Raw genomic sequence first — 57,494 nt, forward strand, 5'->3', positions numbered from 1 at the left:
TGGTGCATGTGGGTCTCGCGCCTGCGCACGTTTGTGGGGGAGTGAGTGGTGTGACACTCCCAAGCTCGGCGGGGTGACCGGGGCGGCCAGTCAGCGGCGAGTGTGGGCGGGCAACACCGCCCGCGCCCCGACAAACGTGTACGGGTGGGGTTGACCACATCCAGCGGTGTTCTGCGTGGATCTCGTGAATCGGCTCGACTTCGGGTCCGTCTCGGGTGAGCATGTGCGGACGAGTCGCACCGCGCCGCCTGGGAGGCATCCTGCCGCCCGCGGTCCGACAGAGTGGGGGTACGCCCGAAATGAAATGGACCATGCGCCGTCGCACCGCCGTGGTGGGTTGCGCGGCCGCCGTCGCCGCGGTGGTCGCCGGGTTACAGGGGCTGCCCGCCCCGGCCCAGGCCGATCCGCCGCCGGACAACAGGTCACAGCTGCTCGACGTGAGCACGCCGACCCGCGCCGACAAGGAGAAGCTGCTCAAGCTCGGATTCGACGTCACCGAGCAGGCCGACGCCGACTCCGTCACGGTGTTCGCCGGTGACGCCCGCGAGCGGAGCCTGCTGAAGTCCGCCGGCTACGAGTGGACCGTCAAGGTCGCCGATGTCGAGGAGCAGAACCGTCTCGACCGCGCCAAGGACGCCGACTATGCGGCCAAGACCGCTGTCTCACCGCTGCCCAGCGGGCGCGACACCTACCGTCGGCTGGCCGACTACGAGGCGGATCTGACGCTGCTGGCCAAGAAGTACCCGAGGCTGGTCAAGCCGATCACGCTGCCCTACAAGACCGGCGAGGGCCGCACGGTCCGGGGTGTCGAGATCACCACCAACCCGCAGAATGTGAGCGACGGCAAGCCCGTTTTCCTCCTGATCGGCGCGCACCACGCGCGCGAGTGGCCGTCGGCGGAGACCGCGATCGAGTACGCCTTCGATCTCACCAAGAACTACGGCAAGAACAAGCGGGTCACGTCGATCGTGCAGAAGACGCGCACCATCGTCGTACCGATCATCAACGTCGACGGCTACAACACTTCGCGCGAGGCCGCTCCCAAGGGTGACTTCAGCAAGTTCGACTACGAGATGAAGCGCAAGACGTGTGAGGTGACGGCCAAGACGCTGCCCGAGGAGCTCGGCGGCGACTGCGGCAACAACCCACAGGGCGTGCAGCGCGGGACCGACCCCAACCGGAACTACCCGGGCTTCTGGGGTGGACCGGGCGCGAGCACCAACTACCGCAGTGAGACCTACCGCGGTGACGGGCCGTCCATCCTGCCCGAGGTGCAGAACGTCCGCTGGGTCGTCTCCAACCGCCAGGTGACCGGACTGATCACCCTGCACACCTTCGGGAACCTGATCCTGCGTCCGCCGGGCGTGATGGCCGTGGGCGCACCCCCGGACGAGCCGGCGTACAAGGCTCTCGGAGCATCGCTGGCGGTAGACAACGGCTACACCAACCAGCCGAGCTACCAGCTGTACGACACCACCGGTTCGACCGAGGACTGGAGCTACTGGGCAACCGGCGGCTTCGGGTTCACGTTCGAGATCGGCTCGTCGTTCCATCCGCCGTACGCCGAAGGGGTCATCGCGCACTACCTCGGCCAGGCGCCGGCGCCGGGTGCGGGTACCGGCGGTAACCGCGAGGCCCTGCTGACGATGAGCGAGGCCACCGGCAACGCCAAGCTGCACTCGACCCTCCTCGGCGCGACCACACCCGGCCGCACGCTGAAGATCGCGAAGACCTTCCAGACGCCGACCTCGCCGGTGGTCCAGCCGGACGGCACGGCGAAGGACCCGATCATCTACACCGACAAGCTCGAGTCGACGCTGACCACCGGTCTCGGCGCGTTCAAGTGGTCGGTCAACCCGTCCACCCGCCCGTACGTCGCCGGCCGTTGGGGCCGTGACCCGGTCGCACCGACCCAGCCGTCGGTCACGTTGACCAACCCGGACGGGATCCCGGTCAAGGGCCAGTCCGAGACTGCCACGTTCACGATCAAGGCGCCGCCGGAGGCCGACAACGGCAAGGCCACGATCAAGATCGGCTGGAACAAGCCGGACGTCGACTGGGACGTCTACATCTACGGACCGGACGGCAAGCGGGTCGCCCAGGCGGCGTCGCTGGCCGACCCAGAGGTCGCTGTCCTGCTCGACCCGGTGCCCGGCCAGTACACGGTCCAGGTGGAGAACTTCGACGGTGGTGAGACGGCCGACTGGACCGGCTCGGTCGAGTTCGCCCCGCCGACGCCCGCGTCGTACACCGGTGTCAAGGAGAGCTGGAAGCTGAGCTGCTACACCAAGGGCGGCAAGCTTCTCGGCTCCCGCGACGTCACCGTCGACCGCGGTAAGACGGCCTGGGTCGGCGACCCCTGCCGCCGCTTCAAGGGCTGAGCCACCCCGCGGACCCCTCGGCGATCAAGCAGTACGCCGAGGGCTCCGCCGCCGTCGTACCGGCGCTGCTCAACCACGCACCTGGAGCTCCCCGTCTGTGGGCCTACGCGCAAGCCTTCGGTGAGCGAATCTGTCGAAGGACAGGAGGTGTCGCCGGATCTGGTGTCGGAACTCGGCCCGGTGAGCGTGACGGCGGCATGTGCTGGGCGTATACGTCCTGTCGTTGGCGAACTCATCCACCTTGGGTGGTTGGCCGAGTGCGGTACGTGGTGACAACGTCGTCGTCTTCTCGGGCGGGGTGTGTGGACCTAGCGTGAGGCTCGTCCGTGGGTATTCAGGGGAGGGATTCGCTCATGCGAGATGTTCGGAGAGGGTTGCTGGCGATGACTGGGGCGTTTGTCCTGGTGGCTGGTGCGGTTGTGGCGCCGGTTGGGGCTGGGGCGGGTGTTGCTGGGGGCGACACCGAGTACTTGGTTCTGCTGGAAGAGGGTGCGGATCGGAGTCAGGCTGTCGCGGCGGTTAAGGCGGCTGGCGGTGAAGTTGTTAAGGAGAACGCGAACCTGGGCACGTTGACTGTGCGTGCGGCCGCGTCTGGATTTGTTGGTCGGGTGTCGGCTTCTAGTGCGATTGAGGGGGCGGCGCGTAGTCGGCCGATCGGGACTGTGCCGCGGGCGGAGAAGCCGCTCAGTGTGGAGTCCGAGAACGGTGGAAGTGGAAAGGTCGCCGCGGGCAAGAAGGTTGTTGGGATGGATCCGCTGGATGCGCAGTTGTGGGGGCTGCGGATGGTTCGGTCGGATTTGGCGCGGCGGGTTCAGCCGGGCAAGAAGGCGGTCAAGGTCGGTGTGCTCGATTCCGGGATCGACGCGCGCAACCCGGACATCGCGCCGAACTTCGACTGGAAGTTGTCGCGCAACTTCGCGCCGGACATTCCCGAGATCGACGGAGTGTGTGAGTTCAGTGGTTGCGTCGACCCGGTTGGCTGGGACGACAGCGGGCACGGGACGCACGTGGCCGGCACGATTGGTGCCGCGGTCAACGGTGTTGGCGTTTCCGGGGTTGCGCCGAATGTGACGCTGGTGGAGATCCGCGGTGGTCAGGACAGTGGGTACCTGTTCCTCGGCCCGGTCACGGACGCTCTGACGTACGCCGGTGATGTCGGACTCGATGTCGTCAACATGTCGTTCTACGTCGACCCGTGGCTCTACAACTGCACCGCCAACCCGGCGGACAGCCCAGAGGCACAGGCCGAACAGCGCACCATCATCCGGGCGATGACTCGAGCCCTGAACTACGCGCACCGGCATGGTGTGACCCTGGTCGGTTCGCTCGGCAACAACCACGAGGATCTCGGCAAGCCGCGCACCGACCTCTCGAGCCCCGACTTCCCGGCGGGCACTGCGTACCCGCGGCCGATCGACAACGCGACTTGCGTTGACCTGCCGGTCGAGGGACCGCATGTGATCGGTGTGTCGGCGCTCGGTCCGTCGAGCACCAAGGCCGACTACTCCAACTACGGCACCGAGCAGATCGAGGTGTCCGCACCCGGCGGCTGGTTCCGCGACTTCTTCGGTACGCCGCAGTTCCGGACCAACGGCAACCTGATCCTGTCGACGTACCCCGTCAACACGCTGCAGGCGAACGGTCTGGTCGACGCCGCCGGCGAGCTCACTCCCGACGGTATCGCTCTCGGGGCGCAGAAGCAGTGCCCGGCCGGAGTGACCGACTACACCAAGTGCGGCTACTACTTCGTGCTCCAAGGCACCTCGATGGCATCGCCGCACGCCACCGGTGTGGCTGCCCTGATCGTCAGCCAGTACGGCAAGGGGCGCCCGGGTGGCTTCGGCATGGACCCGGACAAGGTCGGCCGGATCCTGATGGACACCGCCCAGTCCCGCGCCTGCCCGAACCCGCCACTGCTGACCTACACCAACGAGGGACGTCCCGCGGAGTTCAACGCACTCTGTGAAGGTACCCGCAACTTCAACGGCTTCTACGGCCACGGCATCGTCGACGCCTGGGCCGCCGTAACCCGCCGCTGACCGACGAGCCCCAAGTGGGCTCAGACTGCTGGGCGAACGCGAGTCAGCGTCCAGCAGTCAGGCCCCGGCATTCCACTGACCTGTCGTTCGGCAGTTCCGTCCGGCGGTGTCGGTACGGACACGTAGTAGTACCTCGGGAGCGGTGTCGGTGGGTACCCGGCGCGCTCAGCGAGCGCCTAGTTCCGGGACTACTACGTGTCGTTGGCGTCGCCACCACCCACCCGCCTTCAGCTGCCCGCGGCGGGTCACGGTCGCCGGGCGTGGGCGGGGAACATCACTCGCGCCGCGACAAGCGTGCACGGGTGGGGTTGACCACCTTCAGCGGACGGGGCTGACGTAGGTCCACTCGCCGTTTTCGCGGGTGAAGTGGCTGTTTTCCTGTTGCGCGCCGCCCGCGTAGCTGGCTCGGAATTCTACGGTGCCTTCGGTGTGGAAGGGGGTGCCGTTGGTGGTCGCCAGGATCTCTAGGCCGGTCCATCGGATGTTGGGGGAGAGCTCCAGGACCGGTGGGCGGGTGGTGGAGTGCCAGGTGCGGAGCAGGTACGCCGTGTCGCCTACTACGAAGGCGGTGTAGCGGGAGCGCATCAGTTGCTCGGCGGTGGTCGCCGTACGGGTGCCGTTGTGTAGGGCGCCGCAGCACTCGGCGTAGGTCGCGGGTAGGCCACAAGGGCAGGGCGTGGTCGGGCCTGGCATAAACAAGATTCTCGCAGAGTGGGGCCGGGCGGTTGGTGGTCCGCCCGGACCCGTACGGCGTACTAGGGGGTCTCGATGATGATGTCGGCCTCCATTTCCAGTACACGTTGGTAGTCCTCGTCGAGGGTCTGGGGGTCGCTGTGGATGAGGATGACCCAGGCCAGGCAGGTGAAGAGGTCGACTGTTGCGGGGACGACGGCGTCCTCTTCGTGGAGGACCTTCCACCAGTGGAACGACTTGAGGTCTTCGATGCCGTCGAAGACCTCGCGGTTGCGGAAGTAACCCTCGGACGGCGCGATGATGAAGATGCCGCGCAGGTGCTGGACCAGGTCGAAGCCGGACCGCACCTCACCGCGGACTCGGTGGGCGACGGTTCGCTTGATGTGGTTGTCGCCGGTGGCTAGTTCGCTGACCATCTGGTGACCGCCGCCGGCGGGTCGGGCGGCTACCTCGATCAGGCGGGGGCCTTCGGCGGTCATCATCACTTCGACGTGGCCGCAGCCGATCCGGATGCCGACGGCGTCGAGGACGTCGCGGGTGTACGGCCAGAGTGCCTGGACCTCCGGGTCGTCCTCGGCGAGGAAGTCGATGCGGCGGTAGATGCCGATCTTGTCGCCGCGGCCGACCTTCGTGTACCGGCAGACGTCGACCAACGCATGTACGCCGTCGACGCTGTAGGTGTCGACCAGGTACTCCGTTCCTTCGGCGTACTCCTGGATGAGGACCGCGTCGTTGATCAGCCCCATCTTGTTCGCCCGGCCGAGCACGCGGTGGAAGCGCTCGCGCCAGTCGCCGCCCTCGAAGACGACGTACACCTCGTCGCCGGCGGCGCTCTTCGGTGGCTTGATCACCAGCCGGCGGCCTAGCAAATCGTTGGCCCGCAACCATTCCTCGGCCTCGGCCTCGTCGGCGGTCAGCACCTGCCGCAACCGCGGCACACCCGCGGCCGACAGCGCCTGTGCCATCTCCCACTTGTCGCGCCGGGCCGACGCCAGCGCCGGCACGTTGCCCGTCCCCGGCAGCAGAATCTCGATCAGCTGATCACACAGCTCGACCCCGCTCTCGGCACCCGGCACCAAGTACGACGGCTCATACTGCCGTAGCTCTGAAGCCAGCGCCGCAACATCACCCGTGAAGTAGTGGACGTGATCGAAATCCTCCGGGTTCCACGAAGTCGTGTACGCCGGTGGTGGCTCCAGACCGCTCAGTACGGCGACCGGCTTCCGCCCCGCCGCACGGAACGCGGCCGGATACTCCTGACCTGTGGACAACGGATCCACGATGATCGTGTATTCGCTCATGCCTTGCCTCCTTCGGCGACTTCGGCAACTTCGGTGATGGGTGCGAGCTCGGTGGTCTCTTCAGTCCGCGCCGGAGCCATCCCGAAGTACGCGAGGACGAGTCCGATGGCAGCGAGCACCCCGCACCACAGCCACACCTGGGTCCCGGTGCTGTTCCACACCCAGACCCCGAGGAACGGGCCGAGCGCCGATCCGAGGCCGAACATCGCGTGCGCCCCACCGACGTACCGGCCGAGCAACGGTTTGGGCGCGGCCATGCCGGGATAGGCGAACATGGTCGGGCCGCCGACGATCTCGGCCAGCGTCCAGAGCAGCGTGCCGATCACGAAGATCGCCAGCCCGCCCGGCAGCGCGTAGAACGCGAGTCCGCCGCCGAGCAGCACGAAGCCGACCATCGCGACCGTCCGGGCCGGTTTGTTCTGCACGACCTTGGTCACCAGCAACTCGCAGGTGATCACGATGAAGCCGTTCAGGGCGACCATCGCGCTGTACCACCAGGTCGAGAAACCCTCGGCGTTCATGTGCAGTGGCAGGACGGCGAGGTATTGCATGTAGATCGCCGCGTTGATGAACATGCAGACCAGGAACAGCACGTACTTGTGATCCCGCAGTACGGCGACGTAGCTGCCCTTCGGCTGCTGTGGTTCCGCGGCCGACGCTTCGGAGGCAGGTTTCGTCCGCCGAGGCAACGCGACGATGGCGACTGCCGCATAGGCGAGAGCGGCGACCGCTTCACCGATGAACAGCAGGTTCCACGACACCGCGACGAGAGCGGCACCGATGAGCGGCGCCGCCGTCGTACCGAGGTTCATCGCCAGCCGGTAGATCGCGAACGTCATCACCTGCCGGTTCTGCGGCGTCAGCTCGGTCAGCAGCGCGGCCGAAGCCGGTCGATAGAACTGCCCGACCGCACCGGCCAGCGCCACCACGACGATGACCGCCGCATAGCTCGGCACGTACGCGATCGCCAGCACGAATCCGGCCATCCCGAACATGCTGATCATCACCGCAGCTCGCGGACCGATCTTGTCCGTCAACGAGCCGCCGATGATCAGACCGATCACCGAGCCGCCGCCGTACACGCCGAGCGCCGTACCGGCCTGAACCGGCGTGAAGCCCTTCGACGTGGTCAGGAACAGCACCAGGAAGACCTGCAGGAACCAGCCGAGCTTGTTCACGAAGACGCCGACCAGCAACGCCTTCACCGGCCCGGGCGCCTCCCGAATGGTCTGCCAGATTCCGGTGCCCTGCTCTTCAACACTGCTCATGACGCCGGCTCCTTGGGATGACCGCTCCAGCGCAGCGCACGCTCGGCCGCGTCCAGACCGGTCCGGCTCTCCGCGACGGAACCGGCGACGGCGGTCGCGTACGCGATCCGGCCCCACAGCGTGCCGTCCGGCGGGGGACTGGTCGTCTGACCGGCCTCCATCAGTACGACGAGTTGGTCGATCCCCGGCGTATCGACCGGGTCGAATGCGACCGAGTCGAGCACCGTGTCGTTCTCGGAGACGTAGAAGAACCGCACCCCACCGACCCGTGTCCGATCCGGCACCAACGAGGGCTGCCGTCCACACGCAACCGCGGCCGCGGCCAGGCCGGGATCGACGCCAGTCGCCTGCAACCCGAGGTACGGGATCAGGTCGCCGCCGATCCGGGCGTTGATCTCGATGACCTTCGGTCCGTCGGCCGTCATCATGATCTCGGTGTGCGTGACGCCGTCGGTGAACGCGATCGCCTTGTGCGCGTCGACCAGCACCTGCTGCAGCTGCTCATCGGCGAGCAGCGGGTCCGTGGCGTCCACGAAGTGCCCGATCTCTTCCGCGTACGGCGGGTAGCCGATCTCCTTGCGAGCAAGGCAGAACGGCGTGACCTGGCCGTGGAAAACCGCGGCGTCGATGCTGATCTCGTACCCGTCGGCGAACTCCTCGACCAGCACCTTCACGTCGTAGTGCGGCGCCTCGGGCACGGTCGTGTCGTGCGCGAAGTCCCAGTTGTCCCGAAGCTCGGCAGCGTCGTTCACCTTCACCACACCGAGGCTGGCGGCCAGCGCGCGCGGCTTGAGGATGATCGGGTAGCCGAGCTTCTCCGCCGTGGCGAGCGCCTCGTCGACTGTGTCGACGAGCACCGACACAGGCTGCGGTACGCCGTGCTCGGCCAGCGCCGTCCTGGTCAGGTGCTTGTCGCGGCACCGGTTGATCATCGCGACGTCGCCACCCGGCAGCCCGAGCGCCTCGGCCACATGAGCCGTCTGCAGGATCCGTGCCTCGTCCCAGCAGAGCACTCCATCGATCGGATCATCCTGATGCAGCTTCCTAGCCGCCGCGACCAGCGCCTCGGCATCGAGCGTGGTCTCCAGCACCGTCCAGCCGTCCAGGTACTCCTTCTCCCAGCTCGGCTCGGAATGCAGAAACATGTGCAGCCGGTACTGCGGCGCGATCGACCGCAGGATGTACTCCCGGAACAACCGCATCCCGGTAGCGACCACCAACAGGTGGGGTTTCTCGGTCATGACGCCTCTCTCATGGGTTCCGGGATCTGCCGGATGCGGCTCACCCCGCGGGTACCGTCGGCCCGCTCGAAATGGTCGGAGATCACGATGTTGCCCTGGGCATCGATCTCCGGGATGCTGTGGCAGCGGCCGCTGATCAGCTCACCGCTCCTGGTCAGCAGGCAGTACGACGCGTCGAACGAACCGTCTGCGCGGAGTCGCCCGACCAGCCGGCCACTGCGCAACGTGCCACCGGCGTAGAACTCCGCCCAAACCACGTCGTCCTGGCGGTGATACTGCCCGTACGGCGCGTTGCCGGCCGGATCGTCGACGTCGAGGCGGAACCACACCCCGTCGACGTCGGGTGCCGCGGTCACCAGTGCACCGCGCAGACGTCGTCGGAGATCGGGTAGATCTCCCGCTCGAACATCGAGTTGAGGACGATCGCGGCCCGGACCGGCAGTTGCGTCAGCCCGGCGTTCGTCAGGCCGTGGCTGTACCGGCTCGCGTTGAACGTGAAGATCTTGTGCCCGTTCATCCCCTTCCAGCGCACCGAGTAGTCCGACTCGACCAGGATCTGGCCGTCGTCGTCGGTCTCGATCCGCTCCCGCAGGTCGTCGTCGAACGGCGCCGCGACGTGCTCGCGACCGGCGGCGACGATCAGTTGCCGTACGACGTGCTCCTCCGGCAACGCGGTCGTCGAGCAGCACAGGCGGATGTTGCCGTCGGACAGCAGATCCGACGTACGGACATCGCGGCCGGGAAGCAGCGTGACGGGGAACTGGCCGAGTGACAGGAAGCCGTCGTAGTTGGCCTGGTAGAGCGCCCGCAGACCGCCCGGTGTGATGGCGTCGCCGCTGTAGCGCGAGTCGTCGATCATCTGCCGGCGCATGCCCCGGTTCAGGCCCTGCAGGTACTGGATGTGCGACGGCCGGTAGAGCTCGTTGGCCATCGGGGAGTCGTCGATGCTGCGGAACCACTGGTTGCGCCCGATCCACCGGATGTCGGTGAAGCCCGCTCCGAGCAGGCGCAGTACCGACTCCAGACCGGTCTGGCCGCCGCCGACGACTGCGGTCGGTGCGGTCCGGTCCAGCGTGGCGAGCCGCTGACCGAGGTCGTCGGCGATGAAGGCGCGCTCCGCGGGCAGACCGCCCAGGTACGCCGGGCGCACGGCTCGCGTGCCGAGTCCGAGGACCAGGTGTTCCGACACGGCGGTCGGGACGCCGTCGACGCTGATCTCGAAGCCCTCGTCGGTGATCGAGATCGAGTCGACCTGGGAGCCGAAGTTGACCACGCCGAGCTGTTCGGTGGCCCAGGTCAGGTAGCGCTCGTACTCGATCCGGGGGAGTGAGTCGAACTGGGAGTTGATCAGCGCATACAGCCGACCGGAGGTGACCAGGTAGTTCAGGAAGGTCAGCTCGTGGCGGGGATCGACCAGGGAGACGAGGTCCTTCATCCAGCCCGTCTGCATCCGCACCCCGGGGTAGAGCAGCGGCGTGTGCCAGCCGGTGCCGGGCCGGGAGTCGAACAGGGCGAGCCGCTCGCTGGTGACGTTCTTGTAGAGCGCCGCCAACGAGAGGTTGGAGGGTCCGGCCCCGATACCCACGGTGTGGTAGCGGGGCGTCGTTCGCTGCTGCTGGTGCATACCTCGTTCGGTGATCGTCATGCGCTTGTTCTCCGTCCGCGAAGTGGAGTTACTGGTCCCGCCGGTGGCGAGCAGTTCGCTCGCGGCGGCCCGGCTAGCGGCCAGCGCGGTCTTCACGCTGCCCCCGGACCCACCGGTGAAGGTGTAGAGCCGATGAGTTCCACCAGGGACCGGCCAGAGGGTCAGTACCGGTGGATCGGCATAACAGTCGGCCGCACTGACCAGGTGGTCGGGCGCCGACAACTCGAGGTGTGGCAGCCGCTCGGCCGCGATCCGGACGGTCTGGGCGACCAGGTCCGGGATCGGGGCACTGCTGCCGGGTGGAACGGACCAGCGCTGGGTGTCGACCCCGAGGAGCAGCCGGCCGTCCGCCGTCGGCCGTCCGTACAGGTCGCTGGTCTCGTCGACGAACATGGTCGGCAGGTCGCCGGCCACTGAGTAGACGGCGATCTGGATCGCCTTGGTCTTGGTGTGGTCGCTGAGCTGGTTCTCGGCGAGGAAGGTCGGCGTCCACGAACCCGTGGCCACCACGACCGCGTCGTACAGCTCGGTCCGACCGGGGAGCCGGCACGCGACAGAGCCGTCGGGCTGGGGGAGCAGTCGCAGGACTGGACCGGTCAGGACCCGACTGGTCCGGCCGGCGGCCAGGCGTCGTACGACGGTGTGCCGTAGCCGATCGGGATCGATGAACCCGGCCCGCTGTTCGCAGACGCCGACCGTGCCCTCGGGCAGGCCGTGCCAGCCGCGGCGACGCAGTTCGGTGCGATCGAGAACCGCCGTCGAGCCCGGATGCGCGTGCTCGACCTCAGCCACCGCAGCCGCCAGGCCGTCGTACTCCAGAAGCAGATAGGTGCACCCGGTCTCCGTGTACGTCGCTTGGTCGTGGAGCGTGCCGAGGAGTTCGGTCAGGCTGTCGATGGCCAGTCGGCGTTGCAGCGGATGCGTCTCGAACCCGCGGACCCCGCCACCCGAGGCCGCGGTCGCGTCGGTCCCGGGCGGGCCGGTGATCAGGTCGACGGCGACCTGGCTGCTGAGCCGCCAGGCGAGTAGCGATCCGGCGAACCCCGCGCCGATCACTCCGATGCGCATCCGGATCACCCCAGCCCGGTGAGCGCGGTGCGGAGCGACCCGGTGTCGTGGGCACCACCGGCCAGCAGCGTGAGCAGGCATCGCGCCGCCAGCGGTGGGTCGAAAGCGGTCGGCTTGAGCGCGGCCTCACCCCGGGCCAGTTCGATCGCGGCCAGCGCCGGATCGAGTGGTTCGGAGATCGTGCGGACGCCCGCCAGCAGCGGTTCGACGTACTCGGTGAAAGCCTGGAAAGAATGCTGGTTGAAATCGCTCTGATAGCGATCCGGCCGGTCCCAGGCCAGAAACAAACGAACGATTGACGGATCCCGTTGGCTGAGTAATTCCGTCGCTGTCATTCCGTGTTTCCGGCTGGTCGAGAATTTCGCCCCGTCCGAGGTGTAGAACTCGTTGACCACCAGCCCGGAAAGAGGCGACCGTGCGACCCCGGCAGCGGCCCACACGGCCGGCCAGTAGACGGCGTACCAGAATGCGTTGTCGAGACCGAGGAAATGCCAGAGCTCGCCGACGCGGCCGATCGCGGCCAGGTAGCCGGCGATGTCGGTGGCGGCTGGATCGACGGCCTGCGCGATGCCGTAGAGGTCGGTGAGTGCGACCTCGGTGTACGGGCAGATCCGCAGGCCGGTGAGCGGGCCGTCGCCTTCGATACCCCAGTTCGTCGGGAAGGCGAGCGGGATCTCCGGCAGCCCGGCCCGGAGGATGCGGTCGACGAGTTCGCGGACGGCCGGGGGCAGTTGGGCCCGGACCCAGGTCTCGGTCAGCGCGGCGCGGTGGTCCTCCATCCGCAAGACGGGGACGGTTGCGCGGAACGGACGCGGCTCGCCGCCACAGCGACCGCAGACCGGATCGATCATTGTCGCGACCTGCGTGAACGTGCCGCAGACCTCGCACGCCCCGCCGGCCGCCGGCTCCTTGCATTCGCCGCACAGCCCGCTGAGGTAGGACTCGTGCAGGGTGCGATCGCAATCGCTGCAGGCGTACAAGGTGATCTCGCGCATCGGTGCGGCACCGGAGGTGACCAGGTGGTTCATCAGTTGGCGGATCACCGGTGGGTGGCCGTCGCCGAGCGGGTCGGTGAATCGGTCATAGCCGATTCGGGCCCGGTCATAGGTATCGAGGATGTCGTCGCGGAACGCGGCCGTCATCGCGTGCGGATCGAGGCCCTCGTTCTCGGCTCGCGTCAGGACATAGTTCTGATGGACGTCGAGACCGCTGGTGACCACGACCTGTTCGCCCCGGGCGCGTGCTGCGCGGGCGGCGATGTCGGCGGCCAGGTACGGGCCGGACAGGTGGCCGACGTGCAGCGGCCCGTTGACGGTCGGCTGCGGGAACGTGAAGACGCTGATCTGCTCACTCATCGCTGTGCTGTCCAGAGATGGGCATCCAATAGGCGCTGAAGACGGTGAGTTCGACCGAGTCCGACCGATTCTGTACGACGTGCTGTTCGGTGCTGGAGAGCAGGAACGCGTTGCCCTGCTGGACTTCGTAGGTCGAACCGCCGGTCAGGACATGCGCCGTACCGGCGACGACGAGGGACAGTTCGAGCTCGGGATGCTGGTCGAGCGGGCTCTCCGAACCGGGTGGGACGGAGTACCACATCGCCTGGAACGGCACTTCACGATCGAGTTCATATTGTTCCCAGCGGACCACTCGCAGGTCTTTCACGAACAGGTCTTCGCCGGTGCGCAGGTCGAAAGTACGCATGCTTCGCCACCCTCCATGATCCTGCCGCGAGCAGGACCGAAGAAGTTGAGGTGCCTCTTGAAAAGCAGGCAAGCGGAAATGAAACGTACGGAACAAGGCGCTGAGAACGCGCCGAACCTTCGCGACCTGCGCCACCAACGCGGTCGTCGTGATACCCGGTGACCCCCCAGTCTCCGTGGCCGAAAATATAGGTAAGGTCGCGCTGCGAGTAAAGGGGAATACGCTATGAATTTCCGGCCGATACGTAACTCCGCCGGAATTCCTTCGTTAGCGCCGGGATTTGACGGCGGACCGTGTCCGCGCCGTCACTGAACGGATCTAAACCGCGCCCGGGAGGGCGACCGGTGCGCCACCCCAGACCACCTGCGCGGACGCGGTGGCGAGCAGTTCGTTGATGGCCAGCTGGCGGACCGGCGGCTGCTCGGCGGCCTCGACCAGATCGCCGTACGCCGCGGCCAGGCGGCGCTCGATGACGAGGATCAGCGCGGAGGCGCTGACCGCGTTCGTGACCGGCTGCGGCAGGTCGTACGCCGGTTCGGCGGCGACCGGGGTCTCACCGGCGGCCGCGATCAGGGCGCTCAGCTTGTCGCGGTTGTCGCGGTGCCGCTCGAACGTCTCGGTCGCGGACCGGAACTTGGCGCCGCTCAACTTGCCGCCGGCCACACCCACGCCGTACAGGGCTGCGTGTTCGCCGGCGAGGGCGGCCTGCAGGGCCTCCATCTCACTCATGAGGAGGCCACCTTCTTGGTCGGGAGGAGGGTCGAGCCGAGCTGGACCTCGGACGCGGCGATCATCGCGAGCAGGCGGGCCGCAGATCCGGAGAGCTTGGCTGCGGCGGCCGCGTGGGCGGCCGAGGCGGCCTTCTCCTGCTTGGCGAGCAGTGCCAGGGCGGCGACCGACTGAGTCGGTACGGCCGGGGCCTTGGGGGCCTTGGGCACGGTGACGCCGGCCGTCTCCTGGAGCTTGGCCAGGTGACCGGCGTGGAACTTCGCGGCGGCCGCCAGTTTGGGCTTGAGGGCCGGGAACTTCGTGCCGACGAGCGTGTACTGAGCGGTCAGCGAACTCACCAGTCCGGCCGCGCTGCTGAGTGCTGCGACGACCGCGGGGTCAACGGCCGGCTCCTGTGGCACGGTCTTGCCGGATCCCGGGTCGACGGCTCCCGGCGTACCGGATCCGCCCTGATCGTCCTTGCAGCCGGCCAGCACGAAGGCGCCCGTGGCCAGGGCTGTGGACTGCAGTGCGACGCGGCGTGACAGCCGGAGGGGTTCGATCGGCACCCCGGAACCTTACCCGGTGACAGGTCGTTGATCGGCCTGGGACAAGGCGGTGACGTGAGCACCCTCCGGAGCCGGATAAGGTGGACTACTGCCCTCGGCCGGACCGCCGGGGTGGGTACGGGCGCACAACTGCAAAGAGAGGCAGGTCTACCTGTGAGCCGAAGGACTGACCACACGGACACCACGAGCCTCGAGAACTTCCTCCAGCCCCTCGTCGCCCAGTTCGGCGCCGACCTGGAGGAGACCGACATCGTGCCGGTCGGCAAGCGCCGGATCCTGCGGGTCCTGATCGACCGCGACGGCGGGATCACCCTCGACGACGTCGCGGACGTCACCCGTGCCATCTCCAAGGCGCTGGACGAGGACGACAAGCTGATGGGTGCGAGTGCCTACACGCTGGAGGTCTCCAGCCCCGGCGTCGACCGGCCGCTCACGCTGCCCCGGCACTGGCGCCGCAACATCACCCGCCTGGTCGCGGTCACCCTGACCAACGGCCAGAAGGTGACCGGCCGCATCAAGACCGCCTCCGACGAGGCGGCCGAACTGGATGTCAAGGGCAAGCTCCGATCGGTCGCGTACGGCGACGTGGAGAAGGCCAAGGTCCAGATCGAGTTCAACCGGCCCGCCGGCAACGACGACGAAGAAGCACCTGCCGACGGCACGGTGGAGGAGAACTGACATGGATATCGACATGGCCGTCCTGCGGTCACTCGAACGGGAGAAGGACATCTCCCTGGACATCGTCGTCGACGCGATCGAGGCGGCGTTGCTGGTGGCCTACCACCGCACCGAGGGCGCACAGCAGCACGCGCGCGCCGAGCTGGACCGCAAGACCGGGCACGTGAGTGTGATGGCGCGCGAGTTCGACGACGAGGGCACGCTGCTCCGCGAGTACGACGACACTCCGGCCGACTTCGGCCGGATCGCCGCCACCACGGCCAAGCAGATCATCCTGCAGCGGCTGCGCGACGCCGAGGACGAGGTCCGGTACGGCGAGTTCTCCGGTAAGGAGGGTGACATCGTCTCCGGCGTGGTCCAGCAGGGCCGCGATCCGCGCTCGGTGATGGTCGACCTCGGCAAGATCGAGGCCGTGCTGCCGGCGCCCGAGCAGGTACCGGGGGAGAAGTACGACCACGGCTCCCGGCTGCGGGTCTACGTCGTCGGTGTCCGGAAGGGTTTCAAGGGCCCGCAGATCACGGTCAGCCGGACGCACCCGAACCTGGTCAAGAAGCTGTTCGCGCTGGAGGTCCCGGAGATCGCCGACGGCACCGTCGAGATCACCGCGATCGCCCGTGAGGCCGGTCACCGGACCAAGATCGCCGTTCGCACCCTGAACCCGTCGGTGAACGGGAAGGGCGCCTGTATCGGCCCGATGGGCCAGCGCGTGCGCAACATCATGCACGAGCTGCACGGCGAGAAGATCGACATCATCGACCACAGCGACGACCCGGCCACGTTCGTCGGGAATGCGTTGTCCCCGGCGCAGGTTACGTCTGTCGAGGTCGTCGACGCGGCCGCCCGCGCCGCGCGGGTCGTCGTACCGGACTATCAGTTGTCCCTCGCCATCGGCAAGGAAGGCCAGAACGCCCGCCTCGCGGCCCGGCTGACGGGCTGGCGGATCGACATCCGGCCGGATACCGATGTGACTGGTGAGGACAAGAAGGTAGACTGATCTCTCGGTCGGTCGACTGAGTCGTCACCACACCCTGAGGAACTGTGACAGAAACTGCAGACGCGCGCCCTGAGAAGCTTCGGGAGCGCACCTGTATCGGGTGCCGGAAACGATCCAGCCCGACTGACCTGCTGCGGATGACGGTGTCCGGGGGACTTGTCCTCCCGGATCCCGCGCGTCGGGCACCCGGCCGAGGGGCGCACCTGCACCCCACGATCGAGTGCTTCGAGCTCGCTGTCCGGCGTAAGGCGTTCCCACGGGCCTTCAAGGTCCAGGGGGCGCTGGAGGTGACCGGGCTACGTGAGCACATAGCGCAGCGTGATAATCAAGATGTACACACGGCCTGACCGGGCTGTGTGACCGACATGAAGGCGGGTCATCGACTCATGACCACTCGATGAGTGTCTACCGATGAGTGCAATGCGATGAGCACGTACGTCAACTAACGGTCCGCGCCCCAGGCTCGGACCAGAGGGAGAGTAGTGGCAAAGGTCCGGGTCTACGAGCTCGCGAAAGAGCTCGGAGTTACCAGCAAGGTCGTCCTGACCAGGCTGAACGACATGGGTGAGTTCGTCCGATCGGCATCCTCGACCATCGAGGCGCCGGTTGTGCGGCGGTTGGCGGAGGAGTTCGAGAAGAACCCGCCGAAGAAGCGCGCGGCCAAGAAGGCCGCCGCCAGTACGTCTGCCGCGCCGCAGGCGACCGCTCCGGTGGTCCCCGCGGAGCCGGTGGAGAAGTCCGAGCCGGCCGCTCCCGCGGCACCGGCCGAGCGCCCGGCGCCCGTCGCCGAGGCCGCTCCGGCTCCGGTCGCGCAGGCTCCGGTGACCGAGCAGGCCGAGGCCGCTCCGGTGGCTCCGGCCGCCAAGGCGACCCCAGGCATCAAGCCGGGTCCGCGTCCGGGCCCGAAGCCGCGTCCGCGCGCCGAGACCCCGGCCGCACCGGTCGAGGCTCCCGCCGCGGCTGCCGCTCCGGCAGCGCCGGTCGAGGCACCCGCCGCCCCGAAGACCGAGGCCCCCGCGGCCACGCCGTCGTTCGAGGCTCCGGCTGCCAAGGCGGCTCCGGCCCCTGAGGCCGCAGCGCCGGCCGCTCCGGCCACGCCGCGTCCGGCTGCCGACCGTCCGGGCCCGCGTCCGGGCGGACAGGGTGGCGGTCAAGGCTCTGCGCCCCGTCCGGGTGCGGCTCCGCGTCCGGGTGGCTCCGCGCCGCGTCCGGGTGCGCCCCGGCCCGGTGGCAACGCACGTCCGGGTGGCCAGGGTGGTGCCCCGCGCCCGGGTGCACCGCGTCCGGGCAACAACCCGTTCAGCTCTACGCAAGGCATGCAGCGCGGTGGCGCACGTCCGGGCCCGGGTGGCCAGGGCGGCGGCCAGGGCGCTCCGAGCCCGGCCGGGATGGCTCCGCGTCCGCCGGCGGCCCGCGATGGTGGCGGCCGCGACGACCGGCGGGGCGGTAACGACCGTCCGCCGCGTTCCGGCGGCGTACCGGGTGCTCCGCGCCCGAACCCGGCGATGATGCCGAAGTCCTCGGCCGGTACGTTCACCGGCCGTCCCTCGGGTCCCGGTGGGGGCCCAGGCGGCGGTGGTGGCGCCGGCGGTCGTGGTCGCCCAGGTGGCGGCGGTCCGGGTGGAGCCGGTGGCGGCGCCCGTCCGGGTGGCGGCGGCGGTGGCGGCGGTTTCCGTCCCGGCGGCGGCCCGAGCGGTCCTCCCGGTGGTGGCGGCGGTGGCCGTCCCGGTCCGGGCAACCGGGGCCGTGGCGGAACGCAGGGTGCCTTCGGGCGTCCGGGCGGTCCGGCTCGTCGTGGCCGGAAGTCGAAGCGCGCCAAGCGCCAGGAATTCGACAACATGCAGGCACCGGCGGTCGGTGGCGTTCGCGTCCGGCACGGTGACGGCGAGGTCGTGAAGCTGGCCCGTGGCGCGTCCCTGACGGACTTCGCCGAGAAGGTCGGAGTCGACCCGGCGTCGCTGGTGCAGGTGCTGTTCCACCTCGGTGAGATGGTCACCGCGACCCAGTCGGTCAACGAAGAGGTCCTGCAGCTGCTGGGCACCGAGCTGAACTACGACGTTCAGGTCGTGTCCCCGGAGGACGAGGACCGCGAGCTGCTCCAGTCGTTCGACATCGACTTCGGCTCCAACGAGGGCGATGACGGCGACCTGGTCAAGCGGCCGCCGGTCGTGACCGTGATGGGTCACGTCGACCATGGTAAGACGAAGCTGCTGGACGCGGTCCGGGAAGCGAACGTCGTCGCCAAGGAAGCCGGTGGCATCACCCAGCACATCGGTGCCTACCAGGTGACCACCACGGTCGACGGCGAAGAGCGCGCCATCACCTTCGTCGACACCCCGGGTCACGAGGCGTTCACCGCCATGCGTGCCCGTGGTGCGCAGGCCACCGACATCGTCATCCTGGTGGTCGCGGCCGACGACGGCGTGATGCCGCAGACGATCGAGGCCCTGAACCACGCTCGCGCGGCGGGTGTCCCGATCGTGGTCGCGGTCAACAAGATCGACGTCCCGGCGGCGGACCCGGCCAAGGTGCGCGGTCAGCTGACCGAGTACGGCCTGGTCCCCGAGGAGTACGGCGGCGACACGATGTTCGTCGACGTCTCGGCCAAGTCCCGGATCAACATCGACGGCCTGCTCGAGGGCGTCGTACTGACCGCGGACGCGGCACTGGACCTGCGGGCGAACCCGAACATGCCGGCCCAGGGCATCGCGATCGAGGCCAACCTCGACAAGGGCCGTGGTCCGGTGGCGACCGTGCTGGTTCAGCGCGGCACGCTCCGGGTCGGCGACTCGATGGTCGCGGGACCGGCGTACGGCCGGGTCCGGGCCATGCTCGACGAGCACGGCGACCCGGTCGAAGAGGCCACGCCGTCGCGTCCGGTCCTGGTCCTCGGTCTGACCGCGGTCCCGGGTGCGGGTGACAAGTTCCTGGTGGTGGACGACGACCGGATGGCCCGGCAGATCGCTGAGAAGCGCGAAGCCCGGGCTCGTGCGGCCGCCAACGCCAAGCGTCGTGCGCGCCGGACCCTCGAGGACTTCATGGCCTCGATGGAGAAGGGCGAGACGCAGGAGCTGCTGCTCATCCTCAAGGGTGACGTGTCCGGTTCGGTCGAGGCGCTGGAAGACGCGCTGGTCCGGATCGAGGTCGACGACGAGGTCAACCTGCGCGTCATCGACCGTGGCGTCGGTGCGATCAACGAGAACGATGTCAACCTGGCCATGGCCTCGAACGCCGTCATCATCGGCTTCAACGTGCGGCCGGCGGGCAAGGCCGGGGACGTCGCCGAGCGCGAGGGCGTCGACATCCGGTACTACTCGGTGATCTACTCCGCGATCGACGACATCGAGGCGGCCCTGAAGGGCATGCTCAAGCCGGTCTACGAGGAGGCCGTGCTCGGCCACGCGGAGATCCGCGAGATCTTCCGCTCCTCGAAGGTGGGCAACATCGCCGGCTGCTGGGTGACCGACGGGCTGGTCCGCCGGAACGCCAAGATCCGGTTGATCCGCGACGGTGCGGTGATCGTCGAGAACGGCGACCTGTCGTCGCTGAAGAGGTTCAAGGACGACGCGTCCGAGGTCCGCGAGGGCTTCGAGTGCGGTCTGACGGTGAACAACTTCAACGACATCAAGATCGGCGACGTCGTGGAGTCCTTCGAGCTCCGCGAGAAGCCGCGGAACTGAACCAGGTGACGGCTCGCTGAGCCGTCGAGGAGTAGCGTCCGGAGAGACGGTCAAACGTCTCTCCGGACGTTCTTCATGAATGAGGGAGTGAGCCCTGATGGGCGAAGCAAGGGCCAAGCAGCTGGCCGACCGGATCCAGGTGCTCGTCGCCGAGTTGCTGGAGCGCCGGGTCAAGGACCCGCGGCTGGGATTCGTCACCGTGACGGACGCGAAGCTGACCGCCGATCTGGGCGAGGCGAGCGTTTTCTACACGGTGTACGGCAATGAGCAGGACCGGGCGTCCACCGCGGCCGCGCTGGAGTCGGCCCGCGGGCTGATCCGCAGCGAGGTCGGCAAGGCGCTCGGGCTGCGGCGCGCGCCGAGTGTCGCGTTCTACCTGGACGCTGTCCCGGAGACCGCCGGCCAGATCGAGGAACTGCTCGCGAAGGCCCGCCAGGCCGACGCCGAGGTGGCCAAGGCCGCCGCCGGTGCGAAGCCGGCCGGTGACGCCGACCCGTACAAGAAGCCGCACGAAGACGAGGACGCCGAAGACTAGTGGGTGACTTCACGCCGTCCTCGGACGGCATCGTCGTCGTCGACAAACCCGCGGGGATGACCTCGCACACGGTCGTCGCGAGGGTCCGGCGGCTGGCAGGGACCCGCAAGGTGGGGCATGCCGGCACGCTGGACCCGATGGCGACCGGCGTCCTGGTCGCCGGCCTCAACCGCGCGACCCGCTTGCTCGGTCATCTCCAGCTCGCCGACAAGTCGTACGACGCCACGATCCGCCTCGGCGCGGTGACGACGACGGATGACGCGGAGGGTTCAGTTGTTTCGACTGCTCCGGTCGATGGCGTCACCGTGGAAGCGATCAGGACCGCAGCGGCGGCGTACCGGGGTGAGATCTCGCAGATCCCGTCGGCGGTGTCCGCGATCAAGGTCGACGGTAAGCGGGCCTATGAGCGGGTGCGTGCGGGCGAGGAGGTTGCGCTCAAGGCTCGCACGGTGACGGTGTCGCGGTACGACATCCTCGAGGTGCGGGTCGGGGAGACGTGGATCGATATCGACGTGTCCGTTGACTGTTCGAGCGGGACGTACATCCGTGCGCTGGCTCGTGACCTCGGTGCCGATCTGGGAGTGGGCGGGCACCTGACGGCGCTTCGCCGTACCAGGGTTGGGTCCTTTGATCTGAAGGCTGCGCACACGCTCGAGGAGCTCGCCGAGGACTTCGTCTGGCTGCCCATCGCAGATGTTGCCGCCAGCACCTTTCCCCGGTACGACGCCGATGTCGAGCAGGCAGCCGCCATCCGCACCGGCCGTCCGTTGCCGGGGCTGAACCTCGCGCCCGGCCAAACCGCCATGTTCGACCCCACCGGGACGTTCCTGGCTCTCTACGAACCGCACGGGCCGGTGGCGAAGCCGACTGCGGTCTTCGTCGGCTGACGTGGAGCTTCTGGAGTCGTAGCCTGGCGGCTATGCGCTACGGCTTCGTGATGCCCGCAGGGGACGCACGAGCGGCGGCCGAGTTGGCCGCGCTCGCCGAGGAACACGGGTGGGACGGCTTCTTCGTCTGGGAGTCGATTTGGGGGATCGACGCTTGGGTGATGCTCGGTGCGGCCGCGATGGTGACCGAGCGGATCCGGCTCGGGACCATGCTGACGCCGCTGCCACGCCGCAAGCCGTGGGACGTGGCCGGTCAGTCGTCGACGGTGGACAACCTGAGCAACGGGCGGGTGATCCTGTCGGTCGGGCTCGGCGTGACCGGGGAGCAACGGTTCTGGATCTTCGAGGACGATCCGGGGCGGAAGGTCCGGGCTGAGCTGATGGACGAGTCGCTGGACATGCTGCAGCACCTGTGGCGGGACCAGCCCTTCGAGTTCACCGGCCAGCACTACCGCTCCCAGAAGCTCCCCGAACTGGTACCACCCGCGCCACCACCTCCCGTGCAGCAACCGCGGATCCCCACCTGGGTGGTCGGCGCCTGGCCGCGCCCCAAGTCGATGCGCCGAGCCGCACTCCAGGACGGCTGGCTCCCGTACTACGCCCCTGTCGACGGACCGGGCGAACTCACACCGGAGCTCCTGGCCGAAGGAGTCGCCTGGATCCGCCAGGAACGTGCGACCCACAGCCTCACCATGGACGACTACGACATCGTCGTCGAAGGAACCACCTCAGCCACCGACCCAGCAGCCGCCGAAACAGTCCGCCCCTGGGCCGAAGCCGGCGCCACCTGGTGGATAGACGCCGACTGGTCCTCCCAAGACCCCACCACAGTCCGCACCACCGCCGAACACCGCCTCAAGGCAGGCCCACCCCGCCTCACCTGACACCCCACGGCACCTCATTCCCCACTTTGAGCACCCTTCAGCCACTTCCGGGCGCGATCCGTGGTTGATGCGCGCCCAAGGTGGTCTTCCCGCGCGACTTTGGGAACGGCTCAGTCGCGCCGGCGGGTGGTTCGTGGTTGGTGGGTGCTCAAGGTGCCTCGTTCCGCACTTTGAGCGCGGTTCAGTCATTGCTGGGCGCGATCCGTGGTTGGTGGGTGCCCAAGGTGGTCTTCGCGCGCGACCTTGAGCACGGCTCAGTCGCGCCGGCGGGTGGTTCGTGGTTGGTGGGTGCTCAAGGTGCCTCGTTCCGCACTTTGAGCGCGGTTCAGCCATTGCCGGGCGTGATCTGTGGGTGGTGGGGGCTCAAGGTGGGGTTGGGCGGGGGTGGGGGGTGATGGTTCCGGTGGTGGTGTTGAGGGTGAGGGGGGTGCCTTCGGGGATGGTGAGGGCGTGGGGTACGCCGAGGATGGCGGGGATGTGGTGTTCTCGGGCGACTATGGCGGCGTGGGAGAGGCGGCCGCCGGTTTCGGTGATGATGCCGGCGATGACTCGGAAGAGTGGGGTCCAGGCAGGGTCGGTGTAGCGGCAGATGAGGATGTCGCCGGGGTGGACGCGGGGGAAGTCTGCGGGGGTGTGGACTGGGCGGGCGGGGCCGGTGGCGATGCCGGGGCTGCCGGAGGTTCCTTGGAGGGGGATCGTGATGGGGCGGGCCTGGAGGAGCCAGAGGTGGTTGCGTTCGAAGGCGAACTCGAGGTCTTGGGGTGCGCCTAGGTGGTGTTCGACGGCTTGGCCTAGGTGCCAGAGGTCGCGGAGTTGGGTGTCGGTGAGGCAGTAGCGGGTGCGGTCGGCGGGGGAGACCGGGGTTGTGATGGTGCGGTCTACTCGGGTGGACTTGTCACCGAGGCGGCGGTCGGTGGGCTCGCCGTTGACGAGGGTGAAGGCGTCGGGGGGTGACGCGGCCGCTGACCACGCTCTCGCCGAGTCCCCACGAGGCCTCCACCTGCGTTGGCGATCCGGTGAAGAGCACGCCGGACACGTCCGCCTCGACGTGCTGCTGGACGATCACCGTCATCTGCGCGTCGGTACGGCGGTAGTCCGCCGCCCGCGGTGACCACAGTGACGCCCGAGTCGCGGCGATCCGGTCCGCGAGGGCCGCCCGGTCGACGCCGAGGAACGAGTCGTACATCCCGGCCGCCGACTGCTGAGCCGTGTCCTCGGTCGACGCCGACGAGCGAACGGCGTACAGGCGGTCCGGCAGGTCCGTGAGCACAGGCACGTCACCGGGGAGTACGACGTAGCCGGGTGGGACCGGGAAGCCGGCGCGCAGGAGGTTGCCGAGGGTCGCGGCCTTCGGGCCGGCGTCCGGACCTGCCTCCGCAAGACTGATCACTCAGACGATCCTTTCAATGTTTTGTTGACAACATTTCGTTGATGATCCACTGTTCGAGCATGCAAAGCAATGACGACCACGCGCAGGCGCAGCGGGAGGCGGATGCCCGGGAAGAGCTGTTAGCGCTCGGCGCCGACCAGCTCGACCGCCGTCCGTGGCAGCCCGCGCCGGTGCCGCCCTCAGCCGTTGACCTCATCCACTTCTTCCTGGCGTCGAACACCGACGACCGCGCTGCAGCGAGAGCCGCACTGCAGCTGCTGCCGGCGGCGCGGGCGGAGATCGACCAGCTGGAGACCGGGCTGATGTTCGCTGCGCGTGGCCTCGGCATCACCTGGGCTGAGATGGCCCGGGCGCTCGGGTACAACTCGCCGCAGGCCTGCCAGCAGCGCCTGGACCGGCTGACCACGAAGCAGGACCAGTCATGAGTACGCCGGACCTCCTCGTCCTGCATGCGGTCCGGGTGCTCGGTGTCGGTGACGACACTGCGGTCGCGGAGCGGTTCCAGCTCGACGTGGCTCTGGCTAAGGAACTGCTGCTCGACTACCAGGCCTATGGCTGGGTCAGCTGGAGCGAGTTCGCGGGTGTGGGCGGCTGGTCGCTCACGGAGCGCGGCCGGGCCGAGAACGAGCGCCAGCTCGCGGCTGAGCTCGGACCGCATCGGGCGAGCGTCCAAGCGGCGTACGACGACTTCCTGCCGCTCAACGGCCGTCTGCAGGCCGCCTGCACCAACTGGCAGCTCAAACCGACTCCTGACGACCCTCTGGCCTATAACGACCACACCGACGCCATCTGGGACCAGAGCGTGCTTAACGAGCTCACAGCGATCGGCCAGGAGCTCACACCGCTGGAGGCGCGGCTGACCGCCGTACTGGACCGCTTCGCCGGCTATGACACGCGCTACGCGAGCGCTGGAGAGGTCGAGGAGCGCCACCGCGTGTGGTTCGAGCTGCACGAGGACCTGATCGCCACCCTCGGCGTGCGCCGGTAAGTACCCTGGAGTGGTGCGTTCCCGTCCGACTCTGCAGTGGGCTCCCGGCCCTGACGTTCTCGCGCTCGAGCCCGGTACGACGGATGTCGGGCCGCTCGCCGAGATCGTCAGCGGCCGGAAGGTCGTCGTACTCAGTGGCGCCGGCCTGTCCACCGAGTCCGGCATCCCCGACTACCGCGGCGAGACCGGCAGCCTGCGGACGCACACCCCGATGACGTACGACGACTTCGCGACCAGCGAGGCCGGTCGGCAGCGCTACTGGGCCCGCAGCCACCTGGGGTGGCGGACGATCGCCCGCGCCCACCCGAACGACGGCCACCGCGCCGTCGCCGCCCTCCAGGCCCGGGGCTACCTGACCGGCGTCATCACGCAGAACGTCGACGGCCTGCACAGTGCCGCCGGGGCCAGAGACGTGATCGAGCTGCACGGCAACCTCGACCGCGTCATCTGCCTGGACTGCGGTACGACGTCCGCCCGCGAAGCACTAGACGCGAGACTGCGCGCAGCCAACACAGGCTTCGAGGCCGAGGCGACCCGGATCAACCCGGACGGCGACGTCGAGCTGCCGGATGAGGTGGTCCAGCACTTCAGCGTCGTCCCGTGCACGGTCTGCGGGGGAGTGCTCAAACCAGACGTGGTGTTCTTCGGCGAGAACGTGCCCAAGTCGCGCGTGGAGCGCTGCTACCGCCTGATCGACGCGGCCAACGCCGTACTGGTGCTCGGCTCGTCCCTGACCGTCATGTCCGGCTTCCGCTTCGTCCGGCACGCAGCCAAGGCCGGTACGCCGGTTCTGATCGTCAACCAGGGCATCACTCGCGGCGACCCGTATGCGCTGCACCGGATCAACCTGCCGCTCGGCCAGGCCCTGACCGAGCTGACGGCACAGCTGCCGTAAAAGCACCGCCGAGCCGGGCCACGCGTGATGTGGCCCGGCTCGGGGTCGCGTACGGATTGGAAAGGGTCAGCGTTGCGCGCTGGTCCGTACGCGGTCATTGGAGGCCTGCACAGCCTTGGATGTGGCAGCGGCCTTGGTCAGCTCACGGCCCTTAGCCGCCCACGCGGCCTGCTCAGAGGCAGTCACGGTGGCGGGCGCGCCGGTCAGCTTCTTGAAGGTCAGCGACGCGACACCGGCCTGACCCTCATAGCGCGGGTGGTAGTTGGCCGCGCGGAGCAGGTTGAGGTCCTTGCCCTGGATCCACGCCACGCCGTCCGGCGCGCAGGCGTCATGCCCCGTCGACGGTCCGAACGTGTCGACGTACGTCGCTCCGTTGGCCGCAGCCGCGTTCGACACGGCAGCGTTCAGCGCCTGCTCGATCGAGTACAGGTAGCTGTAGTCGCCGTCGGCGAACGGCAGGATGTCCGGGCAGGTGCCGTGCTCGGGCGCGATCTTCGGATACCCGATCAGCAGGATCGTTGCCTGCGGCGACCGTTGTTTGATGCCTTGGACAACAGTCGCGATCCGGGTCTGGGTCTGCGTGATCTTCGCCTTCAGCGTGTCGACGCCGTCGACGGTGAAGTGCGCCTTGCAGGGTGCGCCCGTCGGATCCGAGGCGCGCAGCCCCGGGCAGGTGCTGATGATCGAGCCGAACACCCCGAAGTCGTTCCCGCCGATCCCGACCGTGACCAGGTCGGTCTCCGGCGATAGCGCGTCGAACTGCGGCCGCGCCGTACCGAGGACCGTGCTCTGCGGGTTCAGCATGTGCGTGGTGTCCGCGCCGCCGCAGCTGACGTCGGTGAAGTGGTAGATGCCGAGCGCGCCCGCGACCATCTTCGGGTAGTTGCTGAACGAGCGCGCGCACCCGAGCGACAGCAGATCCGGGATCGGCACGAACGGCGCCGACGTGTAGGAGTCACCCAGAGCGACGTACTCGGTGAAGCGTGGGACGTCCGCGTGCGCGGGGACGGTCAGCGCCGCCGTCATCAGCAACCCGCTAACCGCTGCGATCGCACGGTGAAACTTCACTGGACCTCCCCAAGGTTCGGCAACGCGGCCCACAGTAAGTTGAGTGACGCGCCGATTACAAGGGGTGACCACGGATCAAAGGTAGAGAGCCGCCGTGAGCACCATCCCGCCCAGCCCGACCAGCCAGGTGAACGGCAGCGTCGACAGCATCGACCGCTCGGGCCGCACACCGGCGTACTGGGCCGCCCACACTGTCTGGGTGCTGGTCGGGTCGGAGACGCTGAAGACCTGGTTGTACGACGCCATCAGCCCGACGACCGCGGCCATCGGGTAGATGCCACCGCTCACCAGTACGCCGGCCACTCCGGCGCCGAGCCCGAACACGTTGAGCGGACCGCGGAACAGGCACAGCGGTACCAGCGCGGCGAAGACCACGACGAACCAGATCGGGGCAGATGGGCTGATCGCCGCCACGATCGGCGTCAGCGCGGTCTTGGCGCCCGGCAGCTTCACCGCCGCGAGCAGCATCCCGATCGCCACGAACAAGGCGATCGGCGGCGCGGCGACCTCGAAACCCTTGTACAGCGAGCGAAGCGCCCGCTCGTTCAGGTCACCCCATCTCGTCGTGGTCACCAACGCATAGACCACCCCGGCGAGCAGCGACGGCACGATCGGGATCGTGAATCCCAGGGCCAGCACGATCGGGATCAGCGGCGTGGCGAGGGCGTACCAGGGAGCGTCGCCGCGTCGGACGCGCGCCTTCGGCCGCTCCAGCTGCACCGCCCACGCGTGCCGCGCACCCCGGCGGGTCTGCACAAGCACGTAGGCGATCCCCACCACCAGCGCGATCGGGAACAGCCTGATCATGACCGTCCGGACCTCGGAGACCGGCGCACCGAGCGCGTCGGACATGAACTGCCACACCGGCAGCTCCAACGGCGACCCGGCCGAGATCCCCATCAGGACCGTGCCCGCCGCCGCGACCGGGCGAAGGCCGACGGCGATCATCGCCGGGATGCCTACGACTCCGGCGAGCATCGCGGCCGGCGCCGATCCAGTGATGCTTCCGCACAGGATCGACACCGCGAAGACGCCGAGCGCCACGACCGCCGGGCGCTCACCGCCGAACTCCACGATCTTCCGCACGAGCGTGCCGCCGATGCCGGTCTGGTCGAGTAGCGAACCGAGCCAGGACCCCAGCAGTACGGCGATCATCGTCGCCGCGAGCGTGATGGCGCCGTTCTGCAGCACGCCGGTCAGGATGCTCTCCTTCCCGCCGGTCAACGGTGCGCCCGAGATCAGCGCGATGCCGATCGCGAGCAGGGCCAGTGCGAACGCGGTCGGCAGCACCCGGGTGAGCATGAGCACCACTCCGACGGCCATCAGAATCAGGATCGCGATTCCCATGATCAGTTCCTTCCCGCGAGGGCGGCGGTGAGCAGCAAGGGGCTGACGGCCAAGCCGCTGCGGCGATGAGCGAAGCGGTGGGCGGCGATCTCGTCTGCCCCGGCCACGTGTCCACGCAGCCGGAAGGGCCCGAGCCGGGCAGCGGTGTGGCCGAGCCGCCGGTTCAGCTCGCGTACGTCGAGACTGTGGTGCGCCACCTCGTGCGCAACCGCGGCCCGGTGCAAGGACTCGCGAGTGACTGGCCACCCACGCTCGCGCGCCACCTCCTCGGTACGGCGCAACGCGTCGGTGTAGACGATGACTGTGCCGCGCTGGTGTTCCGCCAGCAGCAGTTCACCTTTCCGTACGCCGCCCTCGCGCTCGACCACGCGGATGTCGACAGCAGTGTCGGTCGAGGCCAGTTCGTCGCCGTACTCGAGTGCCGTCCGCGCCCAGGACCGCAGTTGCTCGCCGGTGCGGTTCTCGTGGGTGGGTGTGTCACGCAGCAGGCCGACGGCCAGGTCCAGGTCGTTCATCCGCGGTCCTCCAGGATCAGGACGACCTGCTCGTCGTCTGCTCGGGTCTTCAGTTCGGCGCCGGCCAGGGCGATCAGCTGGTCGCGGTCGAGCACTCCGGACAGGTCGGCGATCTTCGGGCCGACCAGCAGCCACACCGCGGGCACGCGCGCACCACCGTCGCCATACCGCGTGTGCTGATCCGCCAGTACGGCGAGCCGGGCGGACGCCGTACCGGCTTCGACTGTCTCGACCACCGCGCCGTTGCTGTGCAGGCGAATCACGCCTTCGCCGTCGACCACCCGGAGGCGTACGGCGGATCTGGCGAACCGGTGCCGACGTGTCCGCGCACCGAAGACGCCGTACTGCGGTGTGGCCGCAAGCTCGCTGACCTCGGAGTTGGAGACGCCGATGCTGCGTGCCACGGCGGAGCGCACCTCAGCGGCGTCGAGAGTGGCGGCCCGGTCCTTTGTGCGGAGCTCGGTGGCGCCGGTCGCGACCGCTCGGATCAGGTTGCGCTGTGGGTCCACGGTGACGTCGACCTCGACTCCTGCCGGGTCTGCGCCCTGAGCGACCACAGCGGCCTCGGCCTGGGCACGGGTGGCCAGGATGTCGGCGTTGGACGGACTCGGCACGATTCGCTCGACCGACTCCCGGACCAGCGCCAGTGCGGCGCCGAGTGGGCTGATGACCTCAGCGTGCGCAGCGATCCGCCAGTCATGGCCGGTCTCCGCACCCAGGAACGGCGTGACCGCAGCCGCGCCGCCGCCTCCGCCGACCAGCGTCGGGTGATCGAGTCGGTACTCCTGAACGAGCCGGTCGACCACTGCACGCACCGGCTTCACCGCTTGGCGCAGTACGGCGCGTGCTGCCGCCTCCACGGTCAGGCCCAGGGCCGCGGCGAGCGGCTGCATCGCCGCTCGGGAGGTCTCCTGGTTCGCAAAGGCGTAGCTGTCCGCCGGCACGACTTCGAGCGCGTTGGCGGCGCAGGTCAGCGTGAGCGCGTACCGGGTGCCGTCCGCAGTCTCGATCGCCACGTAGTCCGCCGGGTCACCAGGCCGCGGCGAAATGGTGACGAGCTTTGCGCCGGACCAGACAGCGGCCGGTGCGAAGCAGGCGTACGGCAGTCCGGCGATGTGCGCGCTGCGTGGGCCGACCTCGGTGATCGCGCGGCCGGAGTACCTGATCAGGGACCCGCCGCCGATGCCGACCGTGCGGACGTCCAAAGCAGGCAGGTAGGTCTCGTGCCCGCCCAGGTGTGCGTGCCGAACCAGCACCCGTCCCCGGCGGACCACGCTGATGTCGGTGGACGTACCACCGGTCTCCAGGAACAGGCCTTCGCTGAGTCGCTCTGCCATCAACGCCCCGGCCACGCCCGCAGCGGGTCCGGACAGCGCGGTGAGCAACGGCCGGCGGCGCATCTCCGCCAGGGACATCACACCGCCGTCGCCACGGACGACCATGAGCGCAGCGGTGATACCGGCCCGCCGGACACTGCTCTCGACCAGATCCGCAGTCGAGACCATCCGCGGCATGATGCCCGCGTTCAGGACCGCCGTACGGGCTCGTTTGGTGAGGCCGTAGAGACCTGTGATCTCGTGCGTGGCCGCTGCGAGCACACCCTGCTCGCGGGCAGCAGTCGCGACCGCGTCTTCGCCGCCGGGGTCGTCCACGCTGAAAGGCTCGACCGCGACGACCACCTCGGCACCTGCCCGCACGAGCTCGTCGACCGCCGCGCCTGCACGCGCTGGGTCTCGCACCGCGACGTAGTGGACGGGCAGCTTGCGCCCGGGCGCCAGCTCCATCTTCCCGAAGGAGCGCAGCCGCCGGGTCGCGAAGGCGTCGAACCCGGTCCCGACACCGGCGATGCCGACCGTCGCGACATCGCCTTCCAGCAGCGCGTTGGTCGCCTGGGTGGTGCCGTGGGCGAGGAACGAGACGTCGTCCGCGCCGAGACCGAGGTCGGCGCGCAGCTTCTCCAGCGCCTCCAGGATGCCGTGTGCGACGCCGTCGCGATGGTCATGGCTGGTCGGCACCTTGACCTGGCCGAGCAGTTCGAACGTGCGTGCGTCGACGGCGACCGCGTCGGTGAACGTGCCACCGACATCGATCCCGACCCGCACGGCACCTGGCTGGAACGTCATGGTCCGCACCTCCAAAGGGGAAAGTCAGTACCCGCGGACGTCGGGCCACCGGCGCTCGACACCGGAGCGGTCGAGCAGCCGCGCGAAGTCCTCGAAGACAGCCGGGTTCTCGCCGACCTGGTGTGGTTCGGTGCCGCCGCGCAGGGCGAACCCGGCGAGGTGCCCGGCGACCTCGCCGATGTTCCACTCGACGGGATGTAGCCGATGGCAACCATTCGTGATGTGCGTGGTGCCGATGTTCTTGCCGGCCGGCAGCAGGTTCCGCATCCGCCGTGGCAGCAAGGCGCCCAGCGGCAGTTCGAACGGCACACTCGGTACGTCGACATAGTTGTCGCCCGCCGTCGACGGGTGCAGGTCGAGGCGGTAGCTGCCGATACCCACCGAATCCTCACGCCGTTTGCGCCCGGTCGGTCCCAGTACGTCGAGGGACACGTCCTGCTCGATGATTGTGGTCAGTGCGCGGATCCGGCGCCCTTCCCGCACATAGGCGGACTTCGCCAGACCGTCCTCCGTACCGACCACGTCGTGGCGCAGCCGCAGCCCCGGGAAGCCGGTACCGCCGTCGAGCCGCGGTGCCTCGGTCTGCAGCCAGTAGAGGAGTGACAGCGACAGTTGCTTCGCCTCGTCGTGCGCCTGCGCCACATCCGCAGCGGTGGTCACGCCGTCGATCTCGAGCGCAGGGCGCAGCCAGTAGTCGTTGAGTGGCCAGTTGACCAGCGTGATGTCGGAGTCGAACGCACCCGGCTGATGCAGCTTGCGGGCCAGGATGCGGCGGAAGCCCCACAGCTCCTTGTCACCGGCGTCGGCGCTTTGGTCGGCGCTGATCGCCAGGGGATCGGCGGCAGGGTTCGGATCGAAGGTCCGGGGGACTGGCTCCAGTGACCGTGGATCCGGGGCGACAAACCCCAGCAGGGGACCGGGCCAGAACTCCGGCTGGTAGTCCCGCCAGAACTCGTACATCCGCGGCCGGTCGATGGTGTGGTCCTGCCCGGCGTGATGCGACAGCGCGAAGCAGTACGTGATGCCCTGCAGGTTCGCCGGGTTCGCGTGTTCCGGTGCGTGCGGCTCGTCGTACTCGGCTTGTGCCTCGGCGCCGACAGCGAACTCAGTGCCAGTGAGCGGCAGCAGGTCGCCGTTCTCGGTGGCATCGAGCACGTACGTCGCTCTGATGGTGGTGCGAGTGCCATCCGGCCCCTGCACAGTGATGGCATCGACGCGGTCGCCGCTGACATCAGCTGCGACGGGCTGGTGCTGCAGCAGCACAGTCAGGCGACCGGCCGAGCGGTGTGGTGCCAGCATCGCCTCAAGCACAGCGAGCGCGACCCGAGGCTCGTGGCACAGCTTGCTGACCCGGCCGGCTCCTGGGTTCAGGTCGACCAGTGCGGCCGCCTCAGCGCGCAGCGGGTAGTGGCGACGGTAGTAGTCGCGCACACCCTCACGAAACCGCCGGTACGTCGCCGTGCTGCCGAACTGCTCGATCCACGGGTTCTCGTCCGGGGGGACCGCCTGCGCGGTGAACTGACCGCCTATCCAGTCGGTCTCCTCGGTCAGGACGACCCGGTGTCCCGCCGACGCGGCGGCCAGTGCGGCTGCGACGCCGCCGACCCCGCCGCCAACCACGAGAATCTCGGTGTCGAGCTCAGTCATTCAGCACTCCTTGGCGGTCCGACCTCGCGGCCGGCTACTGGCGGGCACCACAGCAGTTGCTGCGGTGTCGTTTCCTGGTTGGTGATCAGCTCGATGAGCAGCCGGACCGCATGCCGCCCCATCTCCCGCATCGGAACCTCGAACCCGCTGACACCGGGCGGTCCGCCCAGCACCGCGAGCGACAGGTCGTCCGGCACGGAGAGCCCGGCCGCGTCGACCGCTGTCCGCACGGCCCGGTACGCCGTACCGGTGTCGGTCCCCTCGACCACCAGAGCGGTGACGCCGTCGGCGAGCCAGGAGCGCAGCGCATCGAGCGGTAGCTCCGAGCCTTCGAGCCGGACGACCTCGGTGTCCGGCGCGGCCTGCAGTACGCCGAGCAGGCGGTCCTCCGACGAGGGGGCCTCGTCGGGCTCACGCACGTACCGGATTTTGCGATGGCCCAGGCCGATCAGCCGCTCCAGCACTTCTGCCGAGGCGGTGACGTAGTCCGCACCCACATAGGGGATCCGACCGCCCAGCTCTGGCCGCCGGCCGATGTAGACGAGTGGGAAGCCCGCATCGACCAGTCTGGCCACTGGGGCCTCCGGGACCTCCCGGCCGAAGAACAGGCAGCCGTCGGCCATCCGAGTACGGCGGATCGCCTCCTCCTGCCGGGCTTCCGGACCGCTGGTGCCGGTGAACAGGATGAGGTCCTGACCGAGTGACGCGGCCTCCGCCTCCACCCCGGACAGGATCGGGTGGTAGATGTCCGCCTCGTTCGTCGGGAACGCGGTGCGGAACGTGTAGAGGCCGAGCAGGTTCGACCGCGAGTGCGCGAGCCGCTTGGCCACCGGATGCGGGACGTAGCCCAGCTCCTCGGCGACCTCCAGGATTCGCTGCCGGGTCGACTCGGCCATCCGGACCGACTGCTTACCCCCGAGCACGATCGAGACGGCGGCCTGGGAGACCCCTGCGATCCGGGCGATATCCGCCTGGCGCGGCATCCGGCGATCTGTCGTCATGGAGCCGAGCATCGAGGGCATCAGCACCGAAGTCAAGACCTGCGGCAACGCGAAATCCCTTAACTAATACGCATTAGCATCTTGACATGCTGGACGGCCCGCGATCACAGTCGACGCACCAACCCCGCCCCCGAGGATGTGGTCGTATGACGCAGATCTCCCGCCGTACCGTGCTCCGCGGAACCGCCGGCTTGGCCGCGTTACCCCTGCTGAACGCCGCTCCGGCGAACGCGGCGCCCGCGGGCTTTCCGACGTACCGGTATGTCCGGACCGCCTTCGACAAGTCCAAGCTCAGCTATGAGCCGGCGCGCAAAGAGGTGATCTTCCCGTGCATCCGCGGAACGGCCGGGCGGATCGCGAACCCACTCGGCCGCTACTACCTCTACTACGCGCCGCACGACGCACCCGGCGGCATCTGCCTGAGCTACAGCGACAGTCTCGAGGGACCCTTCAAGGAGTACCCGAACAACCCGATCGTGGCGCGCACCTGGAGCCCGCACTACAACGTCAGCCACGTGTCGTCGCCGCACGTCATCTGGAACGAGTCGGCGAAGGAGATGTGGCTGTACTTCCACGGTGAGAACACCACCACCCGGCTCGCGCGCTCCAAGGACGGCATCCACTTCACCTACGACAAGGTCGTGCTGTCGACCTCGATGATGCCCTCGGGTACGACGGAGACGTCGTACGCGCGGGTGTTCGAGCACGAGCTCCCGGCCAAGGGGTCGAAGTACGTGATGGTCTTCATGATCAACACCACCGCGAACCGCCGGTCCATCGGCTGGGGCCGGTCGGTCGACGGGCGCACCTGGGTCTTCTCGCCGAACTCGCTGATCCGCCCGGAGGAGGTCGGTTCGCAGAACATCGGTGCGCCGACGGTCGTGCACCGCAACAACTCGACGTACGTGATCTACCACCAGGACAAGGCGTCCGGCGGTCGGATGCTGATCACCGAAGTGGGCAACGACTTCACCAAGCGCAACCACCTCGGTGTGTTCCACACTCCGCTGGCCGGGGCGCCTGACAACGGCCGGTGCGCCGCCGCGTCCTTCGGCACCATGGACGGCAAGGAATACATGTTCTACGAGGCGGGGGAGCGGCTGGCCGGAGCCATCGCGATCGCCCGCGCGGTCTGATCCTGGGCCGGTGGCCTCGGGGTCGTCGCGACATGGAATCCTGGAGGCATGCAGGTCTGGCACGGTTTGGACGAGGTGGGTGCGGAGTTCGGCCCGTCGGTCGTCACCATCGGCAACTTCGACGGAGTGCACCGGGGACACCAGGAGGTGCTCGCGCATGCCAAGGCGCGGGCGGCCGAGCTGGGTGGTCAAGGGGGTGCACTGCCGGTGGTCGCGCTCACCTTCGACCCGCACCCGATGCGGGTACTGCGGCCGGACCACGCGCCGCTGATGCTCAGTGAGCCGGGTCAGCGGGCGGAACTGCTCGGGCAGCACGGGGCTGACGCCGTACTGATCCTGCCGTTCGACAAGGACGTGGCGAGTTGGTCGCCGGAGGAGTTCATCGAGCGGGTTCTCGTCGGGACGCTGCACGCCAAGGCGATCGTGGTCGGGGAGAACTTCCGCTTCGGCCACAAGGCCGCCGGGCACGTCGACACGCTGGTCGCGGCCGGTACGACGTACGGGTTCCAGGTCGAGGGCCTGAGCCTCGCGGGTGATGCCCAGCCGTGGTCGTCGACGTACGTGCGGCAGCAGTTGGCCGAGGGTGACGTGGAGGCGGCGGCCGAGGCGCTCGGGCGCCCGCTGCGGGTGACTGGTGTGGTGATCGAAGGGGACAAGCGCGGCCGCGAGCTCGGGTACCCGACGGCGAACATCCCGGCCGACCCGATCGCCGCCGTACCGCTGGACGGCGTGTACGCCGGGTGGCTGACCGTGCTCACGCCGGCCGATGGCGGTCCGTCGTACGACGAGCCGATGCCCGCGGCGATCAGTGTGGGGAGCAACCCGACCTTCGATGGCGTGGATCGGCGGGTGGAGTCGTACGTGCTCGACCGCGACGACCTGGAGCTGTACGGCGCCCGGATCGCGATCGACTTCGTGGCGCGGTTGCGGGGGAGCCAGATCCGCTTCGAAACTATCGACGACCTGTTGGTGCAGATGAAGGCCGACGTCGATGGGGCACGCCGGATTCTTACCGAGAATTAGGGTGACGCGTCCACGGACTGATACTCTGGCCGCTGCCGTCTGACGGCCGCGGATCGAGAGTGCTCGGGTGACGAAGCCCCGGTGCGCCGCGCAACGGAAATCGAGAGGAACTCCGTGTCATCTGTTGATGCTGCCACGAAGAAGAAGATCATGGGTGAGTACGCCCTGACCGAGGGTGACACCGGCTCCCCCGAGGTCCAGGTTGCGCTGCTGACGCACCGCATCTCGCACCTGACCGAGCACCTGAAGGAGCACAAGCACGACCACCACAGCCGTCGTGGCCTGCTGCTGCTCGTCGGTCAGCGCCGCCGGCTGCTGAACTACCTGGCGAAGAAGGACATCAACCGCTACCGGTCCCTGATCGAGCGGCTCGGCCTTCGCCGATGACGTCGTGAGGAGCGGCCCCCGAGGTTGGGTGGCCGCTCCTCACGTATCCACGCCCAGGGTGGGCCTGGATCACAACTGAATACGACGAGGCGACGCGAAGCGCGTGGCGGGAGGACGACCGGTCCTCGGTAGTGACCTTCGGATTCAAGGGAATCCGCGGGCCTCGATCGAAGACCGGCACCCCGATAGCTCGCGCTCCGCAGTCGTCAACACTGTAGGAGAGAGGGGTATCCCGTGTCGGGATCCACCAACGCGCCGATGGACGGCGCACAGTTTTCAGAGGCCGTTGTCGACAACGGCAGTTTCGGTACCCGCACCATCCGCTTCGAGACGGGCCGTCTGGCCCAGCAGGCCGCCGGCTCCGCCGCCGCCTACCTCGACGGCGACACGATGGTGCTCTCGGCCACCACGGCCAGCAAGAAGCCGAAGGACCAGTTCGACTTCTTCCCGCTGACGGTCGACGTCGAGGAGCGGATGTACGCCGCGGGTCGCATCCCCGGCTCGTTCTTCCGTCGTGAAGGACGGCCCTCGGAAGAGGCCATCCTGACCTGCCGGCTGATCGACCGCCCGCTGCGGCCGTCGTTCGTCTCCGGCCTGCGCAACGAGATCCAGGTCGTCATCACGGTCCTGGCGCTGAACCCGGACAAGCTGTACGACGTGCTCGCGATCAACGCGGCGTCGATGTCCACCCAGATCGCCGGGCTGCCGTTCTCGGGCCCGATCGGCGCCACCCGCGTCGCCCTGATCGGCAACCAGTGGGTCGCGTTCCCGACGCACACCGAGCTCGAGGACGCCGTCTTCGACATGGTGGTCGCGGGTCGCGTCACCGACTCCGGTGACGTCGCGATCATGATGGTCGAGGCCGAGTCCACCCCGGGCACCTTCGAGGCCGTCGCCGCCGGCAAGACGGCGCCGACCGAAGAGGTCGTGGCCGAGGGCCTGGAGGCCGCCAAGGGCTTCATCAAGACCCTGGTCGACGCGCAGGCCGAGCTGGCCGCCAAGGCGTCCAAGCCGACCGGTGAGTTCCCGGTCTTCCCGGACTACGCCGACGACGCGTTCGCCGCGGTCGAGGCCGAGGCCACCGACGAGCTGTCGCAGGCGCTCACCATCGCCGGCAAGCACGAGCGCGAGGACGCCACCGACGCCGTCAAGGCCGCCGTGGTGGCCAAGCTGGCCGAGAGCTTCGAGGGCCGCGAGAAGGAGCTGTCCGCAGCCTTCCGCTCGCTGACCAAGAAGCTGGTTCGCCAGCGGGTGCTCAAGGACAAGGTCCGGATCGACGGCCGCGGGCTGGCCGACATCCGGCCGCTGAAGGCGCAGATCGGCGTCCTGCCGCGCGTCCACGGTTCGGCGCTGTTCGAGCGCGGCGAGACCCAGATCATGGGTGTCACCACGCTGAACATGCTCCGGATGGAGCAGCAGCTGGACACGCTCTCCCCGGAGACGCGCAAGCGCTACATGCACAACTACAACTTCCCGCCGTACTCGACCGGTGAGACCGGCCGGGTCGGTTCGCCGAAGCGCCGCGAGATCGGTCACGGCGCGCTGGCCGAGCGGGCCCTGGTGCCCGTGCTGCCGTCGCGTGAGGACTTCCCGTACGCGCTGCGTCAGGTGTCCGAGGCCCTCGGCTCCAACGGCTCCACGTCGATGGGCTCGGTCTGCGCCTCGACCCTGTCGCTGCTGAACGCCGGTGTGCCGCTGAAGGCCCCGGTCGCCGGTATCGCGATGGGCCTCATCTCCGGTGAGGTCAAGGGCAAGACCGAGTACGTCGCGCTGACCGACATCCTCGGTGCCGAGGACGCGTTCGGCGACATGGACTTCAAGGTCGCCGGTACCAAGGACTTCGTCACGGCCCTCCAGCTGGACACGAAGCTCGACGGCATCCCGGCCAGCGTGCTCGCCGGTGCGCTGACCCAGGCCAAGGAAGCCCGCCTGACCATCCTCGACGTGATGGCCAAGGCCATCGACGCCCCGGGTGAGATGAGCGAGTTCGCGCCGCGGGTCATCTCGGTCAAGGTCCCGGTGGACAAGATCGGCGAGGTCATCGGCCCGAAGGGCAAGATGATCAACCAGATCACCGACGAGACCGGCGCCGACATCTCCATCGAGGACGACGGCACGGTCTACATCGGTGCGACGGACGGCCCGTCGGCCGACGCCGCGCGCGCGATGATCAACGCGATCGCGAACCCGACGATGCCGGAGAAGGGTGAGCGCTACCTGGGCACGGTCGTGAAGACGACCAACTTCGGTGCGTTCATCAGCCTGCTCCCGGGCAAGGACGGCCTGCTGCACATCAGCAAGCTGCGTGGCCTGGCCGGTGGCAAGCGCGTCGAGGCCGTCGAGGATGTTCTCTCGGTCGGTCAGAAGCTGCAGGTCGAGATCGCCGAGATCGATGACCGCGGCAAGCTCTCGCTGATCCCGGTTGTCGAGGGTGAAGACAAGGCTGAAGAGAAGGTTGCTGACTCCGCCGAGTGAGTAGAGCCATCACGAGCACACTGCTGAGCTCGGAGGCGGGCGGTCCGGTCAAACGGACCGTCCTGCCCTCCGGGCTCCGCGTGCTTTCCCAGTCAGTACCAGGCTTCCGCTCGGTCACCTTCGGTGTCTGGGTGGGAGTCGGTTCCCGCGATGAGCCGGAGCAGCAGAACGGCGCGACGCACTTCCTCGAGCACCTGTTGTTCAAGGGCACCGAGCGCCGCGACGCACTGGAGATCTCGGCCGAGATCGACGCCGTCGGTGGCGAGATGAACGCGTTCACCGGCAAGGAGTACACCTGCTACTACGCGCGGGTGCTCGACTCCGATCTGCCGCTCGCGGTCGACGTCATCTGCGACATGATCACCTCGGCCACGCTCACCGACGCGGACGTCGAGAGTGAACGTGACGTCATCGACGAAGAGATCGCGATGCACGCCGACGAGACGTCGGACCACATCCACGACCTGTTCGCCGAGCAACTCTGGGGCACGTCCCCACTCGGCCGCTCAATCACCGGTACGCCGGAATCGGTTGCAGCGCTGACTCGCGACCAGGTCGTCAGCTGGTACCGCGATCGCTACCTGCCCGCCAACATCGTCGTCTCGGTCGCCGGCAACGTCGACCACGAAGAGGTCGTCCGCCTGGTCGGCAAAGCCTTCGAGCGCCACTGGGTCACCACCGACGCCGAACCGTCCCCGGTCCGGACCGACTCCGGTCTGCGCATCCCGACGTACGGCGGCACTCGCGTCCACCACCGCGACGTCGAGCAGGCGCACCTGGTGCTCGGGATGCCGGGCCTGGTCCGCAACGACCACCGCCGGTACGTCGCCGGTGTCCTGCACGGGATCGTCGGCGGCGGTATGTCGTCGCGCCTGTTCCAGGAGGTCCGCGAGAAGCGTGGCCTGGCGTACTCGGTCTTCACGTTCGGTTCGGCGTACTCGGACACCGGCATGGTCGGCGTGTACGCCGGCTGTCTGCCGAAGAAGGCGCCTGAGGTGCTGGACGTCGTCCGCGCCGAGCTGGAGTCGATCGCGTCCGGCACGATCACGCCTGACGAACTGCTCCGCGGCAAGGGCCAGATGCGTGGCTCGGTCGTGATGGGCCTCGAGGACACCGGCGCCAAGATGACCCGGATCGCCAAAGCCGAGCTCGTCTACGGCGAACTCCCCACGGTCGACCAGATCCTGCACCACATCGACGCCGTCACCCTCGACGATGTCACCGCCCTGGCCGCCGAGCTCTACGCCGGCGCCCCCGCCCTGACGGTGATGGGCCCGTTCGACGAGGACACCAAGGCCTTCACGCTCTGACTCTTCTCCAGCGCCCGGTTCCGGGCGCAGACTGGCCGCAGGGAGGGCCTGGGGGAGTGATGGCAGGAGTCGGCCATGAGCACGATCACTCCGGACATACGCACCGAAGACTTCCGCGGGGAGCTGGTTCGGCCCGGTGAGCCGCCGTACGACGAACTCCGCGCAGTGTGGAACGGGTCGATCGACCGGCGGCCCGGCGTGATCGCCCGCTGCACCGGGGTGGCCGACATCCGGTCCGCGCTGGCGACAGCCCGTCGTACCGGAGGGCCGGTCGCGGTCCGCGGCGGCGGGCACAGCTTCCCCGGACACTCGACGTGCGACGGCGGCCTGCTGATCGACCTCGGGCTGCTGAAGGGCATCCGGGTCGACCCGGTCCGCCGTACGGCGCGGGCCCAAGGCGGTGTGCTGCTGGGGGAGCTCGACCGGGAGACGCAGGCGTTCGGCCTGGCGGTGCCGTCGGGCATCGTGACGCACACCGGTCTGGCCGGGCTGACGCTCGGGGGCGGGATCGGTTGGCTGATGCGCAAGTACGGACTCACCATCGACAACCTGCTGTCGGTGGATGTGGTCACCGCCGAGGGCGAGCTGGTGACCGCGAGTGAGGAGGTCAACGCCGACCTGTTCTGGGGGATCCGCGGTGGTGGCGGGAACTTCGGCATCGTCACCGAGTTCGAGTTCCGGCTGCATCCGGTCGGGCCGATCGTGTACGGCGGCCTCGTGGCGTGGCCGATGGACCGGTCACCGGAGCTGCTGCGGCACTACCGCGACTGGCTCGCCGACGTGCCGGACGAGCTGACCACCGCGGTGATCCACCGTTGGTTGCCTTCGTCACCGATGATCCCGGCCGAGCTGCATGGCCGGCCGGTGGTGGCCGTCGTCGCGTGCTACACCGGACCGGTCGAGGAAGGTGAGCGGCTGCTCGCGCCGCTGAAGGCCTTCGCGCCGCCGCTCCTGGACCGGTGTACGCCGACGCCGTACCTGACCCTGCAGTCGATGCTCGATCCGAGCTTCCCGCACGGCCGTTGGTACTACATGCGCGCCTGCGACGTCGCCGAACTCACCGACGACGTGATCGACGTCGTAGCCGCCCGCGGCCTCGCGATCGACTCGCCGTACACGTCCTTCCCCGTCTTCCATCTGGGCGGCGCGATCTCCCGGGTCTCGGCGGACAGCACCGCGTTCGGTGGGCGAACCAGCGGTCACACCGTCAACTTCGTCGGCGCCACCCTCGGGCCGGAAGGCTTCGAAGCCCAACGCGACTGGGTCCGCACGTCCTGGCAAGCCCTCGAACCACACCAGTCCGGCGTCTACGTCAACTTCCTCACCGACGAAGGCTCCGCCCGAATCCGCTCCGCCTACGGGCCCGCCGCCTACGACCGCCTGCAAGCGCTCAAACAGAAGTACGATCCGGGCAACCTCTTCCACCTGAACCAGAACATCCCACCCTCCGACGGGGTACCCTCGCTCTGACGTCACACGTGATCTGCCGCTGGATCGCACTCTGAACGCGATCACATGCACTTGACGGCCGACGGTTCCCGCGCTGAATTCTCAGCGCGGCTCCGGCCTGTCTTTGCGAGGATCACCATGCTCGACGCGTTCCGTACTGCCCGCGACTCTCTTGTCGACGCTGCCCGGGTTTCGCCCGGCTTGCTCGCCTTCTGCTCGTTGCTGGTGCTGGCTCAGGCTGCGTTGCCTGGCGTGCAGGTTGTGCTGATTGGTGAGCTGGTCGATCGGCTCACCGCGGGTGAGCGGCCGTGGGGGCTGCTGATCACGCTGACCGTTGTGGTCGGGTCGATGTACCCGTTGGGTGCGATGGCGCGGGATGCGGGGCAGCGGTTGATGTTGCGGCTCCGGTTGCACTATCGGTCCGAGTTGCTGCAGACGTCGGCCCGGCTGAGTCCGAGTCGGCTTGCGGATCCTCACGTGGTCACGGAGTTGGAGGCTAGTCAGGCGGCGATCGATCCGATGAGTACGGTCGCGAACCAGCCGGTGCAGGTGCTGGGGGCTGCGGTGACTGCGGTCGTGCTGTGCGCGGCGATCGGGTCGATCAATCCGTTGTCCGGCGTACTGGTGCTGGCTGCGCTGGTGCCTACTGTGCTCGCCTTTACGGCCATCGCGCGGATGGAGAGCCGCGGGTGGCCGGAGGTTGCGGCGAATGATCGGCGTGCGGTGTATGCGACTGAGCAGCTGCTTCAGCAACGCTCGGGTACTGAGCTGGCCGTCCTCGGGTCGGGCGCGAAGGTGGCCGAGTTGGCGATCGCCTATCGCGCGACGGCGACGCGGGTGCTCGATAGGATGATCCGTACGGCGATGAGCTTCGAATTGGCGGCTGCTCTCGCGACTGTGTTCCTGTTCGGCGGTGCCTTGGTGGCCCTGGTGATCGGTGGTGCCAGCGGGGGAGCGGCCGCAGCTGCGGTCGCTGGAACGATCTCCGGGCTGAACGCGATCCGGCTGTGCGGCTACGCGTTCGGACTCATCGTGACCGCGGCTCCCCGCGCGGCGACGTACCGGGGTTTCGTTGGCAGTGTGCCGGCTGCGGAACCGCAGACCGTCGTACCCGTTGTGGAATCCGTTGCCCTCGACAACGTCACCTTCCAGTACCCGGGAGCGGAGCGGGCTGCGCTTGCGAAGGTGTCGATCACGGTACGCCGTGGGGAGATGGTCGCGCTGGTGGGAGTGAACGGGGCCGGGAAGACGACCGCCGTCAACCTGCTCGTCGGCGGCCTGACGCTGGACTGCGGTCGCGTGCTGATCGGCGGGCGAGATGCGTCGCTCATGAGCGAGTCTGAGCGGCTCGGGCACTTCGGGTTGCTGGTGCAGGAGTTCGGCCGGTTCGAGTTCACCCTCCGCGACGCCGTCGCCCTCGGCTCCCCACACCCGGTCGAGGACGCCGACATCCGCGCCGCCCTGACCGGCACCTTCGCGGCCGACCTCCCGCTCGATACCCAGCTAGGCCAGCAATGGGGCGGCACCGGCATCTCCGGCGGCCAATGGCAGCGAGTCGCCCTCGCCCGGATCCAGCTCCGCAACGCCGGCATCTGGATCCTCGACGAACCCACCTCCGCCATCGACGCCGAAGCGGAACGCGAGATCTTCGCCGGCCTCCGCCGTACCAAGGACACCCGCATCACCCTCGTCGTCTCCCACCGCGCCTCCACCCTGACCGACATGGACCGCATCTACGTCATCGACGGCGGCGCGGTCGTCCAGCAAGGCACCTACCGGGAGCTGATGAAACAGCCGAGCGGGCGCTTCGCCCGGCTGTTCGTCAGTCAGGAAGGCTGAGAAGCCTCACAACCACTGCTGGTAGTCGCTGCCGTTCCAGGGCGACAGATAGACCGAGCCTTCGAAGTTGCTGTCAAGATTCTGGACGGACTGGCGCTGGTTGAACTGGCCACTGCTGTGCTTCCACTTCTGGTAGTCGCTCCCGTTGCAGCTGAGGGTGTAGACCCGCCCGCCGGAGGAGGTTCCGTCGAGGCACTCCTCGCTCCACGCATTGGCGAGACTGCGCCACTCCGGATCCGATCCGAACCAGTTCCACCGCTGCTGGCTCGAGCCGTTGCAGGGTGCGGTGAAGACGTGCCCGTTCGCCCCCTGCTCGAGGCAGCGGCCGGTCTTCTTGTTCTGCAGGGTGATGCTCAGGATGCCGTCGGGCGTCGCGGTGAAACCTGCGCCGGCCGGCTCCGCCCGGGCAACCGTCGGGCCGGCGACAGATGCCACGATGGCCGCCGCGGCTGCGGCGATCGCCCAGCCGGTACGTGCCTGCGTTCTCATTCGGACCTCCTGCGTCGAAGTGTGCCTGTCGATAACCGACCGTCACCGTAGGCAGCGGCCGCACCCTCCAACAAACGTTTCAATGGGCAGCGAAATGGTCTTGCCGGATGCAGCCTTCTGACGTACTCGCACGTTCGCGCGCGGGGGTCGGGTGCGCATTTGTGCGCACAAACTGATTTGTCAGGGAACTGGGCTGACATCTGATGACTTCGGGGGTTGGGGCGATTAAGGTGGGTCGGTTGAGCGGTCGGGTGGATGGGTCATCTGAGGTCTTGGGTTGGTAACGCCTGCGTTACGCGCGTGGGTTTGGGGGCTGACAACGTTGACATGCGCAGTTTCGACCAGCGAGCATGGCGCTTGTTCCGCCCGCCGATCGGCGCTTTGCCGAGGAAGTTGGTTCGACCGTGCGACGTCTGACTGGGGTTGTGGGGGTGGCACTCGGGCTTTCGCTGGTGCTGGCCTCGTGTGGTGGCAAGTCGGGTGGGGACGGCGGCTCGGGGGGTGGGGCCAAGAGCGAGGTGATCGCGATCGCGGCCGACCCGCTGGAGTACATCAACCCGCTGAACGAGAACGGCAGTCCGGGGATCCAGGTCGCGATGGCGATGTTCGCGCCGCTGGTGACCACGGATCCGAACAGCGGCAAGTTGCTGAACGTGATGGCCGACTCGGTCACGCCGGACAAGACCAGCCAGACCTGGACGATCAAGCTGCACCCGGGGAACACGTTCCAGAACGGGCAACCGCTGACGGCCAAGGACTATGTCGACAGCTGGAACCTGACTGCCCAGGGCTCGAACGCGTGGAAGAACAACGGCTTCTTCTCCAAGGTCGAGGGCTACGAGGCGCTGAACCCCGAGACCCCGGACGGCGCGACGCCGAAGCCGACCTCGGTCAAGGCGCTCAGCGGTCTGAAGCAGGTCGACGACCTGACCTTCACGGTCAAGCTCAAGGTGCCGTTCTCGCAGTTCGGTCTGACCCTGCAGTACCTCGGTCTGGCGCCGCTGCCGGAAGAGGTCCGCAAGGACCCGGACGCCTACAAGCGCAAGCCGATCGGCAACGGCCCGTTCAAGCTGGCCGCCGACTGGAACGCCGGTGACGACATCAAGCTGGCCAAGTGGGACGGGTACAAGGGCCCGCTGGTGCCGGAGGCCGACGCGATCACCTACCGCTTCATCCCGAACGCGGACACGGCGTACAACGAGTTCCTGGCCGGCAACATCGACTTCGTCGACGTGCCCTCGACCAAGGTGAAGAGCTTCAAGGACGACGCCCCGGACAAGTGGGTGACCAGCATCAGCTCGGGCGCCAACTACCTGACCCTCCCGGCCTGGGACCCGCGCTTCAAGAACCCCAAGCTGCGGCACGCGTTCTCGATGGCGATCGACCGGAAGGCCTACGCCGACCTGATCGGACTGTCCGAGCCGGCCAAGGCGCTGGTCGCGCCCGACATGGACGGCTACCGCGCCGACTCCTGCAAGTACTGCGACTTCGACCCCGCGAAGGCCAAGCAACTGCTGGCCGAGGCCGGTGGCTTCTCCGGCCCGGTCAACATCAACTACAACACCACGTCGGCGACCGGTCAGATCAACGCCGAGGCGATCGGCAACATGATCCGGCAGAACCTCGGCCTCGAGGTCAAGTACACCGGCAAGGTCGGCTCCGAGATCACCGAGCTCGCCGACACCCGCAAGCTCGACGGCCTGCGGTTCAGCGGCTGGGGCCACGACTACCCGTCGATCGAGGACTACCTGACCCCGATGTTCAAGTCCAACGGCGACGCGAACTTCTCCGGTTACAACAACCCCGCGCTGGACGCCGTACTGGCCAAGGGTGACGCCGAACCGGACCCGGAGAAGGCGATCAAGCTCTACCAGCAGGCCGAGGACATCGCCCTCGAGGACATGCCGCTGATCCCGCTGATCACCAAGTCGAACGCCTACCTGCACTCGGACAAGATCGAGCCGCGGGTCTCCAAGTACGTCGGCGTCTCCGCCTTGTGGGCCACGTTTAAATGATCCGGTACGTCGTTCGCCGCATCATCGCGGCGATCCCGATCGGTGTGATCGTCACGCTGGGGGTCTTCGCGCTCGTCTTCGCGATGCCTGGGGACCCCCTGCGGGAACTGGCCGGTGACAAACCGATCCCGGCCGCCGTACTGGCCGCCAAACGGGCCCAGTTCCACCTCGACGATCCCTTCATCGTCCAGTACTTGCTGAGCATGAAGGACATCCTGACCGGCAATTTCGGTACGACGTTCGCCGGTGCCGACATCGCCGACCAGCTCCGGTTGCGGATCCCGGTCACGCTCAAACTCACCTTGCTGGCCAATGCGTTCCAGTGGACGTTCGGTCTGCTGTTCGGCATCTACGCCGGCTTCCGGCGGAACGGCTGGGTGGACAGGTCGTTGCTGCTGGCAACACTCGTGCTGCTCGCCGTGCCGGGACTCGTGGCGTACTTCGCCGCGCAGTACTTGTTCGGGGTCGAGCTCAAGTGGTTCCCGGTCTCCGGCGTGCTGGAGGGATTCCCGACGTCGTACCTGTTGCCGGCGCTGGTGATCGGCCTGCTCGGGTTCGCCGGGCTGGCTCGGCTGATGCGGACGTCGATCGTGGAGACGGTGAACGCCGACTTCGTGAAGACCGCCCGGGCGAAAGGGCTGGGCGAGCAGCGGGTTCTGTGGCGGCACATCCTGCCGAACGCGCTGCTGCCGGTGGTGACGTTCATCGGGCTCGACCTGGCCGGCATGTTCGGCGGGGCGATCATCACCGAGTCGATCTTCAACCTGCCGGGGCTGGGGCAGTTCATGTTCCAGGCGATCAAGCTGAAGGAGGGCGGTGTCGTGGTCCTGTTGTCGACGCTGGCGTTCCTGTCGTTCATCGTGATCAACCTGCTGGTGGATCTCCTCTACGGAATCCTGGACCCGAGGGTGCGCCATGTCTGACGTCACAGCGGTGGTCAGCGCCGAGGCCCAGGAACTCGGCGACGGTCGGACCCTCTCGAACCGCGAGCTGCTGCGGGCGCTGATGCGCAAACCGCAGTTCGTGCTGTGCAGTCTGCTGCTACTCGCGTTCTTCACGATGGCCGCCGTACCGAAGCTCTTCACCTCGGCCGACCCGCGCTTCTGCGAGCTCGGCAAAAGCCGCCAAGGCCGCGGCCCGGGGCATCCGTTCGGCTTCGACATCCAGGGCTGCGACTACTTCGCCAACGTCGTGTACGGCGCTCGCCCGTCGGTGCTCGTGAGTATCTGCGCCAGCTTCGGGGTGTTCGTGCTCGCCGGATCGTTCGGTCTGCTCGCCGGGTACTTCCCGGGATTCATCGACGCGCTGATCTCGCGGACGGCCGACGTACTGTTCTCGATCCCCGGTCTCGTCGTCCTGATCGTGATCCTGAACTCGGTGCCGAACCGCAGTATCTGGATCATCGTCGGCGTCATCCTGCTGATCGGCTGGCCGGGTGGCATGCGGCTGATGCGGGCCACGGTCTTCTCGGTGCGCAACCGCGAGTACGTGCTGGCCGCGCGCTCGATTGGCGTCCCGCCGCTGCGGATCCTGCGCAAACACGTGTTCCCGAACGCGATGGCGCCGCTGCTCGCGATGACCACCCTGGGCATCGGTGGCATGGTCGGTCTCGAGGCCGCACTCACCTTCCTGGGCGTGGGTCTGCAACCGCCGTCGATCTCGTGGGGATCACAGTTCGGCGTGGCCGCGTCGTACCGGGACACCCCGCACCTGTTCATCTGGCCGGCGCTGTTCATCTCCACGATGACGATCTCGTTCATGATCATCGGCGACTCGATCCGCGACGCCCTCGACCCGAAGTTGATGCGATGACTGCGACTGGCGAGGTCCTGCTCAAGGTCGACAACCTGAGCGTCGAGTTCGATACGCCGCGCGGGCCGGTGCGGGCTGTCGACGGGGTGTCGTGGCAGGTGCGGGCGGGGGAGACGCTGGCGATCCTGGGGGAGTCGGGGTCGGGTAAGAGCGTGTCGACGCAGGCGCTGACCGGGATCCTGGACATGCCGCCGGGACGGATCGTCTCCGGTACGGCGGAGTACCGCGGCGCCGACCTGATCTCGATGACGACGCGGGAGCGGCGCAAGATCGTGGGGGACCGGATCACCATGGTGTTCCAGGACTCGCTGTCGGCGCTCAATCCGGTGCAGTCGGTCGGGACGCAGATCGCCGAGTGCTTCCGGGTGCATCGCGGGATGTCGAAGCGGGACGCGCTGACGAGGGCGGCCGAGATGCTCGACCAGGTGCGGATTCCGGCCGCGGCGAAGCGGGTGCGCGACTACCCGCACGAGTTCTCCGGCGGGATGCGGCAGCGCGTGATGCTGGCGATGGCGCTCGCGCTGGATCCCGACGTACTGATCGCGGACGAGCCGACCACCGCGCTCGACGTCACCGTGCAGGCGCAGATCCTGGAGCTGATCGCGGAACTGCAGGCCGAGCGCGACATGGGCGTCGTACTGATCACGCACGACCTCGGTGTCGTGTCGGATGTCGCGGACAACGTGGTGGTGATGTACGCCGGTCATGTCGTCGAGCGCGCGTCGACCGCGGCGGCGCTCGATCATCCCGTGCATCCGTACACCGAAGGGCTGCTCGGGTCGATGCCGTCGGCCGACCTCAAGGGGCAGGAGCTGCCGACCATCCCCGGTACGCCGCCGTCGTTGCGATCGATTCCGTCCGGGTGCGCGTTCCGGCCGCGGTGCCCGATCGCGATCGAGGAGTGCGCGCACGACGTACCGCCGTTGCTGACCGTCGCGCCCGGCCGCGATGCCGCGTGTATCCGCCGGACGACGCTGGCCGAGAAGGAGGCCGTCTGATGGCCGAAGAGTTGCTGGTGGCAACGGATTTGGTGAAGCACTACGACATCAGCCCGGCGCTGCACTTCGGGGCGAAGGTGCTGGTTCGCGCGGTCGAGGGCGTGAATCTGACGCTACGCAAGGGCGAATCGCTCGGCATCGTCGGCGAGTCCGGCTGCGGAAAGTCCACGCTGGTCCGGCTACTCGCCGCGCTGGAGAAGCCGACGTCAGGTGCGATCCACTACGGCGGCGTCGATGTCAGCAACCTGCGCGGTCGCGAACTGCGGCAGTGGCGGCGGAACGTCCAGGTCGTCTTCCAGGACCCATACTCCAGCCTGAACCCGCGGATGCGCGTCGGCGAGATCGTCGCCGAACCGCTGGAGGTCCACCCGGATGTGTCGAAGGGCATGGACATCCGGCGACGCGTGCGCGAGCTGCTCGAGCTGGTCGGCCTGCGTGCTGAGGACGAGACCAAGTTCCCGCACCAGTTCTCGGGCGGTCAGCGGCAGCGGATCGGGATCGCCCGGGCGATCGCCCTCAACCCCGATGTCCTGCTCTGCGACGAACCGGTTTCCGCCCTCGACCTGTCCGTCCAGGCACAGGTCGTGAACCTGCTGATGCGACTCCAACGCGAACTCGGCCTAAGCATCATCTTCGTCGCGCACGACTTGTCAGTCGTCCGACACGTCTCCGACCGAGTCGCCGTCATGTACCTCGGCCGGGTCGCGGAACTCGGCGATCACCAGAACGTGTACGACGTACCGGCGCACCCCTACACGCAGGCCCTGCTGTCCGCCGAACCAGGCCTCGCCCGCCAAGGCCGCAAACGCATCGTCCTAGCCGGCGACCCGCCCTCCCCAGTCTCGCCTCCTTCAGGTTGCCGCTTCCACACCCGCTGCCTCCGCGCCGAATCCCGCTGCAGCACCGAAGAACCCCAACTCCGCCCCATCCCCACCGGCCAGAATGTCGCCTGCCACTTCGCCGAAGACGCCCAACTCGCCTACACCCCAGCCGCCTCCAGATCTGCGCAGCAACAGGACGTATAGGTCTACGTAGGTGCCCGCGCTCGCGGGGTGGTTGGGCGCCGGTCGGCGTGGCGGCGGTATACGTCCTGTCGTTGGGGTGATTGGTGGACCCGGGTGGGGTGGATGAGATCCTGGGGGCCTCGACTAGGCAGGTGAGAGGGCGCGGATGATCAAGGTTGGGGTGCTGGGGGCCAAGGGGAAGATGGGCGCTCAGACGTGCCTGGCGGTTGATGAGGCCGCTGACGTGGAGCTGGTTTCGTCGTTGGACCAGGGGGACGACCTGGTTGAGCTGACGAAGGCGGGTGCTCAGGTCGTGGTGGACTTCACCCGGCCCGAGGTGGTGATGGACAACCTCGAGTGGTGCATCGCGAACGGGATTCACGCGGTGGTCGGGACCACCGGGTGGGACGAGGAGCGGCTGGCGAAGCTGCAGTCGTGGCTGGATGCGGCACCGGGGGTCGGCGTACTGATCGCTCCGAACTTCTCCATCGGTGCGGTGTTGATGATGCAGTTCGCGGCCAAGGCGGCCCGGTTCTACGAGTCGGTCGAGATCATCGAGCTGCACCACCCCGACAAGGTCGACGCCCCTTCTGGGACAGCACGCCGTACGGCGGAATTGGTCGCGGCTGCTCGGCGGGAGGCCGGAAGCGCGCCGATCCCGGATGCGACCACGACTGCGCTCGACGGGGCTCGTGGTGCGGATGTCGAGGGGATCCGGGTGCACGGTGTCCGGCTGCGCGGGCTGATCGCGCACCAGGAGGTGCTGTTCGGTGACGAGGGCGAGACGCTGACGATCCGGCACGACTCGATGGCCCGGGTGTCGTTCATGGCCGGTGTGCTGCTCGGCGTACGGAGCATCGTCAACACGCCGGGGCTGACCGTCGGGCTCGAGCACTTCATGGACCTCGACTAAATGAAAGCCAAGCAGGCGGCGATCGTCCTGGCGGTCGTGTTCATCGCGTACGCCGCTCTGCTCGGCTGGCGCGGGGTGTTGCTGATCGGGACCGGGGATCCGGTCGCGGTCGGCCTCGGCGTCGCCGTACTGGTGATTCCGGTGCTCGGTGCGTATCTGGTCTGGCGGGAGCTGCGGTTCGGCACCCAGACTGAGGGACTGGCCCGCGAGCTGGAGGCGGCCGGCGGGCTGCCGGTGGACGATCTGCCGCGCCGGCCGTCCGGGCGGATCGACCGGGCCGCGGCCGACGCGGCGTTCGAGCAGTACCGGGCCGAAGCGGAGGCTTCGCCGGACGATTGGCGGGTATGGTTCCGCCTGTCGACGGCGTACGACGCCGCCGGAGATCGCAAGCGGGCACGGGCCACCATGCGCCAGGCGATCGCCCGGCACGCCGCCGAAATGCAGTGATCTGGTACTGGGCGTTACCTGTGAGTTCGCTGGCAACCTGCGGCGATTGACTGACAATGCGGGCCGGATAAGGATATTTTCAAGGGAAACGTACGTGGCAACCGCCACGTCGAGGCCGGAAACTGGGTGGAGCCGTCCTGTGTCGTCCGACGGATCTCGCCGCGGTTCGGACGACGTGCAGGGGGCTGGGTTCGGCGGCTTGTTGCGCCGGCATCGGCGAGACGCCGGGCTGTCGCAGGAGGGCCTGGCGGAGCTGGCCGGTCTGAGTGTCGACGCGATCGCGGCGCTGGAGCGGGGTCGTCGCCGTGCGCCGAGAGCGCACACTCTGCGGCTCCTCGCGGACGCCCTGCGACTGAACAGCGCTGAGCGCAGTCAGCTCACCACCTCCGCCCGGAACGAGTCCGACTCACCGCAGCCGGTGCTCAGACGACCACCCGCCCCGCCGAATGAGCTGATCGGGCGGACTGTCGAGCTGAGCACGGCCAAGCGCTTGTTGGGCCAGCGCATCACGCGGCTGCTGACGCTGACCGGTCCGGGCGGTGTCGGCAAGACCCGGCTCGCCATGGCGGTCGCAAGCGAGCTCCCCGATGACTTCGCGGATGGCGTGTGCTGGGTTCCGCTCGCGTCGCTCACCGACGGACAGGGCGTCGCGGCCGCTGTCGCAGCCTCGATCGGGCTGCACCCGATGGACACCGCCCGGCTGACCGAAGAGATCGCCGAGCAGATCGGCCAGCGCACCCTGCTGCTGACGTTCGACAACTGCTCGCACGTGGTCTCGAGCGTCGGCCAGGTGTGCGCCGCGCTGCTGGAGTCCTGCCCGAACCTGTCCATCCTCGCCTCCAGCCGCGAGCTGCTCCGGGTCCCCGGTGAGAACGTGTACGTCGTACCACCGCTCGCGCTGCCCCCGGTTGACGGCCGGTCCGAGGCAGCGGCCGCGGTCCGGCTGTTCGTGGATCGGGCCAGAGCGCGCGGGTACGACCTGGACGGTCAGCTGGAGCAGGTGGCCCGAGTGGTACGGCGGCTCGAGGGCATGCCGCTGGCGATTGAGCTGGCGGCCGCCCGGACGAACGTGATGACGATCGAAGAGCTGGCCGGTGAGCTGGAGACGTCGTTCGGCATCCTGGCCGGTGGCGACCGGACGGCGTCGCCGCGGCAGCAGTCGATGCGCGGTGCGATCGAGTGGAGCCATGACCTGCTCACACCGGCGGAGCGCGATGTCTTCGCGCAACTGTCGGTCTTCGTCGGCGGCTGGAGCCTGAGCGCGGCCGCGATGGTGATGTCCGGTGAGGACGCACCCGGACCGGTCGCGAGGGCCGAGGCACTCGACCTGACCGGACGCCTGGTGGACAAGTCACTGATCCGGGTTACGAGGCGCGGTGGCGTCGCGCGGTACTACATGCTCGCGGTGATCCGGGAGTTCGCCGCGGACCGGTTGCAGACCACGTCCAGTGTGGACGAGGCGGTCAGCCGACACGCGCACTTCTACATCGGATTGGCCGAGCAGGCGGAGCGCGAGCTGCGCGGTGCGAGCCAGGAGGACTGGCTCGAACGTTTGCAAAGTGAGCTGGACAACCTGCGCGCCGCCATGGCATGGGCGCTGCAGACCAGGTCAGTGAGCGAAGCACTGCGGCTGTCTGGCGCACTCTGGTTGTTCTGCTACCTGCGCGGTCACTACGCGGAGGGCAGCCAGTGGCTGGAGCGTTCGCTCGCTCTGGCGCCGTCCACCGATGACGCGACACCCGCGCTGGCGAAGGCGAATCTCGGTGCCGGCATGCTGGCGTTCCTGCAGTGCGAGTACGACGTGGCGACAACTCGGCTCGAGACCGCACTCGCGCAGTACAAGGAACTCAAGGACACCGCCGGTACGGCGTTGGTGCTACAGCGACTCGGGGGAGTGGCGCGCGAGCGCGGCGACTATGGGACTGCTGAGGACCTGCACTGCCTGAGCTACGACCTATTCGAGGAGCTCGGTGACCAGTCCGGGATGTCGTGGGCGCACAACCACCTTGGCTTCGTGGCCTGGCTGCGGGGCGATCTGGATGTCGGTGCCCGCCGGTGCGGCCGGGCGCGGGACAGCTTCCGGCGGCTGGGCGACGGCGAAGGACTCGCCTGGTCGCTGATCAGCCTCGGCGCGATCGCGCAGTACAAGGGTGAGCTGGTCGAGGCGGAGACCCTGCTGCAGGAGAGCCTCACACTGTCGCAGCGACTCGGCTATCGCGAGGGTGTGGCGTGGTCGCTCAACCAGCTCGGCATAGTCGAACGGCGTCGCGGTCTGACCGAGCGTGCGGTGCACCTGCTCGACGAGAGCCTGGCTGAGCATCGGGACCTCGGTGACAGGTGGCGGTCGGCCAGTGTGCTCGAAGAGCTCGCCGCGGTCGCTCAGCAGCGAGAACGCAGCGAGTACGCCGCATTCCTGCTCGGTGCGGCGGACGGCGTACGCGAAGTGATCCAGGCACCGGTGCCGCAGGTCGAGAAGGCCGACTATCAGGCGACGCGCAGCGCGGTCGAGGCATCGCTGGACCGGCGCGTCTTCCGGACGGCGTGGACAGCGGGGCGCTCAGCCCCGCTGGCAGCCGTGGCCGACGGCTACCCGGTCCAGAGCCCCGCACCTGATCCGGACCGGTCCAGGTATCTGTGACCTGTCCGATCAGCAGTCCACCAGAGCTGCTGATCGGCAGGGGATATGCCTCGCGAGGCATCACGACCTGGGGGATCGACGATGCCCCGCGAGGGATCTGGGATGCGCGGGATCGTACGTGTGCGTGACCCGGCCGGCTGCGCCTCTGTCTGACCCCCCAGGCAGTCCCCCCACCTGCAGCCGGCCGAAGCCACGTCCAGCGAGCGAGCCTTTCGTCGAGCCCTCCCGGTCGACGCCCGGCCCTCCCGCGCTGAAACAAGAGTGGCCGATGTCACGCTCTGTCGCACAGGGACGTAACCCTGACATCGCCCTGACAAATATGTCCTGACAACGAAGGCATCTGCGGGATTTCGCCGACCGTAACCGGTGGCTGTCAGTGGGTGATTTCCGGTGCGGCTCCGGAATTGGGTCAAGCGTTTGGCCGGTGCCAATTCGTGATGATTTCAGCCGAGATATCCGGAGAGGGCTGCGGTGAATCCGGCAACCCGGCGCAACGGTGAACCGGTGGCGGCCTCGCCGCCCTCACCTTCGATCGGCTCCGGAGTGGACAGTGCCGGGATACCTTCGCCGCGGCAGCTCACGTCGGCGGCCGGGGTCTTGCCGGTGGTGAGGAACGCGTTGACGATTCGATCGGCGCACTTGTTCACCCCGCCGTACACGCCGTGATCGCCTTCGCCGGTGATCGTCAGCAGCCGCGATCCGGCGTACCGGTGATGGGCTTCGGCAGCCAGCGTGAAGCTGGTGGCCGGGTCGTTCTGGCTCTGCACCATCAGGGTTGTCGGCAGGCCGGCGCCGGTCGGCTGCGGCATGTTGAGCCGGGGGCGGTCCCAGTAGAAGCACGGGTTCTCGTTCATGCTCCAGCCGATCAGCGGGTTCCGCGGACCGAGGCGGCCGGCGAGCTGGTCGGCGTGCTCGCGACCCTGCGGCCAGGCGGTGTCGTTGCAGGTGATCGCCGTGAAGGTCGCGTCCTCGTAGTCGTCGCCCGCTGCGGAGAGACCGCGTGCCGGCAGGCCGACGGTACTGCGGTGCGCCCGGCGAACGAGTTCTTGCTGGCGAGCCGGTGAGAGGGCGTCGACGAGGGCTTGTGCGGCGCGCGGTCCGCCCTTTGTCTGGGTTTCGGAAAGTTCGCGGAGAAATGCCAGATCAAGGGCGAGCGAGTAGAAGTCGAGTTTTGTATACAAATCCCCGGAAACCATGTCGTCCAGGATGTTCTGGTCGTAGGTGATCCGGATCGAGCCGTCCATGAACTCTTCGACCACGGGCTGCTTCTTCAGCGCCGCCCGTAACCGTTCGTAGTTGCGAACCACCTGGCGGGACGTCGTGCCGAGGTGCAGTTTGTCGTCGTACTTGGCCGCCCAGGTCGCGAAGTCCTGCTGGAACCGCCGCTCGAACGCGGCCGGCTGCGCCGCGAACGTGCTGATCCACGGGCTGGTGAAGTCGGTGTTCGAGTCGAGCACGAAGCGGCCGACGTGCTGCGGGAAGTAGGTCTGGTAGTACGCGCCCAGCCAGGTGCCGCCGGAGTAGCCGACGAAGTCGATCTTGTCGAAGCCGAGCAGTTGGCGGATCAGGTCCATGTCCTGCACGGTCTGCGCGGTGGTGACATAGGGGAGCAGCCCGCGGGACTGCCGGTCGCAGTACGGCTGAGCGAGCTTGGACGCCTGCGAGATCAGGTCCAGGTTCGACGGGTCGCGGTCGCGGGCGTCCATCGAGTAGCCCGGTGCGCCCTGGCACGTGACGTTGGTGCTGTCGCCGGTACCGCGCGGGTCGAAGCCGACTGCCAGGTGGTCCTTGGCCAGCGGCTTCTGGCTCGCCAGGTACGGCGCCATTCCGAGCCCGGCACCACCTGGTCCACCCGGGTTGCCGAACACGACCCGGCTGGGCTTACCGCGTTCCGGGGTGACCTTGCTGACCGCGAGCTCGATGTCAGTTCCGCCGTACTGGTTGGACCAGTCGCGCGGTGCGGCGATCTTCGTGCAGAAGGTCCGCAGTTCCTCGTCACCGCAGCGCCGCCAGCTGAGCTTCTGCTGCAGGTACTTGTTCGCCACCGGCCGCGCCTTGTCGACGATCACCCCCGTCTGCATCGAGGCGGTCGCACCCGAGCCGGGAACGATCAGGACAGCAGCGGCGGACAGCCCCAGGCCGACGGCCAGGGAGACGAGCTTCATACAGACTCCAACGGCAAAGCGTGATCGGACCGTCGCAATCTGTCATGTCAGGTGGCCGGGGTCGAGCACCACCCCCGGCTAGTCGCTTTTCGGCGGCAAGAAGTACGCGAGCATCCGCACCCGCCGCGAGTCCGGCGTGGGCTCCTTGCGTTGCAGATAAGGCATCAGCAGAACCTCGAGATCCTCCTGCACCTTGCGCAGCTCCTCGGCGGTCAGCCACATCCCTGCGTTGAACAACCCCGCCGAGCGAGCCCAGTCCAGCTCCAGCTCCGGTTCCGTCCCCTCGACCCACTGGCGCGGGAGGTGCTCGTAGCTCAGCAGCATCGCACTGCTCAACGCGCGCGCCGCCTGCTGAACCTCGACATCCCCGTCCTCCGGAATCTCGAAGAAGATGCCGCGGCCACAGGCCTCCCACGTGTCGCCGTCCCGCTTCACCAGGCCGACCGCGGCCAACTGCTCCGCGTGCTCAGCCGCACCGACCCCAACGGCCTCCGTGAGCTCCTCGGTCGTCGCTGCACCGTGCCGCGTCAGCCGGTCCGTGATCGCCAGCCGCACCGGATCCGCCAGCGTCCGCATCGCCGCCGCGCCCGTCAGCACCATGTCCCCGACCTCGTTGACTCGCACCTCGCTCATGCGGCCAAGACTGCCCTAGAGTCGGTGCATGACGGCGTTCGACCTGCACATAGTGTTCGACTGCGCTGAGCCGGATCGGGTGGCGCGGTTCTGGATGCGTGCGCTCGGTGGCTACGACTTCCCGACGCCGGTGCCCGACGGGTTCCTGACCTGGGACGACTGGGCGGACGCACAGCAGATCCCGGTGGACCAGCGGCCGACCGGACGCACACTGGTCGACAAAGTGCGGGACCGGCCGGACATCTTCTTCCTGCAGGTCCCAGAGGCGAAGGTGACCAAGAACCGAGTGCACCTCGACATCAAGGTGGCCCCCGGCCTGTCCGGCGACGAGCGTCGTACGGCGGTCGATTCCGAGGTGGATCGCCTGATCGGGCTCGGTGGGAGCGTGCTGCGGCGGATGGACGAGGCGGACGGCTACCTCGTCGTCATGCAGGACCCCGAGGCGAACGAGTTCTGCGTGGCCTGATGTGGCGGTGTGAGCGGTGCGGGCGGACGTTCGCGCAGCGGAACCAGACCCACACCTGTCGGCCGCTGGGGCAGCTGGACGCGCACTTCGTCGGAAAGGACGCGCTGGTGCGGGCTACGTTCGACCGGGTGCTGGCGGTGGTGCAGGGGTTCGGGCCGGTGGAGGTGCTGGCGGAGCAGACGCGGATTGCGTTGCATGTGCGGATGAGCTTTGCGGCGTTCGTGCCGCGGGTGCACTGGCTCGACGGGCACGTCGTGCTGGCTCAGGAGCTGGCCGGCCCGCGGTTTCGGCGGGTGGAGGTTTACTCGCCACGGAACGTCCTGCACGCCTTCCGGCTGAGCGACCCGAGCGAAGTGGACGCTGAGGTCGAGGACTGGTTGGTGAAGGCCTACGCCGTGGGCTGCGGGCTACACCTCGGCTGAGGGGTCGGTGTGGAGACGGATCTGCTTGATGCGGACTGAGCCGTCGCCGTACAGGTCTAGCTCGCGGTGGGCGGTGTCGGGGGCCCAGCCGGCTTCGGTGTAGAAGGCGCGGGAGACGTCGTCGGTGGAGTTGACCCAGACGGTGACCCGGCGGAAGCCGTCGGCGCGGACTGTGTCGACGACTGCGTTCAGGAGGCGGGAGCCGTGGCCGGCGCGAGTGGCGTCCGGCTGGACTGCTAGCTCTGCGATCAGGGCGTCGTGCTGGGAGTCGGCGTCCGGGTCGTCCGAGGCGGTGATGGCCGCGAACCCGACCAGCGTGCGGCCGGCCAGTGCGACCATCACCCGGTTGCGGGCCTCGCCGGGGGCGATCAGTGCGGCCCGCCACTGGGCGGCGAACTGGGCCGGGTTCAGGTCGGCCAGTACGTCGGCCGGCAGCAGACCGGCGTACGACGCCCGCCAGGCCGCTACCTGGATCTCGCCGATCGCGTTCGCCTCGGCGGGCAGCGCGAGCCGCACACTGGTCTCGGCCACCGGCGGCTCACCGGACAGGTCGGACAGATTCGCAGGCTCGGGTACGCCGAAGTCACTCACGCTGCCCATCCTCTCAATCAGTAGACGAGCCGGCGC

General features: G+C 68.2%; 52 protein-coding genes (1 of these 52 running past the window's edge). 29 read left to right on the plus strand and 23 right to left on the minus strand.

The window, feature by feature from the left end:
- Positions 1-311: 311 nt before the first annotated feature.
- On the plus strand, positions 312-2,381 hold the full coding sequence (locus tag ACFTSF_RS29090; RefSeq protein ID WP_380157256.1) for a M14 family zinc carboxypeptidase: 2,070 nt from the start codon (positions 312-314) through the stop codon (positions 2,379-2,381).
- A 383-nt stretch (positions 2,382-2,764) separates the two neighbouring features.
- A complete protein-coding gene (locus ACFTSF_RS29095; RefSeq protein WP_380157257.1) occupies positions 2,765-4,420 on the plus strand; it encodes a S8 family serine peptidase in 1,656 nt (551 codons plus the stop codon).
- Positions 4,421-4,738: 318 nt separating this feature from the next.
- Here ACFTSF_RS29095 and ACFTSF_RS29100 read toward each other — a convergent pair whose 3' ends face one another.
- The 10 genes from ACFTSF_RS29100 to ACFTSF_RS29145 form a co-directional block, all read right to left on the minus strand.
- Positions 4,739-5,113 (minus strand): YchJ family protein, encoded by a 375-nt coding sequence (locus ACFTSF_RS29100; RefSeq protein ID WP_380157259.1) that lies wholly within the window; start codon positions 5,111-5,113, stop codon positions 4,739-4,741.
- Between the two features lie 62 nt (positions 5,114-5,175).
- Positions 5,176-6,414 carry an ATP-grasp domain-containing protein gene (locus ACFTSF_RS29105; protein ID WP_380157261.1) on the minus strand — a complete coding sequence of 413 codons (1,239 nt, stop codon included), beginning with the start codon at positions 6,412-6,414 and terminating at the stop codon, positions 5,176-5,178.
- Complete coding sequence (locus tag ACFTSF_RS29110) at positions 6,411-7,682, minus strand: MFS transporter (protein WP_380157263.1); 1,272 nt, start codon at positions 7,680-7,682, stop codon at positions 6,411-6,413. Before ACFTSF_RS29110 ends, ACFTSF_RS29105 begins: the two co-directional genes overlap by 4 nt.
- Positions 7,679-8,923 (minus strand): acetyl-CoA carboxylase biotin carboxylase subunit family protein, encoded by a 1,245-nt coding sequence (locus tag ACFTSF_RS29115; RefSeq protein ID WP_380157265.1) that lies wholly within the window; start codon positions 8,921-8,923, stop codon positions 7,679-7,681. The genes ACFTSF_RS29110 and ACFTSF_RS29115 overlap by 4 nt, the downstream gene beginning before the upstream one ends.
- Positions 8,920-9,279 carry a hypothetical protein gene (locus tag ACFTSF_RS29120; RefSeq protein ID WP_380157266.1) on the minus strand — a complete coding sequence of 120 codons (360 nt, stop codon included), beginning with the start codon at positions 9,277-9,279 and terminating at the stop codon, positions 8,920-8,922. Before ACFTSF_RS29120 ends, ACFTSF_RS29115 begins: the two co-directional genes overlap by 4 nt.
- Entirely contained in the window at positions 9,276-11,636 is a 2,361-nt protein-coding gene (locus ACFTSF_RS29125; protein WP_380157268.1) for an FAD-dependent oxidoreductase, read from the minus strand. The genes ACFTSF_RS29120 and ACFTSF_RS29125 overlap by 4 nt, the downstream gene beginning before the upstream one ends.
- 5 nt (positions 11,637-11,641) lie before the next feature.
- A complete protein-coding gene (locus ACFTSF_RS29130) occupies positions 11,642-12,991 on the minus strand; it encodes a class I tRNA ligase family protein (RefSeq protein WP_380157269.1) in 1,350 nt (449 codons plus the stop codon).
- Entirely contained in the window at positions 12,984-13,337 is a 354-nt protein-coding gene (locus ACFTSF_RS29135) for a cupin domain-containing protein (protein WP_380157271.1), read from the minus strand. The genes ACFTSF_RS29130 and ACFTSF_RS29135 overlap by 8 nt, the downstream gene beginning before the upstream one ends.
- A gap of 318 nt (positions 13,338-13,655) precedes the next feature.
- A complete protein-coding gene (locus ACFTSF_RS29140) occupies positions 13,656-14,066 on the minus strand; it encodes a ferritin-like domain-containing protein (protein ID WP_380157273.1) in 411 nt (136 codons plus the stop codon).
- Positions 14,063-14,614 (minus strand): cell division protein FtsK, encoded by a 552-nt coding sequence (locus tag ACFTSF_RS29145; protein WP_380157275.1) that lies wholly within the window; start codon positions 14,612-14,614, stop codon positions 14,063-14,065. Before ACFTSF_RS29145 ends, ACFTSF_RS29140 begins: the two co-directional genes overlap by 4 nt.
- Before the next feature lie 153 nt (positions 14,615-14,767).
- On the opposite strand from ACFTSF_RS29145, the gene rimP reads away from it, so the two are divergent.
- The 7 genes from rimP (at position 14,768) to ACFTSF_RS29180 (ending at position 22,272) form a co-directional block, all read left to right on the plus strand.
- On the plus strand, positions 14,768-15,292 hold the full coding sequence (rimP, locus tag ACFTSF_RS29150) for a ribosome maturation factor RimP (protein ID WP_380157276.1): 525 nt from the start codon (positions 14,768-14,770) through the stop codon (positions 15,290-15,292).
- Between the two features lies 1 nt (position 15,293).
- Positions 15,294-16,286, plus strand: a complete 993-nt coding sequence (gene nusA, locus ACFTSF_RS29155) for a transcription termination factor NusA (protein WP_344151029.1) — start codon at positions 15,294-15,296, stop codon at positions 16,284-16,286.
- 44 nt (positions 16,287-16,330) lie between these two features.
- On the plus strand, positions 16,331-16,633 hold the full coding sequence (locus tag ACFTSF_RS29160) for a YlxR family protein (RefSeq protein ID WP_380157278.1): 303 nt from the start codon (positions 16,331-16,333) through the stop codon (positions 16,631-16,633).
- A gap of 135 nt (positions 16,634-16,768) precedes the next feature.
- On the plus strand, positions 16,769-19,966 hold the full coding sequence (gene infB, locus ACFTSF_RS29165) for a translation initiation factor IF-2 (RefSeq protein ID WP_380157280.1): 3,198 nt from the start codon (positions 16,769-16,771) through the stop codon (positions 19,964-19,966).
- A gap of 97 nt (positions 19,967-20,063) precedes the next feature.
- A complete protein-coding gene (gene rbfA / locus ACFTSF_RS29170; RefSeq protein ID WP_344151038.1) occupies positions 20,064-20,501 on the plus strand; it encodes a 30S ribosome-binding factor RbfA in 438 nt (145 codons plus the stop codon).
- Positions 20,501-21,388: a tRNA pseudouridine(55) synthase TruB gene (gene truB / locus ACFTSF_RS29175; protein WP_380157282.1), complete on the plus strand. Its 888-nt coding sequence runs from the start codon at positions 20,501-20,503 to the stop codon at positions 21,386-21,388. Before rbfA ends, truB begins: the two co-directional genes overlap by 1 nt.
- A gap of 32 nt (positions 21,389-21,420) precedes the next feature.
- On the plus strand, positions 21,421-22,272 hold the full coding sequence (locus tag ACFTSF_RS29180) for an LLM class flavin-dependent oxidoreductase (RefSeq protein WP_380157283.1): 852 nt from the start codon (positions 21,421-21,423) through the stop codon (positions 22,270-22,272).
- A gap of 363 nt (positions 22,273-22,635) precedes the next feature.
- Here the strand turns inward: ACFTSF_RS29180 and ACFTSF_RS29185 are convergent, their stop codons facing one another.
- Positions 22,636-23,142, minus strand: coding sequence for a PEP-utilizing enzyme (locus tag ACFTSF_RS29185; RefSeq protein WP_380157349.1), 507 nt, complete (start codon positions 23,140-23,142; stop codon positions 22,636-22,638).
- Positions 23,143-23,167: 25 nt separating this feature from the next.
- Positions 23,168-23,662 carry a PEP/pyruvate-binding domain-containing protein gene (locus ACFTSF_RS29190; protein WP_380157285.1) on the minus strand — a complete coding sequence of 165 codons (495 nt, stop codon included), beginning with the start codon at positions 23,660-23,662 and terminating at the stop codon, positions 23,168-23,170.
- A 59-nt stretch (positions 23,663-23,721) separates the two neighbouring features.
- Here ACFTSF_RS29190 and ACFTSF_RS29195 point away from each other — a divergent pair, with 59 nt between their 5' ends.
- Genes ACFTSF_RS29195 through ACFTSF_RS29205 form a run of 3 tightly spaced genes read left to right on the plus strand, consistent with a single transcriptional unit; the run spans position 23,722 to position 25,545 of the window.
- Entirely contained in the window at positions 23,722-24,087 is a 366-nt protein-coding gene (locus ACFTSF_RS29195; RefSeq protein ID WP_380157287.1) for a hypothetical protein, read from the plus strand.
- Complete coding sequence (locus tag ACFTSF_RS29200; RefSeq protein ID WP_380157289.1) at positions 24,084-24,650, plus strand: transcriptional regulator; 567 nt, start codon at positions 24,084-24,086, stop codon at positions 24,648-24,650. Before ACFTSF_RS29195 ends, ACFTSF_RS29200 begins: the two co-directional genes overlap by 4 nt.
- Positions 24,651-24,663: 13 nt before the next feature.
- Positions 24,664-25,545, plus strand: coding sequence for an NAD-dependent protein deacetylase (locus ACFTSF_RS29205; protein WP_380157290.1), 882 nt, complete (start codon positions 24,664-24,666; stop codon positions 25,543-25,545).
- A 66-nt stretch (positions 25,546-25,611) separates the two neighbouring features.
- Here ACFTSF_RS29205 and ACFTSF_RS29210 read toward each other — a convergent pair whose 3' ends face one another.
- The 6 genes from ACFTSF_RS29210 to ACFTSF_RS29235 all read right to left on the minus strand — a co-directional run bounded on the left by ACFTSF_RS29210 (position 25,612) and on the right by ACFTSF_RS29235 (position 33,246).
- On the minus strand, positions 25,612-26,613 hold the full coding sequence (locus ACFTSF_RS29210) for an SGNH/GDSL hydrolase family protein (protein ID WP_380157292.1): 1,002 nt from the start codon (positions 26,611-26,613) through the stop codon (positions 25,612-25,614).
- Positions 26,614-26,688: 75 nt separating this feature from the next.
- Positions 26,689-27,960 carry a hypothetical protein gene (locus ACFTSF_RS29215; RefSeq protein ID WP_380157294.1) on the minus strand — a complete coding sequence of 424 codons (1,272 nt, stop codon included), beginning with the start codon at positions 27,958-27,960 and terminating at the stop codon, positions 26,689-26,691.
- 2 nt (positions 27,961-27,962) lie between these two features.
- Positions 27,963-28,475 (minus strand): hypothetical protein, encoded by a 513-nt coding sequence (locus tag ACFTSF_RS29220; protein WP_380157296.1) that lies wholly within the window; start codon positions 28,473-28,475, stop codon positions 27,963-27,965.
- Complete coding sequence (locus ACFTSF_RS29225; protein ID WP_380157298.1) at positions 28,472-30,598, minus strand: hydantoinase/oxoprolinase family protein; 2,127 nt, start codon at positions 30,596-30,598, stop codon at positions 28,472-28,474. Before ACFTSF_RS29225 ends, ACFTSF_RS29220 begins: the two co-directional genes overlap by 4 nt.
- Positions 30,599-30,622: 24 nt before the next feature.
- Positions 30,623-32,245 (minus strand): FAD-dependent oxidoreductase, encoded by a 1,623-nt coding sequence (locus ACFTSF_RS29230; RefSeq protein WP_380157300.1) that lies wholly within the window; start codon positions 32,243-32,245, stop codon positions 30,623-30,625.
- Positions 32,242-33,246, minus strand: coding sequence for a LacI family DNA-binding transcriptional regulator (locus ACFTSF_RS29235; protein WP_380157302.1), 1,005 nt, complete (start codon positions 33,244-33,246; stop codon positions 32,242-32,244). Before ACFTSF_RS29235 ends, ACFTSF_RS29230 begins: the two co-directional genes overlap by 4 nt.
- 146 nt (positions 33,247-33,392) lie before the next feature.
- Between ACFTSF_RS29235 and ACFTSF_RS29240 the strand changes: the two genes are divergently transcribed.
- The 7 genes from ACFTSF_RS29240 (at position 33,393) to ACFTSF_RS29270 (ending at position 42,865) form a co-directional block, all read left to right on the plus strand.
- Positions 33,393-34,382 carry a hypothetical protein gene (locus ACFTSF_RS29240; RefSeq protein ID WP_380157304.1) on the plus strand — a complete coding sequence of 330 codons (990 nt, stop codon included), beginning with the start codon at positions 33,393-33,395 and terminating at the stop codon, positions 34,380-34,382.
- Positions 34,383-34,430: 48 nt separating this feature from the next.
- Positions 34,431-35,405: a bifunctional riboflavin kinase/FAD synthetase gene (locus tag ACFTSF_RS29245; protein ID WP_380157306.1), complete on the plus strand. Its 975-nt coding sequence runs from the start codon at positions 34,431-34,433 to the stop codon at positions 35,403-35,405.
- Positions 35,406-35,519: 114 nt separating this feature from the next.
- Positions 35,520-35,792 carry a 30S ribosomal protein S15 gene (rpsO, locus tag ACFTSF_RS29250; protein WP_344151080.1) on the plus strand — a complete coding sequence of 91 codons (273 nt, stop codon included), beginning with the start codon at positions 35,520-35,522 and terminating at the stop codon, positions 35,790-35,792.
- Between the two features lie 258 nt (positions 35,793-36,050).
- On the plus strand, positions 36,051-38,267 hold the full coding sequence (locus ACFTSF_RS29255; protein ID WP_344151233.1) for a polyribonucleotide nucleotidyltransferase: 2,217 nt from the start codon (positions 36,051-36,053) through the stop codon (positions 38,265-38,267).
- Complete coding sequence (locus ACFTSF_RS29260) at positions 38,264-39,577, plus strand: M16 family metallopeptidase (protein WP_380157308.1); 1,314 nt, start codon at positions 38,264-38,266, stop codon at positions 39,575-39,577. Before ACFTSF_RS29255 ends, ACFTSF_RS29260 begins: the two co-directional genes overlap by 4 nt.
- Before the next feature lie 75 nt (positions 39,578-39,652).
- Positions 39,653-41,047, plus strand: a complete 1,395-nt coding sequence (locus tag ACFTSF_RS29265) for an FAD-binding oxidoreductase (RefSeq protein ID WP_380157310.1) — start codon at positions 39,653-39,655, stop codon at positions 41,045-41,047.
- Between the two features lie 117 nt (positions 41,048-41,164).
- Positions 41,165-42,865, plus strand: a complete 1,701-nt coding sequence (locus tag ACFTSF_RS29270; RefSeq protein WP_380157312.1) for an ATP-binding cassette domain-containing protein — start codon at positions 41,165-41,167, stop codon at positions 42,863-42,865.
- A gap of 6 nt (positions 42,866-42,871) precedes the next feature.
- Here the strand turns inward: ACFTSF_RS29270 and ACFTSF_RS29275 are convergent, their stop codons facing one another.
- Positions 42,872-43,354 carry a hypothetical protein gene (locus ACFTSF_RS29275; RefSeq protein WP_380157314.1) on the minus strand — a complete coding sequence of 161 codons (483 nt, stop codon included), beginning with the start codon at positions 43,352-43,354 and terminating at the stop codon, positions 42,872-42,874.
- Between the two features lie 404 nt (positions 43,355-43,758).
- Here ACFTSF_RS29275 and ACFTSF_RS29280 point away from each other — a divergent pair, with 404 nt between their 5' ends.
- From ACFTSF_RS29280 to ACFTSF_RS29315, 8 genes are all read left to right on the plus strand, one after another.
- Entirely contained in the window at positions 43,759-45,369 is a 1,611-nt protein-coding gene (locus ACFTSF_RS29280; protein ID WP_380157315.1) for an ABC transporter substrate-binding protein, read from the plus strand.
- Complete coding sequence (locus ACFTSF_RS29285; RefSeq protein WP_344151092.1) at positions 45,366-46,292, plus strand: ABC transporter permease; 927 nt, start codon at positions 45,366-45,368, stop codon at positions 46,290-46,292. The genes ACFTSF_RS29280 and ACFTSF_RS29285 overlap by 4 nt, the downstream gene beginning before the upstream one ends.
- Positions 46,285-47,181 (plus strand): ABC transporter permease, encoded by an 897-nt coding sequence (locus ACFTSF_RS29290; protein ID WP_344151095.1) that lies wholly within the window; start codon positions 46,285-46,287, stop codon positions 47,179-47,181. The genes ACFTSF_RS29285 and ACFTSF_RS29290 overlap by 8 nt, the downstream gene beginning before the upstream one ends.
- The gene (locus ACFTSF_RS29295; RefSeq protein ID WP_380157318.1) at positions 47,178-48,179 is read left to right on the plus strand and encodes an ABC transporter ATP-binding protein; all 1,002 of its coding nucleotides are present in this window, start codon (positions 47,178-47,180) and stop codon (positions 48,177-48,179) included. The genes ACFTSF_RS29290 and ACFTSF_RS29295 overlap by 4 nt, the downstream gene beginning before the upstream one ends.
- The gene (locus tag ACFTSF_RS29300) at positions 48,179-49,204 is read left to right on the plus strand and encodes an ABC transporter ATP-binding protein (RefSeq protein WP_380157320.1); all 1,026 of its coding nucleotides are present in this window, start codon (positions 48,179-48,181) and stop codon (positions 49,202-49,204) included. Before ACFTSF_RS29295 ends, ACFTSF_RS29300 begins: the two co-directional genes overlap by 1 nt.
- A 145-nt stretch (positions 49,205-49,349) precedes the next feature.
- Positions 49,350-50,096: a 4-hydroxy-tetrahydrodipicolinate reductase gene (dapB, locus tag ACFTSF_RS29305; protein ID WP_380157321.1), complete on the plus strand. Its 747-nt coding sequence runs from the start codon at positions 49,350-49,352 to the stop codon at positions 50,094-50,096.
- Positions 50,097-50,543 carry a hypothetical protein gene (locus tag ACFTSF_RS29310; protein ID WP_380157323.1) on the plus strand — a complete coding sequence of 149 codons (447 nt, stop codon included), beginning with the start codon at positions 50,097-50,099 and terminating at the stop codon, positions 50,541-50,543.
- Positions 50,544-50,682: 139 nt separating this feature from the next.
- Positions 50,683-53,181 (plus strand): ATP-binding protein, encoded by a 2,499-nt coding sequence (locus ACFTSF_RS29315; protein WP_380157325.1) that lies wholly within the window; start codon positions 50,683-50,685, stop codon positions 53,179-53,181.
- A 443-nt stretch (positions 53,182-53,624) separates the two neighbouring features.
- Here the strand turns inward: ACFTSF_RS29315 and ACFTSF_RS29320 are convergent, their stop codons facing one another.
- Together ACFTSF_RS29320 and ACFTSF_RS29325 are read right to left on the minus strand one after the other, a co-directional pair.
- On the minus strand, positions 53,625-55,346 hold the full coding sequence (locus ACFTSF_RS29320; RefSeq protein ID WP_380157326.1) for an alpha/beta hydrolase: 1,722 nt from the start codon (positions 55,344-55,346) through the stop codon (positions 53,625-53,627).
- 78 nt (positions 55,347-55,424) lie between these two features.
- Positions 55,425-55,979, minus strand: coding sequence for a helix-turn-helix domain-containing protein (locus ACFTSF_RS29325; protein ID WP_344151116.1), 555 nt, complete (start codon positions 55,977-55,979; stop codon positions 55,425-55,427).
- A 28-nt stretch (positions 55,980-56,007) separates the two neighbouring features.
- Here ACFTSF_RS29325 and ACFTSF_RS29330 point away from each other — a divergent pair, with 28 nt between their 5' ends.
- Entirely contained in the window at positions 56,008-56,445 is a 438-nt protein-coding gene (locus tag ACFTSF_RS29330; RefSeq protein ID WP_380157328.1) for a VOC family protein, read from the plus strand.
- Entirely contained in the window at positions 56,445-56,867 is a 423-nt protein-coding gene (locus ACFTSF_RS29335; protein WP_380157330.1) for a DUF5655 domain-containing protein, read from the plus strand. The genes ACFTSF_RS29330 and ACFTSF_RS29335 overlap by 1 nt, the downstream gene beginning before the upstream one ends.
- Here the strand turns inward: ACFTSF_RS29335 and ACFTSF_RS29340 are convergent.
- On the minus strand, positions 56,853-57,458 hold the full coding sequence (locus ACFTSF_RS29340; RefSeq protein ID WP_344151125.1) for a GNAT family N-acetyltransferase: 606 nt from the start codon (positions 57,456-57,458) through the stop codon (positions 56,853-56,855). The genes ACFTSF_RS29335 and ACFTSF_RS29340 overlap by 15 nt on opposite strands.
- Before the next feature lie 17 nt (positions 57,459-57,475).
- Positions 57,476-57,494, minus strand: the 3' end of a protein-coding gene (locus tag ACFTSF_RS29345; protein WP_380157332.1) for a DUF418 domain-containing protein. 1,175 nt of this gene lie beyond the right edge of the window; 19 of the gene's 1,194 nt are visible here — the last part of the coding sequence; the start codon falls outside the window, past its right edge; it ends in the stop codon at positions 57,476-57,478.

It is taken from the genome of Kribbella sp. NPDC056951 (assembly GCF_042674205.1).
In the GTDB taxonomy this organism is placed as follows: domain Bacteria; phylum Actinomycetota; class Actinomycetes; order Propionibacteriales; family Kribbellaceae; genus Kribbella; species Kribbella yunnanensis.

Bases quoted from the DNA above. Each gene is read 5' to 3' on its own strand.
- ACFTSF_RS29110 (WP_380157263.1), bottom strand. From the start codon at position 7,682: ATGAGCAGTGTTGAAGAGCAGGGCACCGGAATCTGGCAGACCATTCGG.
- ACFTSF_RS29275 (WP_380157314.1), bottom strand. From the start codon at position 43,354: ATGAGAACGCAGGCACGTACCGGCTGGGCGATCGCCGCAGCCGCGGCG.
- ACFTSF_RS29270 (WP_380157312.1), top strand. From the start codon at position 41,165: ATGCTCGACGCGTTCCGTACTGCCCGCGACTCTCTTGTCGACGCTGCC.
- ACFTSF_RS29125 (WP_380157268.1), bottom strand. From the start codon at position 11,636: ATGCGCATCGGAGTGATCGGCGCGGGGTTCGCCGGATCGCTACTCGCC.
- dapB (WP_380157321.1), top strand. From the start codon at position 49,350: ATGATCAAGGTTGGGGTGCTGGGGGCCAAGGGGAAGATGGGCGCTCAG.
- ACFTSF_RS29255 (WP_344151233.1), top strand. From the start codon at position 36,051: ATGGACGGCGCACAGTTTTCAGAGGCCGTTGTCGACAACGGCAGTTTC.
- ACFTSF_RS29320 (WP_380157326.1), bottom strand. From the start codon at position 55,346: ATGAAGCTCGTCTCCCTGGCCGTCGGCCTGGGGCTGTCCGCCGCTGCT.
- ACFTSF_RS29105 (WP_380157261.1), bottom strand. From the start codon at position 6,414: ATGAGCGAATACACGATCATCGTGGATCCGTTGTCCACAGGTCAGGAG.
- ACFTSF_RS29200 (WP_380157289.1), top strand. From the start codon at position 24,084: ATGAGTACGCCGGACCTCCTCGTCCTGCATGCGGTCCGGGTGCTCGGT.
- ACFTSF_RS29180 (WP_380157283.1), top strand. From the start codon at position 21,421: ATGCGCTACGGCTTCGTGATGCCCGCAGGGGACGCACGAGCGGCGGCC.
- ACFTSF_RS29300 (WP_380157320.1), top strand. From the start codon at position 48,179: ATGGCCGAAGAGTTGCTGGTGGCAACGGATTTGGTGAAGCACTACGAC.
- ACFTSF_RS29220 (WP_380157296.1), bottom strand. From the start codon at position 28,475: ATGAACGACCTGGACCTGGCCGTCGGCCTGCTGCGTGACACACCCACC.
- ACFTSF_RS29130 (WP_380157269.1), bottom strand. From the start codon at position 12,991: ATGAGTGAGCAGATCAGCGTCTTCACGTTCCCGCAGCCGACCGTCAAC.
- ACFTSF_RS29290 (WP_344151095.1), top strand. From the start codon at position 46,285: ATGTCTGACGTCACAGCGGTGGTCAGCGCCGAGGCCCAGGAACTCGGC.
- ACFTSF_RS29100 (WP_380157259.1), bottom strand. From the start codon at position 5,113: ATGCCAGGCCCGACCACGCCCTGCCCTTGTGGCCTACCCGCGACCTAC.
- ACFTSF_RS29325 (WP_344151116.1), bottom strand. From the start codon at position 55,979: ATGAGCGAGGTGCGAGTCAACGAGGTCGGGGACATGGTGCTGACGGGC.
- ACFTSF_RS29240 (WP_380157304.1), top strand. From the start codon at position 33,393: ATGACGCAGATCTCCCGCCGTACCGTGCTCCGCGGAACCGCCGGCTTG.
- ACFTSF_RS29235 (WP_380157302.1), bottom strand. From the start codon at position 33,246: ATGACGACAGATCGCCGGATGCCGCGCCAGGCGGATATCGCCCGGATC.
- ACFTSF_RS29265 (WP_380157310.1), top strand. From the start codon at position 39,653: ATGAGCACGATCACTCCGGACATACGCACCGAAGACTTCCGCGGGGAG.
- ACFTSF_RS29330 (WP_380157328.1), top strand. From the start codon at position 56,008: ATGACGGCGTTCGACCTGCACATAGTGTTCGACTGCGCTGAGCCGGAT.
- ACFTSF_RS29295 (WP_380157318.1), top strand. From the start codon at position 47,178: ATGACTGCGACTGGCGAGGTCCTGCTCAAGGTCGACAACCTGAGCGTC.
- ACFTSF_RS29090 (WP_380157256.1), top strand. From the start codon at position 312: ATGCGCCGTCGCACCGCCGTGGTGGGTTGCGCGGCCGCCGTCGCCGCG.
- ACFTSF_RS29310 (WP_380157323.1), top strand. From the start codon at position 50,097: ATGAAAGCCAAGCAGGCGGCGATCGTCCTGGCGGTCGTGTTCATCGCG.
- ACFTSF_RS29215 (WP_380157294.1), bottom strand. From the start codon at position 27,960: ATGGGAATCGCGATCCTGATTCTGATGGCCGTCGGAGTGGTGCTCATG.
- ACFTSF_RS29140 (WP_380157273.1), bottom strand. From the start codon at position 14,066: ATGAGTGAGATGGAGGCCCTGCAGGCCGCCCTCGCCGGCGAACACGCA.
- ACFTSF_RS29285 (WP_344151092.1), top strand. From the start codon at position 45,366: ATGATCCGGTACGTCGTTCGCCGCATCATCGCGGCGATCCCGATCGGT.
- ACFTSF_RS29230 (WP_380157300.1), bottom strand. From the start codon at position 32,245: ATGACTGAGCTCGACACCGAGATTCTCGTGGTTGGCGGCGGGGTCGGC.
- ACFTSF_RS29335 (WP_380157330.1), top strand. From the start codon at position 56,445: ATGTGGCGGTGTGAGCGGTGCGGGCGGACGTTCGCGCAGCGGAACCAG.
- ACFTSF_RS29115 (WP_380157265.1), bottom strand. From the start codon at position 8,923: ATGACCGAGAAACCCCACCTGTTGGTGGTCGCTACCGGGATGCGGTTG.
- ACFTSF_RS29245 (WP_380157306.1), top strand. From the start codon at position 34,431: ATGCAGGTCTGGCACGGTTTGGACGAGGTGGGTGCGGAGTTCGGCCCG.
- ACFTSF_RS29195 (WP_380157287.1), top strand. From the start codon at position 23,722: ATGCAAAGCAATGACGACCACGCGCAGGCGCAGCGGGAGGCGGATGCC.
- ACFTSF_RS29095 (WP_380157257.1), top strand. From the start codon at position 2,765: ATGACTGGGGCGTTTGTCCTGGTGGCTGGTGCGGTTGTGGCGCCGGTT.
- nusA (WP_344151029.1), top strand. From the start codon at position 15,294: ATGGATATCGACATGGCCGTCCTGCGGTCACTCGAACGGGAGAAGGAC.
- ACFTSF_RS29135 (WP_380157271.1), bottom strand. From the start codon at position 13,337: ATGCGTACTTTCGACCTGCGCACCGGCGAAGACCTGTTCGTGAAAGAC.
- ACFTSF_RS29225 (WP_380157298.1), bottom strand. From the start codon at position 30,598: ATGACGTTCCAGCCAGGTGCCGTGCGGGTCGGGATCGATGTCGGTGGC.
- rbfA (WP_344151038.1), top strand. From the start codon at position 20,064: ATGGGCGAAGCAAGGGCCAAGCAGCTGGCCGACCGGATCCAGGTGCTC.